Below are 57,117 nucleotides of genomic sequence, written 5' to 3'. Positions count from 1 at the left end.
GGACGCCCCGCCGAGGGCGCCCCTCCCGGCCCCGCCTGTGCGAACAGGCGGGGCCGGTCCTGGTCGGGGCGGAGCGGGAGTGTGGCGGATTCCTCCTGGCCGGGCTGCACGGCGCGGGATCTTGCCGCTAGCGTTCTCCCAGGGCAGGGCTCTCGCTCTGCACCCCCTTTTTTCGTCAGACATCAGCACGTTCGAGATCGCGGTACGGAAGGACGGTCCCCGTGACGGAGGCAGCGGAACTCCCCGAGGCGCCCGCAGTGGCCAGGGAGGTTTTCGGCGAGCGTTTCCCGGATGCCGTCCGGTACGCGGAGCTGCTGGCCGACGCGGGGGTGCGGCGCGGACTCATCGGGCCCCGGGAGGTGCCCCGGCTCTGGGAGCGCCACCTGCTCAACTGCGCCGTGCTCTCCGAGGCGATCGACGAGGGCGTCTCCGTCTGCGATGTGGGCTCGGGCGCCGGCCTGCCGGGGATCCCGCTGGCGCTGGTCCGCCCCGACCTCAACATCACACTGCTGGAGCCCTTGCTGCGGCGGACCACCTTCCTCACCGAGGTGGTCGAGCTGCTCGGCCTCGACCACGTCACGGTCGTCCGGGGGCGCGCCGAGGAAGTGCTCGGCAAACTGCCGCCGGTCCACGTCGTCACCGCCCGCGCGGTGGCCCCGCTGGAGCGGCTCGCCGGTTGGGGCGTGCCGCTGCTGCGGCCGTACGGCGAGATGCTGGCGCTCAAGGGAGACACGGCCGAGGAGGAGGTGAAGGCGGCCTCGGCCGCGCTGAGCAAGCTCGGGGCGGTCAGCACCTCCGTCGTCCAGGTCGGCGAGGGCATCGTCGACCCCCTCTCCACCGTGGTGCGGGTCGAGGTGGGGGAGAGTCCGGGCGGGGTCCGCTTCGCCACGAAGAAGGCCAAAGCCGCGCGGGCGCGCCGGAGGCGCTGAGGCGCGTGTTCTTTCACGGAGGGGCCGGACCCGTCGGAGGGGCCGGCCCCTCCGTGCTGGGTCCTGGAGGCCGGCCGACGGGGTCCGGCTCGTTGGGGCCACGGGCGGCCGTGGCGCGGAGTGTCGGGCGGGCCCCTTGGACGCGGTGAGCCATCGTGTTTCACGTGAAACGTCGCTCACCGCTGCAAGGAATCATCAGCCGCGGCCGCGCTGCCGCCACTCCCCGCGACCGGAAACCTCTCGGACGGGTCACGAAGTTGTCCACAGCGGTGGATTCATCCACAGAACACCGGGCCCCGCTGGTTCCCGCACCCGAAACCATGGCACGCTCTGTTCATTGCGAGTCTGAAGTCGAGGAGAGTGAATCCTTGCGGTCCGACGCCAACATCGCGGGACCGATGACCGACCCGGTCCCCGGTCCCCGTGTCGAAACAGGGGGGGCGGATGTTTCACGTGAAACACCGCCGCCGATGGACGACACCCCCATCGCTCACACCGCCCATCTGGGAGTGCAGGCGTTGGGCCGTGCCGGAGAAGGGCTGCCACGCCCCGAACAGACGCGGGTCATGGTGGTTGCCAACCAGAAGGGCGGCGTGGGCAAGACGACCACGACCGTCAACCTCGCCGCCTCACTGGCGCTGCACGGCAACCGGGTTCTGGTCATCGACCTCGACCCGCAGGGGAACGCCTCCACCGCGCTGGGGATCGACCACCATGCCGAAGTGCCGTCGATCTACGACGTGCTGGTCGATGGCCGGCCGCTCTCCGAGGTGGTCCAGCCCGTACCGGATGTCGAGGGACTCTTCTGCGCCCCGGCCACGATCGACCTCGCCGGGGCCGAGATCGAACTCGTCTCGTTGGTCGCCCGGGAGAGCCGCCTGGAACGCGCCATCAAGTCGTACGAGCAGCCGCTCGACTACGTCCTGATCGACTGCCCGCCCTCCCTGGGCCTGCTCACGGTCAACGCCATGGTCGCCGGAGCCGAGGTGCTGATCCCCATCCAGTGCGAGTACTACGCCCTGGAAGGACTGGGCCAGCTCCTCCGCAACGTCGAACTGGTCCGCGGCCACCTCAACCCCGCACTTCACGTCTCCACGATCCTGCTCACCATGTACGACGGCAGGACGCGACTCGCCTCGCAAGTCGCCGAAGAGGTGCGCAGCCACTTCGGCAAGGAAGTCCTCCGGACGAGCATCCCCCGCTCCGTCCGCATCTCCGAAGCTCCGAGCTACGGCCAGACCGTGCTCACCTACGACCCGGGGTCGAGCGGCGCGCTCTCGTACTTCGAGGCGGCACGGGAGATCGCCCTGCGCGGAGTCGGAATCCACTACGAGGCGCACCAGCACCGGTTGGCCGCGCCCCACGAGCAGCAGAACATGGCGGAGGGAATGCAGTGAGCGAGCGACGGAGGGGCCTGGGGCGGGGCCTGGGAGCCTTGATTCCCGCAGCGCCGACCCCGGAGAAGTCCGCGTCGGCCCCCGGAGGACAGGCCGCCGGGGCCGCACCGGTCCTCACCGCGGAACGCGGCATCGCCGCAGCCAAGGTGACGGGGATTCCGAGTGCCAATGTTTCACGTGAAACATCGACGCGTTCCACGGCGGACGCGCTTCCCCCCAGCCCGGTCGGCGCGCACTTCGCCGAACTGCCGCTGGACTCCATCACCCCCAACCCGCGCCAGCCCCGGGAGATCTTCGACGAGGACGCCCTCGCCGAACTGGTGACCTCCATCAAGGAGGTCGGCCTCCTCCAGCCGGTCGTCGTCCGCCAGCTGAGCCCCGGTCGGTACGAGCTGATCATGGGTGAACGCCGGTGGCGCGCCTGCCGAGAGGCCGGGCTGGAGGCCATCCCCGCCATCGTGCGGGCCACCGAGGACGAGAAGCTCCTTCTCGACGCGCTCCTGGAGAACCTCCACCGCGCCCAGCTCAATCCGCTGGAGGAGGCTGCTGCCTACGACCAACTGCTCAAGGACTTCAACTGCACCCACGACCAGCTGGCTGACCGGATCGGCCGTTCGCGGCCCCAGGTGTCGAACACGCTGCGTCTGTTGAAGCTGGCTCCGGCGGTCCAGCGCCGGGTTGCGGCCGGAGTGCTGACCGCCGGACACGCCCGCGCCCTGCTCTCGGTCGAGGACTCGGAGGAGCAGGAGCGACTCGCCCTGCGCATCGTCGCCGAGGGCCTGTCGGTCCGTTCGGTGGAAGAGGTCGTGACGCTGATGGGGTCCCGGCAGGCGTCGGCCGCCCGCTCCAAGGGCCCGCGAGCCGGCTCCCGCCTCTCCCCTGCCCTGAGCGAACTCTCCACCAGGCTCTCGGACCGGTTCGAGACGCGGGTCAAGGTCGACCTGGGGCAGAAGAAGGGGAAGATCGTCGTCGAGTTCGCTTCGATGGACGACCTCCAGCGCATCCTCCAGTCGCTGGCTCCTGAGGAAGGCCCGGTGCTCAAGAGCGCCGAGAGCAAGGCCGCCGCGGACGCTGACACGGCTGCGGCGGCCGACGGTGCTGCGGGGACCAAGGCCAGGGACGCCGACTGACGCGCCCTCTGCCCGGCCTGGAGCGGGCCGTGTTCCGGAAGCGACCGGAACACGGCCCGCTCTTTGTTGCGCTCCCTGACCGCGCGTAAGTCTGATGACTACGATGCACAGGGCACCGATAACCGGGTGCTTCTGGAGAGGAGCGGCCACTATGGGGCGACGCCTCGCACCGATCACCCTGGACAACCTCGGAGCGCTTCCCGCACGCTGCCGCTCCTGCGTCTTCTGGGAACTCGATCCGGTCCGCGGTGAGGCGGCGGTCCGGGAGGGCCGCGCGGTGGTGGAGAAGGAAGCCTGGCTCTCCGCCGTCCTGCTGGAATGGGGCTCCTGCGGCCGCATCGCCTATGTGGACGACACCCCGGTCGGCTTCGCCCTCTACGCTCCAGCGGCGTACGTCCCCCGCTCGCTCGCCTTCCCCACCAGCCCCGTGGCGCCGGATGCCGTTCAGCTGATGACGGGCTGGCTGCGGCCTGAGTACCGGGGGCAGGGGTTGGGGCGGGTCCTGGTGCAGACCGTGGCGAAGGATCTGCTGCGGCGTGACTTCAAGGCGATGGAGGCGTTCGGTGATGCGAGGTGGCGAGACTCGGCCTGCCTGCTTCCCGCCGACCATCTCCTCGCCGTGGGCTTCAAGACGGTGCGGGCGCACCGTCGCCATCCCCGGCTGAGGCTGGAGCTGCGGGCGACGCTCTCCTGGAAAGAGGACATGGAGCAGGCACTCGACCGGCTTCTCGGCGCGGTGAAGCAGGACCCGGTGCCGCGGCCGCTGTAGGGAGCCCGGCTCGCGGGGCGGGCACCGGAGCGGAGACGAACATGGCCACCCCCCGAGGGGTGGCCATGTTTCACGTGAAACAGCGGGCGATGTTTCACGTGAAACATCGCCGGTTGCGCCCGGGCTCAGCCCTTGGCGCCACCGATGAAGCCTTCCAGGTCACGCACGATGGCGGCCTTCGGCTTGGCACCCACGATCGTCTTGGCGACCTCTCCGCCCTGGTAGACGTTGAGGGTGGGGATCGACATGACGCCGTACTTCTGGGCGGTCTCGGGGTTCTCGTCGATGTTCAGCTTCACGACCTCGATCTGCTCACCGTGCTCGGCGGCGATGGCCTCCAGCGAGGGGGCGATCTGACGGCACGGGCCGCACCAGGTCGCCCAGAAGTCGACGAGTACGGGCTTGTCGCTCTTGAGGACGTCCTGTTCGAAGGAGGCGTCGGTCACGTTCTTCAGGGCCACGGTGGGCTCCTTAGCTCTGAGGGGGGAGAGGTGGGGGAGGAAGGCTGTCGGGGACGAAGCCTCAGGCGGTGACGACCTGGGTCTTCTCGTGCCCCTCGGCGTCGGCCAGCGCGGCGAGGTAGCGCTCGGCGTCCAGGGCCGCGGAGCAGCCGGTGCCGGCGGCGGTGATCGCCTGCCGGTAGGTGTGGTCCACCACGTCACCGGCGGCGAAGACGCCCGTGACGTTGGTGAGGGTCGAGGGGGCGGCGACCTTCAGGTAGCCCTCGTCGTCCAGGTCCAGCTGGCCCTTGAAGAGCTCGGTGCGCGGGTCGTGGCCGATGGCGATGAAGAGGCCGGTCACCGGCAGCAGCTCGGTCTCGCCGTTCTTCAGGTTGCGCAGGGTCACGCCGGTGAGCTTCGGGTCGCCGTGGATCTCGGCGACCTCGCTGTCCCAGATGAACGTGATCTTCGGGTCGGCGAAAGCGCGCTCCTGCATGGCCTTGGAGGCGCGCAGGCTGTCACGGCGGTGGACGATCGTCACCGACTTGGCGAACCGCGAGAGGAAGGTGGCCTCCTCCATCGCGGTGTCGCCACCGCCGATGACGGCGATGTCCTGGTCCTTGAAGAAGAAGCCGTCGCAGGTGGCGCACCAGGAGACGCCGCGTCCCGAGAGGGTGTCCTCGTTGGGCAGGCCCAGCTTGCGGTGCTGCGAACCGGTCGTCACGATGACCGCCTTGGCACGGTGCACGGTGCCGGCGGTGTCGGTGACCGTCTTGATCTCACCCGAGAGGTCGACCGAGACGATGTCGTCGGGGACCAACTCGGCGCCGAAGCGCTCGGCCTGGGCGCGCATGTTGTCCATGAGCTCGGGGCCCAGCACGCCGTCCTGGAAGCCGGGGAAGTTCTCCACCTCGGTGGTGTTCATCAGGGCGCCACCCGCGGTGACGGCACCCTCGAAGACCAGCGGCTTGAGGGATGCGCGTGCGGTGTAGAGCGCGGCTGTGTAGCCGGCGGGCCCGGAGCCGATGATGATCACGTTACGGACGTCGGTCACGGCTTGATTCCTCGTCTCTGCGGACTGCATTGCCAGGGGCCTGATCCCTGCTGGGCTCTCACCCCACCCAACCGATCCTACGGGCCGTGCATTCCCGCGCCGCCCGCCTCTCGCGCGGGGCGACGCACGGCACAGCGGACCGCCCGGCGGCTGGGAGACGCAGGGCTCGGAGCTTCGGAGGCCGGGCTCAGGACCGGGGGTAGGTCCGGGTCAGCAGCACGTCGCCCGGCTCGCTCCCGGCGTCCACACAGATGGCATCGACCAGATAGGCGGTGACCCGGGCGCGGTCGCGACGGTCGGGCAGGACGACGAGGAAGGCATCGGTGCCCTCGTAGCGGCCGCGCTCCAGGGCGAGGGCCGGGTCGGTCCGCGCGATGGCCAGCTCCACGCAGGGGGGAACCTCCGGGCCGGTGCTCGTCAGCGGCTCGTTGAGCTCCGGCGCCTGGGGGCTGGACTGGATACCGAGCGAGGATTCCTCGCCCTTCCCGGCAGCCCCCGGCCCCCTCTTCTCCTGCCGGCCTTCGCTCGCATCCGTACCCGAGAGCAGCTCGGACACCTGGTCCTGGAGCCTTGCGTCGGAGTACACCGGGCCCGCGTCGGCGGAGGCGGCGGTGTCCGCGCCGTCGGACGGGCCGGTGCCGGTCAGTGTGGGTACCAGGACGGCGCCCAGCCCGAGGGTGGCCACCGCGAGGACCGAGGAGAGGACGACGCGTCGGCGCTTGGCCCGGCCTCCGGTCTTCCGCCCCGGGCCCGTGGCACCACGGCCCCGCCCCTCGGGGCGGTCGGGCCGCGCGGAACCGCCCTGGCCCGAGGCGACGGGAACGGCGGAGGGCGGTGCTTCAGCGGCGCTCAGCTCTGGCGGCTCGGCCTCCGGCGCGACCGTTTCACGCGATGTTTCACGTGAAACATCGGCGTGCGGCTGCTCGGCGGGCTCGGCCTGGGCGCCCTCCGCCGACGCGGGCGAGCCCTGCGGCCTACCGGTTTCCGGCGTCGGCCTGGCTTCGTCGACGGCGGGCTCCATGGACCCGAGGAGTGCTTCGGCGGCCAGGGCGGCATCGATCCGCCCCGCAACGTCGGCCGGCATCCGGGACGGCCCGGGCAGCGTACCCAGCAGGTCCCGGATCTCCTCCAGGGAGGAGCGGACGTCCGCGCAGAGGGCGCAGGAGTCCAGATGAGAGCGGACCTCGCCACTGCGGGCAGGACCCAGCAGTCCTTCCGCGAGGTCGGAGATCTCCGCCACGTCCAGGTGTCCGGCGTCGCCGGTCGCGTCGGTCATGGATGTCACGCTCGCCCACCTCCGCCCTTCATGGCAGCCGAATTCGCGGACCCGGAGTCTCTCGGGCCTGCCGCTGGTGGGACGGATGCCCCCTGCGTCCGGTTCCTTCCCCCACCAGCAGCGACGTTATCCCTGTCGGGTGGGGCGGAGTCCGTACGCAGATGGGTGACGAGTGGCAGGAGTCGCGCCCGGCCCCGGGCACACCGGCTCTTCACGGTGCCGGTGGGCACTCCGAGGATGCGGGCCGCCTCCGCCACCGGGTAGCCCTGCATGTCGACGAGGACGAGGGCGGCGCGCTGGTCGGGGGCGAGGGTGGCCAGGGCCTCGGCGAGCTGGCGCCGTACGTCGCCGCGCTCGGCAGGGGCGGAGGCCGCCTCGTGCGGTTCGAGCACCTGCTCCAGCCGTTGCGGGTCGTCCATGGGAGAGGTGCGGCGGGAGGCCGCCTTGCGAGCCCGGTCGAGGCAGGCGTTGACGGTGATCCGGTGGAGCCAGGTGGTCACCGCCGAGCGGCCCTGGAAAGTGTGGGCACGCCGGTAGGCGGAGACCAGGGCGTCCTGGACGGCGTCCGCCGCCTCCTCGCGGTCGCCGAGTGTCCGGATCGCGACTGCCCAGAGGCGGTCGCGATGGCGTCTGACCAGTTCGCCGAAGGCGTCCGGGTCGCCGCTGACGTGCGCGGCGAGCAGCTCGGCGTCGCCCGGCGCCCCGGATATGGCCTCGTCCACCGTGGAACCCTCCCCCCGGAGCTCCGCTCAGCCCCTGAGTTTCACATCCGTGATCGCCTGCTTGTACCCGGAGCCGCTGTACTGATCCCCCGGCGCCTGCGGGACGTGGGTGAGCCAGACCACGACGTACCGTGTCTTCACCGCTTGCTTGGCCTCGACCTTCGCCGCGGTGGACTGGGTGGTGGCGCTGCCGATCTTCTTCATGGAGCTGACGGGGGTGCCGGAGCTCATGGAGTCGGCCGCGTAGAACTCGACCGTGGTGCGGTCCCCGCCGTAGCGGAGCCCTATCGACATCGTGGAGAGGTCCTTCTCCGCACCGAGGTCGTAGACGATGCCGACGCCCTGCTTGTAGGGAGCGAGCCGCGGTCCGTCCACGAAGCTGCGGGAGCGCCAGTACGTGGAGCTGTCGCCGTCGTAGGTGTTGCCGACGGAGTCGGCGTTCTGCGGGGAACCGTCCGGGGCGTACTCGGCGGCGTTGGTGATCTTGTGGGTGGAGATCTTCGGCTTCTCGTCCGTGGTGTCCACCGGCTGGCTGGTCTCGGGCTGCTCAGGGGCGTCGCGGTCCATCAGGGCGTCCGCGAGCTGCCAGCTCCCGAGCCCGAGAGCGGCGATGAGCAGGGCGGCCACCCCCCACTTGAGGACCTTGCCGGTCCGGGTCTGCAACGGGGGCGGCGGGACGACCACCGGGGCGGTCTGCGCGGCGTGCGGCGTCGGCCGACCGTAGGAGCCCTGCTGGTAGCTGGTCCGCTGGTACTCGGGCGGTGCGGTGAAGACGGGCTCCGGCGGGCGGATGCGGGGCATCTCGGCGATGGCCCGCACCAGCTCGTCCGGGGTGGTGCAGGGGCTCTCCTGGCGGGAGGCGGTCGACCCGTCGTTGGCCAGGGCGCGCATGGCGAGTTCGGAGAGGCCCCGGTGGACACCCGCCCGCACCTGGTCAGGGGCGATGAGCCCCATGCCCTTGGGTAGCCCGGAGAGGCCGTACGCGTCGTCCTCGTACGGCCAGCGCTGGGTGAGCGAGGCGTAGAGGAGAGCGCCGATGGCCTCGGTGTCCGTGCGCTGGGGGCTGTCGACGTCGATGCCGCGGAGCGCGGCGTTCACCGCGAGGCCGCGGACGCGCCACTGGCCGGTGGAGGTGCGCAGGACGGAGCCGGGGTTGAGTCGGAGGTGGGAGAGGCCCTCGCGGTGGGCGGCGGCCATGGCCTGGGAGATCTGCTGAGCCAGCTGGTAGACGTCGTGCGCCTCCAGCGGTCCGGCGGCGAGGAGTGCGGTCAGCTCGGTGGCGTCCGGCAGCCACTCGTGGACCACGTAGACGATCTCGTCCTCCTCGACGGCGTCGAGGACCTGGACGAACCGGGGGTCGCCGAGGAGCGCCGCCGAGCGGGCGGCGGCCAGCACGGAGCGGGCGCGCGGGTGCTCGGCCGGCAGCAGGTGCACCCCCACGGCGCGGCGGAGCTTTTCGTCCACCGCCCGCCAGCTGCTGAAACCGTCCAGACGGGTGAGGCACTCCTCCAGCCGGTAGCGCCGGGCGAGTTTGTGCCCGCTGTGCAGCTCGGGGGCCGAGACCGTGGCGGAGCTGCCCGCCCGATCGGTCTCCTCTGTGCTCTGGGGTGCCGTATCCCGCTCCCGGGACTTCCCGTCGCCCGTGGACGCGCCCGCCTTGGCGGTCAGTGGTTCCTCACCACTGGTGTCGGCCACGTCGACGGCAGCCGTGCTCCGATCCGCCACCGTCGTTCCTGCCTCCCCATCCGTTGCACTCCGTACGACGCCAAACCCAATTGTGCCCACAGTCGGTCGCTATGCACGACACGCAGGCACTGCTGATGGTTGTGCGCTCTCAGCGTCCCAGACGCCCGCGGACCATTCCCACCAGAGAGTTGATCTCGTTGATCCGCATCTTCCGGCCGACGAGGAAGAAGACTGCCAGCAGCACCACGCCACCGCCGACCAGCGCCACCAGGGACCCCAGGGCGCCGCTGCCGAGCAGGCGCATCAGGAAGAAGGAGAGGCCGCCACCGAGCAGGGCCGCGGGGATCGCCGCGCCGATCAGCCGCGCGTAGGTCCGCAGCACGTGCGGGCCGTCCAGGTCGCCGCCCAGCCGCTTGGCCAGGCGCTTCCACGCCACGCCGACGCCGACCGCGTAGGCCAGGCCGTAGGAGGCGGCCATGCCGACCACGGCCCAGCGGGCCGGCAGTACGAGGTAGCAGACCCCGGAGGCGGCGGCGTTGACGGCGGCGACGATCACCGTGTTGTAGAAGGGGGTGCGGGTGTCCTCGTAGGCGTAGAAGCCGCGGAGCACCACGTACTGCACGGAGTACGGGATGAGACCGAGGGCGAAGGCCATGAGGATGTAGCCCATCGAGTGGGCCGCCTCGAGCCCGGCGGAGGAGAAGAGCAGGGTGGCGGTCGGCAGGCCGAGGGCGAGGAAGCCGAAGGCGATCGGGACGATGGCGACGGCCGAGTTGCGCAGGCCCTGCGAGATGTCGTCGCGGACGGCGCCGACGTCGTTGTCGCTCGCGGCGCGGGAGAGGCGGGGCAGCAGGGCGGCCATGACGGAGACCGTGATGATCGCCTGGGGCATGCCCCAGATGAGCTGGGCGTTGGAGTAGGCCAGGATGCCGGCGCCCTCGACGTTCGTCTCGGTGCCCGCGAGGGTGGCGAGCTGGGTGACGACGATGACGCCGGCCTGGTTGGCGAGGACGAAGAGGACGGTCCACTTGGCGAGGCGGACGGTCTTGCCGAGCCCGTGGCCCTTCCAGTCGAACCGCGGCCGGAAGCGGAAACCGGCCTCGCGGAGGTACGGGATCATCGCCAGCGCCTGGACGACCAGGCCGAGCAGGGTGCCGATGCCGAGCAGGCGGACGCCCTCGTCCGGAATGGTCGCCACCGTCATGCCGGAGGTGGCGGAGGAGCCGTAGACCCAGATGAAGAGCCCGAAGGTGGTGATCATCACGATGTTGTTGAGGACCGGGGTCCACATCATCGCGCCGAACTTGCCGCGGGCGTTGAGGATCTGGCCCATCACCACGTGGACACCCATGAAGAAGATCGTGGGCAGGCAGTAGCGGGCGAAGGTGATGCCGACGCGGTTGGCGTCGGGGTCGCTGGCCACGGGGTCCGACATCAGGTTGATCAGCAGCGGAGCCGCCAGGACCGCGAGGAGCACGATGGCGCCGAGCGCCACCATCACCAGCGTGAGCAGGCGGTTGGCGAAAGCCTCGCCGCCGTCCTCGTCGTTCTTCATCGCCCGTACGAGCTGGGGGACGAAGACGGAGTTGAGGCCGCCGCCGACGGTGAGGATGTAGATCATCGTCGGCAGGGTGTAGGCCACGGTGAAGGTGTCACCGAGGAGGGCCGCGCCGAGCGCCGCGGTGATGACCAGCGAGCGGACGAAGCCGGTCAGCCGGGAAACCATGGTGCCGGCGGCCATTATGGCGCTGGACTTCAGCAGCGAGGCCGCCTTGCCCTGCTTCTTCGGAGCCGGCGCGGGCTCGGGAGCGGCCTGCGGGGCGGGCGGGCCGACGGGCGGGCGTCCCCCGCCGCTCTGCTGCTGGTCCTTGTAGAGGTGGGCGAAGGCGTCGGGCTCGTGGCGCTCCTGACCGGCCTGGGACACGAGGTCGTCCACTCCCACGAACTGCGTCGTTCCGGTGGCGTCGCCGTACGGCAGGTGCTTGCCCGGGCCTGCCGGCTCCGGCGCGGGGGCCTGGGCCCAGAGTCGGGGATCGGGCGCCGGCTGCTCGGGCTGGGGCGGGCCGTACATCGGGGCCTGGGGCGCGCTGGGCGGCGGGGGGTGGGAGGCGCGGTCGTACAGGGCCTCGCCGACCGGGTCCTGGGCGCTCAGGTCGTGCGCGCGGTACGGGTCCTGCTCGTAGGCGTGCTGGAGGTAGGGGTCGGGCCCGGGCTGTTGGGGGAATCCCTCACCAGCGGGCCCACCGGGTTCCGGCGGGCCGGGCTGGTCCGCGCGGTTCCCCTGAGGTACCGAGCCGTCCGCGCGCTGGCCACGGTCACCGTTGTACGGCGCGTTCATGGTCTAACCCCACCTCATCGTCCCCGGGCCCACGGGCCACGACATTGCTCAGCGGTCCACTGTCTCACCCGGGCCGGACGGGGCCGGGTTTTCGGGAGCGGTGTCCGGGCCGTGGTCACCCGGCTGCCCGGGGCCGCCGTCCCCGCCCTGTCCCTCGTCCGCCGGGCCGGCGCCGGGGTCGCCCGGTGTGCCGCCCTGCTCCGCCTCCAGCTCCCGCGCCTGCCGCTTGCGTTGCGTGTACATGCGGAAACCGGCGAGGACGAGCAAGAGTACGCCGCCCGCGAGGACCAGCATCACCGTCGGGGTGAACTCCGTGACGTTCACGTCGAAGCGGATCGGGGCGCCGTAGGCCCGGCCGTCCTCCGTGTACAGCTGGGCCGTGACCGGGACGGGGCCGTTGGCGTTGGCGGTGGTGGTGAACTTCACCGACTGGCTGTGCCCCCCGGAGACCTTGACCGGCTGGTCCTCATAGCGCCCCTCGCCGATCTTGAGGCGGGTCGGCTTGGAGGACTCCAGCCGCAGCACCAGGTTGTCGACGCCCTGGAGCAGGTTGTTCTGCACGGTCACCGGGATGGTGGCGCTGTGACCGGAGAGCTTCGCCTCGCTCTTCTCGATCAGCTGCACGCTCCCGATCAGCTGGTTCAGGTACGTCGAGACCGCGGAGCGGAACTGCTGCGCCTCTTCGGCCCGGCCGCGCCACGAGGTGGACATCTCCCGGTCTATGGCGCGGCCGAAGGGCGGCACCACGCGATCCTGGTTGGTGAGGATGACCTTGAAGCGGTCCAGCTTGTCCTGGGTTTCCTTGATCTCCTCGAACGCGGCCTTCGGCAGCTCCTGCTTCCGCAGCGCCGAGGGGTACGAGGCGTTACCCGGCACCCGGGTCGTGGCGCGCGGGTCGGGCTCGGTCTTCGCCGCAGCCGTCAGGTTCTGCGAGGTGGACCACCGCTCGTCGTCCAGGGCCCGCAACGCCTCCGCCATCGTCCGTGCCTGGCTGGCGGTGGGCATCCGCTGCGGGGCGACGACGAGGCTGCGCTCGTTCCCCTCGTCCTGGAGCGTGGTCATCAGCGTCTGGGCCACGAACCGCTGCACGGCGAGGGTCGCGTTGCCGGCCTTGGTCATATCGCCCTGGAAGAGGGTGGAGAGCCGGTCGTCGGAGACCACGGCCGTGATCCCGCCGCCGATGGGACGGGCGGCCGACGGGGTGTAGGTGAGGCTTCCGGCCTCCCGCATGCCGCCGCTGCGGGCGATGACGTTCCGGGCGCCCGCCGAGGTAGCCACGTCGATGATGGAAGGGGAGACCGCGCCCTCCACTGGCCAGGCGAAATCCGTACTGGGCTTGACGTGGAGGATCGTCTCCACCGTGCTGGCGGCCACGTCGGTGGCGTCCTTCAGCCGGCCGAGCGAACCGGAGACGTTCTTTCCCCGGTGGGCGATCGAGGCGATGTCGGGATCGCCGTAGGGGAGGGCGACGATCTTCTTACCCGCCACCGCGCTCTCCACGGAGGCCAGCCAGTCGGTGGCGAGCTTCTTGCTCTGCTGGGTGCCGGGGCGGGTGGTGCCGTCCGCGTCGCGCACCCGGTAGCCGCCGCGCATCGCGTCGACCGAGGCCAGCAGGTCGGGGTCGACGACCCAGGTGATGTCGAGCTCCCGGCCGAGGGCGACCATGCGCTCCAGCCGACCGCCCGGGGCGATCTCCCCGGCGAGGCTGTCGTCCTCGAAGACCGGCGTCTGCTCCTCGTCGGAGTCGGTCTCCGCGGTGAGGTGCGGGGTGGAGACGAGCGGCCACAGCACTGTGAGCGAGGTCTGGCCGTCGGCCGCCTTCGGCTGCCACGGCAGGAAGGTCCGCTCGATGCCCTGCACCTGCTGGTAGGGCTGGGCGGCCGTCTGCCCGCTCAGCGAGACGCCGAGCTGGTAGATGCCGTTGCCGTCGAGGTCGAGGTCGTCGACCGGCACCGAGAGGCGGAACGGCAGCGACCGGCCCGCAGCCAGCGAGTCGATCTCCTGGGCGTACTCGTCGTCGATCTCCAGGCCGTCGGCGCCCGGGGAGAAGCCGTCGCGGCGGGCGGCGTGATCGATGGCACTGCGTCCGTTGAGGACCGGGCCGACCCGGAGGCCGACGTGGGCATCGGTGATCGTGCGCTTGCTCTGGTTGGTGACCGTGCCGGTGATCGTCAGGCGGTCGCCCTTGACCGGCGCCGCCGGGCTGAACGAGTCCAGGGAGACGGAGACGGGCTGACCGGTGCGCGCTCGGGTCCCGGCTGCGGGCGTCTGGGGGGCCGGGGCGGCCTGCGCGGCGGGAAGGTGCAGCAGCCCGCCGAGGAGGGCCGTACCGGCGAGGAGGGCCGCGCCCCGGCCGAGCCACCTGCGGGCAGCTGACGGGCCGGTCCTCGGGATGTCTGCCGCCTCGGCCACGCGCTCGTCCGTCCCTCGTTCGTCAGCTCGGTCGGTGGTTGTCGGGTGATGCGTCCAGGCATCGTAACGAGGGGAACTGAGCCGAAGTGCCGGGGAGTGCTCCAGAGGATCTTCGCGAGCCCGTCTGCCCGGAAGCGGGGCGGCCCACGCCGACTCGGGCACGTACCCTTTTCTGTTGTGCCGAACGCCAACGAAGACAAGCCCCGTGAACTGAGCCAGGCGCAGCGCCGCGCTGTGAGCGAACTGCTGCGCGTCTCCCCTGCCGCGGACGACCTAGCCCGCCGCTTCGAGGAGGCCGGACACTCCCTCGCCCTGGTGGGTGGCTCGGTCCGCGACGCGTTGCTCGGGCGGCTGGGGAATGACCTGGACTTCACCACCGACGCACGGCCCGAGCAGGTTCTGAAGCTCGTCCGCCCGTGGGCGGACGCGGTGTGGGAGGTCGGCATCGCCTTCGGGACCGTCGGCTGCCAGAAGCGGGCCCTGGTCGAGGGTGAGGAAGTCGCCTTCGAGATCGAGATCACCACGTACCGCTCGGAGGCGTACGACCGCACCTCCCGCAAGCCGGAGGTCTCCTACGGCGACTCGATCGAGGATGACCTGGTCCGCCGCGACTTCACGGTCAACGCCATGGCGGTGGCCCTGCCGCAGAAGACCTTCGTCGACCCGTACGGCGGCCTGGAGGATCTGGCGGCGCAGGTGCTGCGGACGCCCGGGACGCCCGAGGCGTCCTTCTCCGACGACCCGCTGCGGATGATGCGCGCCGCGCGGTTCGCCGCACAGCTCGACTTCGACGTGGCGCCGGAGGTGGTCGCCGCCATGACGGAGATGGCCGAGCGGATCACCATCGTCTCCGCGGAGCGGGTCCGCGACGAGCTCAACAAGCTCCTGCTCGCCGCCCACCCCCGCAAGGGCCTCACCCTGCTCGTCGAGACCGGTCTGGCCGCGCACGTGCTGCCGGAGCTGCCGGAGCTGCGACTGGAGAGTGACGAGCATCACCGGCACAAGGACGTCTACGAGCACAGCCTGACCGTCCTGGAGCAGGCCATCGACCTGGAGGAGGACGGCCCCGACCTGACCCTCCGGCTCGCCGCGCTCCTCCACGACATCGGCAAGCCGCGCACCCGCCGCTTCGAGAAGGACGGCCGGGTCTCCTTCCACCACCACGAGGTGGTCGGCGCCAAGCTGGTGAAGAAGCGCATGACGGCGCTCAAGTACGCGAACGAGCTCGTCAAGGACGTCTCCCGGCTGGTCGAGCTCCACCTGCGCTTCCACGGCTACGGCACCGGCGAATGGACGGACTCCGCGGTCCGCCGGTACGTCCGCGACGCGGGCCCCCAGCTGACCCGCCTGCACAAGCTGACCCGTTCCGACTGCACCACCCGGAACAAGCGCAAGGCGGCGGCGCTCTCCCGGGCCTACGACGGCCTGGAGGAGCGCATCGCCCAGCTCCAGGAGCAGGAGGAGCTGGACGCCATCCGGCCCGACCTGGACGGGAACCGGATCATGGAGATCCTCGGGGTGGGCCCCGGGCCCGTGATCGGCAAGGCGTACGCCTTCCTGCTCGACCAGCGGCTGGAGAACGGCCCCATGGGCGAGGAGGCGGCTGGGGCCGCTCTCAAGGAGTGGTGGGCCGAGCAGAGCTGACCGCCCCGTTCGGGGACGGACAGCGCGGAGGGTCGGGATGTTTCACGTGAAACATCCCGACCCTCCGTTCATGCCGGGGTAGGGCGGCGTTACCCCTTGCCTTCCGTATGTGATGTTTCACGTGAAACATCCGCGGTCGGCGCGGGTGCCCGGTCGGGGATCAGGCGTCGTCCAGGCAGAGCACGAAGCTGTCGCTGCCGTTGGTCTGGGTGTAGGCGTACTTGAAGCCGTCCGCCTCGGCCTCGCACTTGGACTGGGCGATCATGCCGGTGAACTTGCCCTCGACCTTGGCGAGCACCTTGTACTCCGCCTTGTCGGAGCCGCACTCCACGACTTCGAGGTCCGGGTTGCTGTCGTCGTCGCTGCCCCGGTGCATGCAGTCGCCCACGGCAGCGGTCTTGGCGTCGTCCTGGCTGGCCCACCAGCCGCCGCCGATGACGGCGAGGGCGATGACGGCGCCGACGATCCGCAGGATGTTCTTCTTGTTCTTGGCCGGCGGCTCCGGGGCGGCGCCGGGCATGCCGGGGGCCGCGTAGGGGCCCTGCTGTGGGAAGCCCGGCTGGGGCTGGCCCTGCGGGGGAACCCCAGGCTGCGGCTGGTTCGGGGACTGCGGCTGGCTGTACGGGTTCTGGCCCTGCGGAGGCTGCTGCCCGTACGGGTTCTGGTCCTGGGGCGGCGGAGTGGTCACTTGGGGGTCCCCCTGGGGAAAGCGAGGCATGGCCTCGTGCGACAAGACGCCCGTAAGCTAACCGGCCGCGCTGACGGTCGAAGAGTGAACGAGGGGTCTGTGGCACTGATGTGACACTTACTGGCGGTCAAAACGGGTCATGAGCAACGCAACCGCCCCATAGGCCAGGGCCACCAGGCCCACCAGGGCGGCCGACCTGCCGTCAGCGGGGAGCAGGAGTGCGGAGACTCCGGCGGCCGCCACGAAGGCGACGTTGAAGAGCACGTCGTAGACCGAGAAGATGCGGCCCCGGAAGTCGTCCGCGACCGATGCCTGGACGATGGTGTCGGTCGCGATCTTCGCCCCCTGGGTGGCCACTCCGAGTACGAAGGCCCCGGCCAGCAGCGGTACGGGTGCGAAGGTGAGCCCCAGGGCCAGTTCCAGTACCCCCGCCCCGGCGGCGCAGGCGACGATCCAGCCGGCGGCGCCCAGCCGGCGGGCGGCCGAGGGGGTGACGAGCGCGGCGACGAGGAACCCGGCGCCGGAGACGGCGACCGCGACCCCGAGGAGCGCGAGTCCCTCGGCCTCGTCGTCGGACCAGGCGTACCGGCAGAGCATGAGGAGCATGACGGTGAGCGCTCCGTAGCAGAAGCGCAGGGCGGCCATGGCCGCCAGCGCCCGCGCGGCCCCGCGCCTACCGGGCTCGCGCAGGTGGCGTACCCCGTCGACGAGTCCGCGGGCCGATCCCCCGACCGCGGTGCGCAGATGCTGGAGCTGGCCGGGGGCGGGCCCGAGGAGGGGGACGGCCAGGGTGAGGGAGGCGGCGGCCGCGGCGAGGTAGAGGAGTCCGCCGAGCAGCAGTACCACCGCGTCGGAGTCCGCGACCAGCAGCCTGACGAGGAAGGCGAGCCCCCCGCCTGCGGTGGCGGCGAGGGTGCCGGCGGTCGGCGAGAGCGCGTTGGCGATGACCAGTTCGTCGCGTGCGACCACCCGGGGCAGCGCGGCGGAGAGTCCGGCGAGTACGAACCGGTTGACCGCGGTCACGCAGAGGGCGGCCACGTAGAAGAGCCAGTCGGGCACCCCGGCGACCATCAGGGTGGCGGTCAGCGCGGCGAGGACGGCGCGCAGCAGGTTGCCGTAGAGGAAGACCTGGCGGCGCCGCCACCGGTCGAGGAGGACTCCGGCGAAGGGGCCGATCAGGGAGTACGGGAGGAGGAGAACCGCCATGGCGGAGGCGATGGCGGCGGCGGAGGTCTGCTTTTCGGGCGAGAAGACGACGTAGGTCGCCAGGGCGACCTGGAAGACGCCGTCGGCTCCCTGGGAGAGGAGACGGACGGTGAGCAGCCGCCGGAAGTCCCGCACACGCAGGAGTACTCGCAGGTCACCGACGACAGCCATGGAGCCAGAGTCGCACGCGGACCTGCGAAGGGGCGGCCTCCCCGGAGGAAGGACCGCCCCTCGGCGAGCGGCACCGAGCGGCGCGGCTCAGTACGGTCGGCGGTTCAGCGCTCGACCTCGCCCTTGATGAACTTCTCGACGTTGGCGTGGGCCTCGTCGTCGAAGTACTGGACGGGCGGCGACTTCATGAAGTAGCTGCTCGCGGAGAGGATGGGGCCGCCGATGCCCCGGTCCTTGGCGATCTTCGCGGCGCGGACGGCGTCGATGATGACGCCGGCGGAGTTCGGGGAGTCCCAGACCTCCAGCTTGTACTCCAGGTTCAGCGGGACGTCGCCGAAGGCGCGGCCCTCCAGGCGCACGTACGCCCACTTGCGGTCGTCCAGCCAGGCCACGTAGTCCGACGGGCCGATGTGGACGTTGTCGGCGCCCAGTTCGCGGTCGCGGATCTGCGAGGTGACGGCCTGGGTCTTGGAGATCTTCTTCGACTCCAGGCGGTCGCGCTCCAGCATGTTCTTGAAGTCCATGTTGCCGCCGACGTTCAGCTGCATCGTGCGGTCCAGGACGACGCCCCGGTCCTCGAAGAGCTTCGCCATCACGCGGTGCGTGATCGTGGCGCCGACCTGGGACTTGATGTCGTCGCCGACGATCGGGACCCCGGCCTCGGTGAACTTGTCCGCCCACTCCTTGGTCCCGGCGATGAAGACCGGAAGGGCGTTGACGAAGGCGACCTTGGCGTCGATGGCGCACTGCGCGTAGTACTTCGCAGCGTCCTCGGAGCCCACCGGCAGGTAGCAGACGAGGACGTCGACCTGGCGTTCCTTGAGGGTCTGGACGATGTCGGCCGGCTCCTCGGCGGACTCCTCGATCGTCTCGCGGTAGTACCGGCCGAGGCCGTCCAGGGTGTGACCGCGCTGGACGGTCACGCCGGAGTTCGGCACGTCGCAGATCTTGATCGTGTTGTTCTCGCTGGCGCCGATGGCATCGGCGAGGTCCAGGCCGACCTTCTTGGCATCCACGTCGAAGGCGGCGACGAACTCGACGTCGCTGACGTGGTAGTCGCCGAACTGGACATGCATGAGGCCCGGGACCTTGCTGTCCGGGTCTGCGTCCTTGTAGTACTCGACGCCCTGCACCAGCGAGGCGGCGCAGTTGCCCACGCCGACGATGGCTACGCGAACCGAACCCATTCCGGTTGCTCCCTGTGTCTTCTCGGTGTTCCCGATGAGGCCCCGCGGAGTGCCGGGTCTCATGTGGCGGTGTCGTCGGACGAATCCGGGCGGGAGTCCTCCCGCGACCGGGGCAGATCGTCCTTCTCTCCGGACGTGCCCGGCTGAGGTGAGCCGTCCTGGCCGTTCCGCCGGTGGCGGCCCGACCGTTCGCTCTCGATCAGCTCGTTCAGCCAGCGCACCTCGCGCTCCACGGACTCCATACCGTGCCGCTGGAGTTCGAGGGTGTAGCTGTCGAGGCGCTCCCTGGTGCGGGCCAGTGAGGCGCGCATCTTCTCCAGCCGCTCCTCCAGCCGGCTGCGCCGGCCTTCGAGCACGCGCATGCGGACCTCGCGCGACGTCTGGCCGAAGAAGGCGAAGCGGGCGGCGAAGTGCTCGTCCTCATAGGCGTCGGGACCGGTCTGCGAGAGCAGATCCTCGAACCGCTCCCTACCTCCCGCGGTGAGCCGGTAGACGATCTTGGCCCGGCGGCCGGTGAGGGGCGCCGAGGGGGTGTCCTCGGGCGGACCGCTGGATTCCTCGACCAACCAGCCGTTGACCACCAGCGTCTTGAGGCACGGATAGAGCGTGCCGTAGCTGAAGGCACGGAAGATCCCGAGCGAGGTATTGAGTCGTTTCCGCAGCTCGTAGCCGTGCATCGGGGACTCACGCAGCAGCCCTAGGACGGCGAACTCAAGGATGCCGGAGCGTCTGCTCAAGTCCGCCTCCCGCCGACGTGTGGTGCCCTGGACCGGTCTTTATGCCGAGCTGATGTATCGACTCGATACATCCCGACGATAGGTCCAGGTCACGGGATGGACAAGAGGGGCCACGGTGAACGGCATCACATCACTGAAACGACGTACCGGAGTTGCCTGATTTGAGGTGAACTTCGCTGCCCGGGTGGTTTTGACGGTGCGTAGTCTGTGCGGCATGCGGACCGCCGGGAACTATGGGGCGCCAGGTGGCGTCAGCAATAGGGGCGTGCCCGGACACCATGCGGACGAACATCGCCACGAGACGCGTCCGGGCGTCGGGGGGACCGACAATCAGCTGCCGTTCCAGGCGCGCGATTCCGCGCCTGCCCGAGGAGTAGTCGTTCGATGAGCGAGCATCGTCGCAAACCGCCACCGCAGCAGAGTGGCGGACGCGCTGCCGCCAGGCGCAGTCAGTCAGGCCGTCGTGCTGCACCGCGTGGCGCCTCTCATACGCCTTCCACCTCGTTCGGTTCCGAGGACGAGGAACGTCCGTACGGGAGTCGCGCGGAGGCGCGCCGGGCGGCCAAGGGCGGCCGTCGCAGGGCGGCCGACCACGGCGCCGGACACGGTTCCGGGGCGGGCGGCGGCCGGCGTGGTGGTGGGGGCGGGGCCGAAGGCGGACGTGGCCGTGGCCGCGGACGCGAGCCGGAGAAGAAGCGCTTCATCGACTATCCCCGCGCGGGGAAGCACGGCTGGCGCCGCTTCGTGCCCTCCTGGAAGCAGGTCACCGGTACTTGTCTCGGTTTCCTGGGCCTGCTGCTGGCGACCGCCGGCATAGGTCTGGCCATGGTGGACATCCCGGACCCGCAGAAGACGGCCAAGGTCCAGAAGAACGTCTACTACTGGTCCGACAACAGCCAGATGGTCATCGCGGGCGGCGGTGACAAGAACCGCCAGATCGTCGACATCGAGGAGATCCCGGAGTCGATGCAGAACGCGGTGGTCGCCGCGGAGAACGCCACCTTCTGGGACGACAACGGCGTCGACCCGATGGGTATCGCCCGCGCCGTCTTCAACATGGCGCTGGGTGGCAGCACCCAGAGTGGTTCGACCATCACCCAGCAGTACGTCAAGAACACGTACCTCAGCCAGGAGCAGACGCTCAAGCGCAAGTTCACGGAACTGCTGATCTCGGTGAAGGTGGGGGGTGTCCAGTCCAAGGAGACGATCCTCGCCGGCTACCTGAACACCGCCTACTACGGGCGGGGCGCGTACGGCATCGAGGCCGCGGCCCGTGCCTACTACGACAAGGCCGCCCTCGACCTCGACACCAGTGAGTCGGCCTTCCTGGCTGCCACCCTCAACGGCCCGAACCTCTACGACCCCGCAGGCGGTCAGGGCCCGGGAGCGTCGGCGAAGGAGAACACCGAGCGGGCGACCAACCGCTGGAAGTTCGCCCTGCGCCGCATGGTCGAGATCGACAAGCTGGACGAGACGGAGCGCCAGAAGATTCTGGGCAAGGGCTTTCCGGACCCGCTTCCGCCCAAGCCCGCCACCAACAAGGCCGGCCAGATCGGTTATCTGACGGACCTGGCGGACAACTACATCATCGCCAACACCAACATCAGCCGTACCGAGCTGGACAAGGGCGGCTACAAGATCCACACCACCTTCGACAAGAAGAAGACGGCGGCTCTCACCAAGGCCGTCAAGAAGGTGGAGGACGCGAACATCGACCCGAAGAAGCGGCCCAAGACGGACAAGTACGTCCAGTTCGGCGGCGCTTCGGTCGAGCCCAAGACCGGCAAGATCAAGGCGATCTACGGCGGCTCCGACGCCACGGTCCACTTCACCAACAACGCCGACTACACCGGCGTCCAGGTCGGCTCCACCTTCAAGCCGTTCGTCCTCTCGGCCGCCATGGAGTACGGCATCCGGGACCCGGACCTCCCGGCCGAGCAGAGCACCGAGCAGCGGACGATCGTGTCGCCCAAGAGCATCTACGACGGCGACAACGGGCTGAAGGTGAAGAACTACGACGGCTCGATCTGGCACAACGAGAAGGGCGAGGAGTGGCACCAGCGCAACGACGGCGGCCGCTCCGAGGGTGACGTCGACCTGAGAACCGCGATGCAGTTCTCGACCAACACGCCCTACATCCAGCTCGCCATGGACGTCGGCCTGGACAAGGTCCGCGCGGCCGCGGAGGCAGCCGGGATCAAGAAGGACAACCTGCCCGGCTGGCGCAGCCCCTCCTTCGCCCTCGGCACCTCGGCACCGAGCGCCATCCGGCTGGCCGGCGCGTACGCCACGTTCGCCGCCAGCGGCAAGCAGGCCGACCCGTACTCGGTGGAGTCCATCGAGAGCAAGGACGGCGAGGTCTGGAACCACGATTCCGTCGCCAAGGTGAAGCAGGGCATTCCGGCGGATGTCGCGGACAACGTCACCGACGTCCTGCGCACCGTCGTCCAGGAGGGCACGGGTACGGCCGCCAAGCCGGTGGACGCCCAGTGGCCGACCGCCGGCAAGACCGGTACGACCGACGGCAACAAGTCGGCCTGGTTCGCCGGGTACACCCGGCAGCTCTCCACCGCCATCGGCATGTTCCGCGTGGACGACCAGGCGAAGAGCCAGAAGTTCCTGGAGATGTACGGGACCGGCGATCAGGAGTCGATCCACGGTGCCTCGTTCCCGGCCGAGATCTGGACCGAGTACATGCTGTCGGCGATGAAGGGCAAGAGCCCGCAGCAGTTCCCGGCGCCCTCCGAGATCGGCACGATCGTCGGCGAGCCGACGCCCACGCCCACGCCGACGCCGACCAAGACGGAGGAGGAGGAGTCTCCGGACCCGACGCCGACCACACAGGCGCCGCCGGAGACGCCGGCCCCCGACCCCACCTCGACCTGCCAGCCACTCGACTTGGAGTGCCGCCAGAACGAGAACGGCGGTAACGAGAACGAAGGCAACGAGAACGGCGGGCCGGGTGATCCAGGTGGCCCTGACGCCACCACGGAACCGCCGCCCAACCCGGGTGCCAACGAAGGGAACGGCAACGTCGGATCGTGGTTCGGGAACGGCAACAAGTAGCCGCTCTCGCGCCCGCATTCCAGGTCCGCCCGCTTCCGGCCGTGTGCCGGGAAGCGGGCGGTTTCCTTTGAGGGCGCCGCGGACGGGGCATCACGGACCACCGGGAAGGTGAGGGTCCAGACGCCATGTTTCACGTGAAACCAGATGTTTCACGTGAAACCAAGGGCCGTCGCACCAAGGGGTGCGGCGGCCTTCCCGGCGTTCCGAGGAGCATGGGGCAGGATGGCGCCCATGCCCAGCCCAGAGACGACACGTGCCAGCGCACCGCAGCGGGACATCGTGCGGCCGACACGGCAGGACGAGGTGGCCGCCGCCGGGTCCGAGCTGATCGGCGGTCCCGTCGGCAGACGGGCGCTCATCGGCAGCTCCTGGTGGTCGCCGACGCGCGTGATCTCCCTGGTCATGATCGGCATGTTCGCCCTCGGCCTGGTGCAGAAGCTGCCCTGCTACAACGGCGCCTGGTTCTTCGGCGCCGGTGCCCAGTACACCCACGCCTGCTACTCCGACATCCCCCATCTCTTCCAGGGCCGGGGCTTCGCCGACGGACTGGTCCCCTACTTCGACCGGCTGCCCGGTGACATGGAGTTCCTGGAGTACCCGGTGCTGACCGGCGTCTTCATGGAGGTGGCCTCCTGGGTCACTCCCGGCTCCGGCTCACTCGTCGAACGCGAGCAGATCTACTGGCTGGTCAACGCCGGGATGCTGATGGCCTGCGCCGCCGTGATCGCCGTCTGCGTCGCGCGCACCCATCGGCGCCGCCCCTGGGACGCCCTGCTCGTCGCCCTCGCCCCCGCGCTGGCGCTGACGGCGACCATCAACTGGGACCTGCTGGCGGTCGCGCTGACCGCCGCCGCGCTGTTCATGTGGTCCCGGGACCGGCCGCTCGCCTTCGGCGTACTCATCGGGCTCGCCACCGCGGCCAAGCTCTATCCGGCCCTGATCCTCGGCCCCCTCCTCCTGCTCTGCTGGCGGGCGGGGAAGTGGCGGGCCTTCGGTGCCGCGCTCACCGGCGGTGCCGGGGCCTGGTTGGTGGTCAACGTGCCCGTGATGATCGGCGCCTTCGAGGGCTGGTCGAAGTTCTACACGTTCAGTGAGGAACGCGGCGTGGACTTCGGCTCCTTCTGGCTGGTGCTCTCCCAGAACTCCGACCAGCCGCTGGCGACGGAGACCGTCAACACCCTGGCGACCCTGCTGATGGTCCTGGCGTGCGCGCTGATCGCCGTTCTCGTCCTCATGGCGCCCCGCCGCCCCAGGCTGGCACAGGTGGCCTTCCTCGTCGTCGCGGCCTTCATCCTCACCAACAAGGTGTACTCGCCGCAGTACGTCCTCTGGCTCATCCCGCTGGCCGCCCTCGCCCGGCCCCGCTGGCGCGACTTCCTCATCTGGCAGAGCTGCGAGGTGCTGTACTACTTCGGCATCTGGATGTACCTCGCCTACACCAGCAGTGGCGACGCACAGCGCGGGCTGCCGCTGGAGGGCTACCACCTCGCGATCTGCCTGCATCTCGCCGGGACGCTCTACCTCTGCGCCGTCGTCGTGCGCGACGCCCTGCTGCCCGAACGGGACGTGGTGCGCCGGGAAGGGGACGACGACCCCTCGGGCGGAGTGCTGGACGGTGCTCCGGACCGGTTCGTCCTCGGCTACGCAGCCCATCCCCCGCAGCACGCCGCCCAGTTCAGCCGCCCGGTGGTGCGCTGGGGAGCCGGGAAGGCGGTCGGGGACGGCCTCGGCGCGGGCGGCCCGGCGACGCCCGGGTCCTGAAAGCGCCCCATGACGCAAGAGGCCCCTGGCGTCCCTCGCGGGACGGTCTGGGGCCTCTTCACGTGCGGGCCGGACGGCTCAGCGCTCGACGACCCGGTCGTACTGCGTGGTGGTGTGCCGCAGATGGGCTACCAGTTCGTCGCCGACCTGCGGGGCGGGAGCGTCGTCGGGGACGAACAGGATCGACACCTGCATGTGCGGGGGCTCGGCGAACCAGCGCTGCTTGCCCGCCCAGACGAACGGCGAGAGGTTCCGGTTGACCGTCGCGAGGCCTGCGCGGGCGACGCCCTTGGCGCGGGGCATCACCCCGTGCAGGGCCTTGGGCGCCTCCAGGCCCACGCCGTGCGAGGTACCGCCGGCGACCACCACCAGGTAGCCGTCGCCGGCCGCCTTCTGCTGGCGGTATCCGAAGCGGTCGCCCTTGGAGACCCGGGTGACGTCCAGCACCGCGCCCCGGTACTCGGTCGCGTCCTCGGCGCCCAGCCACAGCCGGGTGCCGATCCGGGCGCGGAACCGCGTCTGCGGGAACTGCTGCTGGAGCCGGGCGAGTTCGCTGGCCTTCAGGTGGCTGACGAACATGGTGTGCAGCGGTAGACGGTGGGCACGGAGGCGGTCCATCCAGGCGATGACCTCCTCGACGGCGTCCGTGCCGTCGGTGCGGTCCAGCGGCAGGTGGATGGCGAAGCCCTCCAGCCGCACGTCCTCGATGGCCGCGTGGAGCTTCGGCAGGTCCTGCTCGCTCACGCCGTGGCGCTTCATCGAGGACATCACCTCGATGACCACGCGGGCGCCGACCAGGCCGTGCACGCCGTCCACCGAGGAGACCGAGCGGATGACCCGGTCCGGCAGCGGCACCGGCTCCTCGCCGCGCCGGAACGGCGTCAGGACGAGCAGGTCACCGCTGAACCAGTCCTTGATCCGGGCCGCCTCGTAGGTGGTGCCCACGGCGAGGATGTCGGAGCCGAAGCGGATCGCCTCTTCGGCCAGCCGCTCGTGCCCGAAGCCGTACCCGTTGCCCTTGCAGACGGGGACGATGCCCGGGAACTGCTCGCGCACCTGGTGTTGGTGTTCCCGCCAGCGCGCGGTGTCGACGTACAGCGTGAGCGCCATGGCCGGTCCGGAGCCTTCCTGTGTCAGTCGCGGTGCGGCGGGGCGGCCGATGCGCCCCGCCGGATGAATTGTGCCGTGCCCGCCAGGGTCAGCGGCGGGACATGTAGATGTCGAGTGCCTTGTGCAGGAACTTGTTGAGCGGGAAGTCCCACTCGCCGAGGTACTCGGCAGCCTGCCCACCGGTGCCGACCTTGAACTGGATGAGGCCGAAGAGGTGGTCCGACTCGTCCAGGGAGTCGGAGATGCCGCGCAGGTCGTACACGGTCGCGCCGAGTGCGTAGGCGTCGCGGAGCATCCGCCACTGCATGGCGTTGGAGGGCCGGACCTCGCGCTTGTGGTTGGCGGAGGCGCCGTAGGAGTACCAGACGTGGCCGCCGACGACCAGCATGGTGGCCGCCGCGACGTTCTCCCCCTCGTGGCGGGCGAAGTACAGCCGCATCCGGTTGGGGTCCTCGTTGTTCAGCGCCGTCCACATGCGCTGGAAGTAGCCGAGGGGACGCGGGCGGAACCGGTCCCGCTCGGCCGTGACCTCGTAGAGGCGCTGCCACTCCTCCAGGTCCTGGTAGCCGCCCTGGACGACCTCGACGCCGGCCTTCTCGGCCTTCTTGATGTTGCGCCGCCAGAGCTGGTTGAAGGCCTTGTGGACGTCCTCCAGCGAACGGTTGGCCAGCGGGACCTGGAAGACGTACCTCGGCTGTACGTCACCGAAGCCCGCGCCGCCGTCCTCGCCCTGCTGCCACCCCATGCGCCGCAGTCGGTCCGCGACCTCGAAGGCGCGTGGCTCGATGAAGTCCGCCTCGATGTCCCGCAGGCGCTTGACGTCCGGGTCCTGGATGCCCTTCTTGATGCTGGGGGCCTCCCAGCGCCGGATGATCACCGGCGGGCCCATCTTCACCGAGAAGGCGCCCTGCTGCTTGAGGTGGGCCAGCATCGGCTGGAGCCATTCCTCCAGATGGGGCGAGAACCAGTTGATCACCGGGCCCTCGGGGAGGTACGCCAGGTACCGCTTGATCTTGGGGAGCTGGCGGTACAGGACGAGACCGGCGCCCACCATCTCGCCCGTCCGGTCGTCGAACCAGCCCAGACTCTCCGAGCGCCACTCCGCTTTGACGTCCGCCCAGGCCGGGACCTGCATGTGGCTCGCCGCGGGCAGTGTCTGGATGTACGCCAGATGCTGCTCGCGGCTGATGGTCCTGAGGGTCAGACTCATTCGGGGCGCTCCTCGGGCTGGTGTGTCCCCATGGGGTCAGGGGCTCCGGCTCTCGCGCGAAGCCTACTGCGCCGGTGATCGCCCCGTTCGGGCCGCCACCGAACCGGCCGGGACGCACCGCCGACCGAGGAACCGCCCTGTCGCGGACGACCCCTCGGTCGGAAGGCGGGCGGTGTCAGCTGATGACGCCGCCGAACAGGCCACCGTGGGCCATGCCCAGGTAGAAGCCGAGGGCGGATGCGCCGAGCCCCAGGATGAGGAGCGTGCGCTCCCTGGTGGTCTCGGAGATGTACTGGCCGTAGGCGCCGGTGAGGATGCCCACGAGACCGGCCCACGAGCTGACCAGATGCAGATGGTGGAACCCGGCCGTGGCCAGGGCCAGCGCCCCGAGCACGAGGGTGACGGTCATCAGCGTGTCCTGGAGCGGATGGAGCCTGCCGTCGGTGGCGAAGAAGGAACCGGCTGTCTTCGGACGCATCGTCTGGGCCATTAGGGCACCTCCTGCGGAAGCGGCGCTCACCACGGTGCGGGGCACCGGTGCTGCGCATCCGGTGCCGAAGCACCCGATACATCCAGATTGCGGGCATGAGCGGCCGGATTTCAACCGGAAGCGGTCGTGCGGGTACTCTGTACCGTCTGCACCGGTGTCTGCCCAGATCCTGGATCGCCCGCCCACCAGGCCCCCGCTCGCGGGGTCCGCCGTCGGCGGTGGCCGATACCGTTGCGCTCGCATAAGACCCTCCTGCCACGGAACGACCGTGGCCGCTGAGTCCAAAGGAGGTGGGTTCTACATGCGTCACTACGAGGTGATGGTCATCCTCGACCCCGATCTGGAGGAGCGCTCCGTCGCCCCTCTGATCGAGAACTTCCTCTCCGTCGTCCGTGAGGCCGACGGAAAGGTCGAGAAGGTCGACACCTGGGGCCGTCGTCGTCTGTCGTACGAGATCAAGAAGAAGCCCGAGGGCATCTACTCGGTGATCGACCTCCAGGCCGAGCCTGCGGTCGTCAAGGAACTCGACCGCCAGATGAACCTGAACGAGTCGGTCCTGAGGACCAAGGTCCTCCGCCCCGAGACCCGCTGAGCTTCTTCCGCTCAGTTTCACTCGGGCTCCGAGTAGCAGCCAGCAGCCAGCAGCAAACCCGCCGAGAGGTACCCCATGGCAGGCGAGACCGTTATCACGGTGGTCGGCAATCTTGTCGACGACCCCGAGCTGCGCTTCACCCCGTCCGGTGCGGCGGTCGCGAAGTTCCGCGTCGCGTCCACTCCCCGCACCTTCGACCGCCAGACCAACGAGTGGAAGGACGGCGAGAGCCTCTTCCTCACCTGCTCGGTCTGGCGTCAGGCGGCGGAGAACGTCGCCGAGTCGCTCCAGCGAGGCATGCGCGTCATCGTGCAGGGCCGGCTGAAGCAGCGGTCCTACGAGGACCGTGAGGGCATCAAGCGCACGGTCTACGAGCTGGACGTCGACGAGGTCGGCGCCAGCCTGCGGAACGCCACGGCCAAGGTCACCAAGACCACCGGTCGCGGTGGCCAGGGCGGTTACAGCGGCGGCGGTGGCGGCGGCCAGCAGGGCGGCTGGGGCGGCGGCCCCGGCGGTGGCCAGCAGCAGGGCGGCGGCGGTGCTCCCGCCGACGACCCCTGGGCCACCAGCGCTCCTTCCGGCGGCGGTCAGCAGCAGGGTGGCGGCGGCGGCTGGGGCGGCAGCTCCGGCGGCGGTGGCGGCTACTCGGACGAGCCCCCCTTCTAGGACGTTCCGCGTCCGCGAGGGATCAGGGTTCGCTACCACACTTCTTGATCACACAGGAGAAACACCATGGCTAAGCCGCCTGTGCGCAAGCCGAAGAAAAAGGTCTGCGCGTTCTGCAAGGACAAGGTCACGTACGTGGACTACAAGGACACGAACATGCTGCGGAAGTTCATTTCCGACCGCGGCAAGATCCGTGCCCGCCGCGTGACCGGCAACTGCACGCAGCACCAGCGTGACGTCGCCACGGCTGTGAAGAACAGCCGTGAGATGGCGCTGCTGCCCTACACGTCGACCGCGCGATAAGGGAAGGGTGACCGACTGATGAAGATCATCCTCACCCACGAGGTCTCCGGCCTCGGTGCGGCCGGCGACGTCGTCGACGTCAAGGACGGCTACGCCCGTAACTACCTGGTCCCGCGTGGTTTCGCGATCCGCTGGACCAAGGGTGGCGAGAAGGACGTCGAGCAGATCCGTCGTGCTCGCAAGATCCACGAGATCGCCACCATCGAGCAGGCCAACCAGGTCAAGGCCGAGCTTGAGGGCGTCAAGGTCCGCCTGAGCACCCGCTCCGGCGAGGCCGGCCGTCTCTTCGGTTCCGTCACGCAGGCCGACATCGCCGCGGCGATCTCGGCCGCCGGCGGCCCGAAGGTCGACAAGCGTCGCATCGAGCTGGACGCGCCGATCAAGTCGCTGGGCGCGCACTCCGCGTCCGTGCGTCTGCACCCCGAGGTTGCCGCCAAGGTGAACGTCGAGGTCGTCGCCGCCTGATCAGCGATCTGGCAGCGTGAAGCGGAGGGCCGCACCCGTCAGGGTGCGGCCCTCCGCCATGTTCGGGTGGGGGCGTGGCTGGTGCCGCCACTCGATGTTTCACGTGGAACATCGGGCTTGGAGGCGTTCGTCCGGGGTGGTGATGTTTCACGTGAAACATCGGGCGGTGGTGAGGGTGCGGAGCCCCGCTTCGGGGGCTACCGGCTGGCTCCGGTCACCAGCCACCGTCCCGACCTCGTACGGAGTGCCAGAGTGACCGCCCGGGTCGCCATCATCAGCGCCATGGCGCCCCAGACCGCGGTGAGGCCGCCGCCCCAGCTGGGGATCAGCAGGGCGAACGGCGTGAAGATCGCCAGAGTCAGCAGCATGGCCCAGGCGAGGTAGGGTCCGTCGCCGGCTCCCATGAGAACGCCGTCGAGGACGTAGACGATGCCGGAGAGGGGCTGGCAGATGGCGACCACCAGGAGGGCGGGGAGGGCCGCGTCCTTGACGGCTGCGTCGCTGGTGAACAGGGGGATGAAGAGCGGCCGGGAGACCACCACGAGGACGCCGAGGGCGATGCCGGAGGCGATGCCCCACTCCACCATGCGCCGGCAGACGGCCTTGGCCCCCGCGGGGTCCCCGGCGCCCAGATAGCGGCCGATGATCGCCTGACCCGCGATGGCGATGGCGTCCATGGCGAAGGCGAGCAGGCTCCACAGGGAGAGGATGATCTGGTGGGCGGCGATCTCCGTGTCGCCGAGACGGGCCGCCACGGCCGTCGCGATCATCAGGACGGCCCTCAGGGAGAGGGTCCGGACCAGCAGAGGGGCGCCGGCCTGTGCCGAGGCGCGAATACCGGCCACGTCGGGCTTGAGTGACGCCCCGTGCTTGCGGGCGCCGCGGACGACGACCACGAGGTAGACGGCGGCCATGCCGCACTGGGCGATGACCGTGCCCCAGGCGGAGCCGGCGATGCCGAGTCCGGCGCCGTAGACGAGGACCACGTTGAGGACCGCGTTGGCGACGAAGCCGCCGACGGCGACGTAGAGCGGGGTGCGGGTGTTCTGGAGGCCGCGGAGGACGCCGGTGGCGGCCAGTACGACGAGCATCGCCGGGATGCCGAACGAAGAGATGCGGAGGTACGTCACCGCGTAAGGGGCGGCGGTCTCGGAGGCGCCGAAGAGGTCGATGAGTGTCGGGGCGGTCGGCAGGACCACCGCGATGACGGCGGCTCCCAGGATCAGCGCCAGCCAGATGCCGTCCATGCCCTGGCGGATGGCGGCGGAGAGGTCACCCGCGCCGACGCGGCGGGCGACGGCGCCGGTGGTGGCGTAGGCGAGGAAGACGAAGACACTGACCGCGGTGGTCAGCAGGGCGGAGGCGACGGCGAGTCCGGCGAGTTGCGCGGTGCCCAGGTGGCCGATGATCGCGCTGTCCGCCATCACGAAGAGGGGTTCGGCGACGAGGGCTCCGAAGGCGGGTACGGCGAGGGCGACGATCTCGCGGTCGTGCTGACGGCGATGGGGCTTGGCCTGCGGAGCTGCCTTGGTCATGGCGCCCAATGTAATCATCCACAGGTAATGGATGCAATGCGGATGGGCTCCTTACTTCTTGGGAGGTTGCGGGTCGGCGGGCAACGGTTTGGCGACGATCTCGCGCAACTTGGGGAAGTTTTTCTCCTGCACAGCCTGCGTCTGGTGAAAGTGCAGGTCAGCGCTAGGATGCTGGAGTCCTTGAGGTGTTGTTCACAGCACTGTCCACGGCGGCGTGCACAGGTTTCGCCGAGTTCTCCACAGCATTGGGTCGATCATCCACAGGGCCTGTGGATAACCAGATTGGCTGACGGTGCCGACGGGCCTACCGTGGTCCGGCGACCCACCCGCGTGCGGCCCGAGTTCCGATCGAGGAATTTCGGGACTCCGACGCGTCAGAAGAGGGGTTGGGCCTCTCGCTTTGTCAGTGTCGGGCCGTACGGAAGCGCGCACGGCGAGGTCCGCTCGGCGGACGGATGGAGGCGGCACGGTGAGTATCTCCGAGCCCTTGGACGACCCGTGGGCGGCGGATGCCGGACCCGGTGACCGGCTGCCGGCCTCCCGGCGCCGGGGCAAGGGCAACGACGGAGGCCGTGACCGCGACGGCGACGGCTGGGAGGGCGGCGGGGCGGCCGCGTTCGAGCGCGTACCCCCGCAGGACCTCGACGCCGAGCAGTCGGTCCTCGGCGGCATGCTCCTCTCCAAGGACGCCATCGCCGACGTGGTCGAGATCCTCAAGGGCAACGACTTCTACCGCCCCGCCCACGAGACCATCTATCTGGCCATCCTCGATCTGTACGCCAAGGGCGAGCCGGCCGACCCGATCACAGTCGCCGCAGAGCTGACGAAGCGCGGCGAGATCACCAAGGTCGGTGGCGCCCCGTACCTCCACACCGTCGTGCAGACGGTGCCCACCGCGGCCAACGCCGAGTACTACGCCGAGATCGTCCACGAACGAGCGGTGCTGCGCCGGCTGGTGGAGGCGGGTACCAAGATCACGCAGATGGGATACGCGGCCGACGGCGACGTCGACGAGATCGTCAACAGCGCGCAGGCGGAGATCTACGCCGTCACCGAGCAGCGGACCTCGGAGGACTACCTGCCGCTCGGCGACATCATGGAGGGCGCGCTCGACGAGATCGAGGCGATCGGCTCCCGCAGCGGCGAGATGACCGGCGTTCCCACCGGGTTCACCGACTTCGACTCGCTCACCAACGGTCTGCACCCCGGCCAGATGATCGTCATCGCGGCCCGTCCCGCGATGGGTAAGTCCACGCTCGCCCTGGACTTCGCGCGGGCCGCCTCGATCCAGAACAACCTGCCCAGCGTGGTCTTCTCCCTGGAGATGGGCCGCAACGAGATCGCCATGCGTCTGCTGTCGGCCGAGGCCCGGGTCGCTCTCCACCACATGCGCTCCGGCACGATGACCGACGAGGACTGGACGCGGCTCGCCCGCCGCATGCCCGACGTGTCGGCCGCGCCGCTCTACATCGACGACTCCCCGAACCTGTCGATGATGGAGATCCGCGCCAAGTGCCGCAGGCTCAAGCAGCGCAACGACCTCAAGCTGGTCGTCATCGACTACCTCCAGCTCATGCAGTCCGGCGGCTCCAAGCGGGCCGAGAGCCGCCAGCAGGAGGTCTCGGACATGTCCCGAAACCTCAAGCTCCTCGCCAAGGAACTGGAGATCCCGGTCATCGCGCTCTCCCAGCTGAACCGTGGCCCCGAGCAGCGCACCGACAAGAAGCCGATGGTCTCCGACCTCCGCGAATCCGGCTCCATCGAGCAGGACGCCGACATGGTGATCCTGCTCCACCGCGAGGACGCGTACGAGAAGGAGTCGCCCCGAGCGGGTGAGGCCGACCTGATCGTGGCGAAGCACCGCAACGGTCCCACCGCCACCATCACCGTCGCCTTCCAGGGCCACTACAGCCGGTTCGTCGACATGGCGCACGGCTGAGGCGAGGTCTGTACTGAAGGGGAACGCCGAGGCCGCACTTCGGTGCGCGGCAGCGGAAGTGAGAACCTGCGGGCCACGGAGCTGACCTCCCGCCTGAACGTCCTGCCGCCGAGGGCAAGGAGCGGATCACCACCCGCATGGGCCTCGGCCCCCGGGCCGGAGTCCCGGCGCTCGACCGCACCTTGAGCTTCGCCGAGATCACCGGGTGGACTCCGGTCGTCCGGGCCGTGGAGGAGCAGCGGCCGCTCTGGGAACCGGGCGAGGTGTACGAGTACCACGGGCACGTCTTCGGATTCCTCGTTGGCGAGGTCATCCGCCGGATCACCGGGCTCACCCCCGGCCGGTACATCCGCGAGGCAATCGGGGGCCCGCTCGGGCTGCGGGCCTGGATCGGCCTCCCCGCTTCCGAGAACGCCCAGTTGGCGCGTCTGGTGGAGGCCGAGGGGCGGCCCGCCGGCGATCTGCGGTCGCTGCTGATGCGCATCGTCACGATGAACGGCGCGCTGGTCTTCCCCGGACTGGACGAGCCGCACGGCTGGAACGATCCGGAACTGCTCGGCACCGAACTGCCGGGCGCCGGCGCGGTCGCCTCCGCGAGCGGGCTCGCCGCCCTGTACGGCGCCGTCGTGACAGGGCTCGGCGGCGGGCCGCGCCTGCTCTCCGAGGAGACCCTGACCGACGCGGTGCGCGAGGTATCGGCAGGCCCCACCTGGCAGGGCTTCGACCTCGGGCAGCGCTGGGGTTCCGGCTTCCTGCTCGACTCCGAGCGGCCCCGGCCGATGCTGGGCGCCCGTAGCTTCGGCAATGACGGCGCCGGTGGCCAGTTCGCTTTCAGGGTCGCCAACAGCCCTTCCCGGCGCCTCCTGGCCGCGGTCGGCCTGCGTGAGGCGGAGAGGTTCGAGGAGTGGGGAGCCGACCAGGTGCTCTACCGCAGCGAATTCTCCGTCACCAGCGGCTGCGCCACCCCGGACGCGACCGGGAAGGGGCTGGACCTCGTGGGGCCGAGCGAGTGGAGTGGGGCCATGACGACTCATGAGATCCCGGAAGACCTCGGCCTCCTGCCCTCCACCCGCCGGGCGCTCACCCACCGCATCGCCAGAGCGCAGAGTGAGTCCAGGGTGCCGTCGCTGGTGGCAGGAGTGGCGCGGCACGGTGAGGTGATCTGGGAAGGCGCGCTCTCGGCGCTGGAGGGCGTCGGGACCGACGGCGACACCCAGTACCGGATCGGCTCGATCAGCAAGACCTTCACGGCCGTCCTGGTCATGCGGCTCCGCGACGAAGGGCTCCTGGACCTGACCGACCCGCTGGAGAAGCATCTTCCCGGTACCGGTGCGGGCCGGGCCACCCTCGCGGACCTGCTGTCGCACACCGGCGGGCTCGCCGCCGAGGCCCCGGGCGAGTGGTGGGAGCGGAGCCCCGGCACCCTGCGGCCCGAATTGGCCGACGTGCTCGGTGCGGAGCCCCACCGGCACCCGGTGGGCCGGGTCCACCACTACTCCAACCCCGGTTACACCCTGCTCGGCGCGCTCGTCGAGGAGGTGCGTGGCGAGTCCTGGGAGAAGGTGCTGCGCGCCGAGGTGCTGCAGCCGCTGGGGCTGACCCGCACCAGCTACGCGCCGCAGGAGCCGTACGCACAGGGCTGGGCGGTGCATCCCTGGGCCGACACCCTCCTCCCGGAGCCCGCCCACGATCTGGGCCGGATGGCGCCGGCCGGACAGCTCTGGTCGACCACGCGCGACCTGCTCCGCTTCGCCGCCTTCCTGATCCAGGGCGACGACGCGGTGCTCAGTGCCGCGTCCGTGCGGGAGATGCGGACACCGGCCGCTCCGAGTCTGCCGGAGGCCCAGGAGAGCGCGTACGGGCTGGGGGTGCAGGTGCTGAGCGTGGGCGGGGGGACGCTCAGCGGTCACATGGGTTCGCTGCCCGGGTTTCTCGCGGCCCTGCTGGCCAGTGAGGACGAGGGGCTGGCCGCCGTGGTCCTCGCCAACACCACGTCCGGACTCCTCGTCGGCAGCCTCGCCGCCGAACTCATCGGCCTCGTCGCCGAGGCGGAGCCGTCGATGCCCCGCCTCTGGCGGCCGATGCGAGAGGCCGACCCTGCGGTGCTGGAGCTGGCGGGCGCCTGGTACTGGGGCGTGACGCCGTATGGCCTCCATTACGGGGCGGACGGCGGGGTGGAGCTGCGGCCGTTGAAGGGGGCAGGACGCGCGGCGCGCTTCGCGGCCGTCGGCGACGAGACCTGGCGGGGCCTGGACGGCTATTTCCTGGGGGAGATCCTGCGGCCGGTGCGAGATGCCGAAGGAGCGGTGACACACCTGGACTTGGGCTCGTTCGTCTTCACCCGGCAGCCCTATGCGCCGGATTCGGTGGTCCCGGGCGGCGTGGACGCCAAGGGGTGGCGCGCTACCGAGAGCCTGGGGTGACCGATCTCCTTCGACTGTGATGTTTCACGTGAAACACCCGTCGGAGGCCGGGTGGTTCGTGATGTTTCACGTGAAACATGGTTCGTCCGGGAGGGAGGCCGGCTCAGAGCTGGAGCTTGAACCCGACGTGGGAGGCGACGAAGCCGAGGCGTTCGTAGAACCGGTGGGCGTCCTCGCGGGTGGCGTCGGAGGTGAGCTGTACGAGCTGGCACCCCTCGGCGCGGGAGGTATCGACGGCCCACTCGATGAGGAGGCTGCCGAGGCCGCTGCCCCGCTCGTCCGCGTGGACGCGGACCCCTTCGATCAGGGACCGGGTGGCGGCCCGGCGGGAGAGGCCGGAGATGAGGGTCAGCTGTAGCGTCCCGACGACCTGGCCCGCCCGCTCGGCGACGACGAGGTGCTGGTGCGGATCAGCGGCCAGCCGGGCGTGCGCCGCCAGGTACGGGGTCAGGTCGTCCGGGGACTCCCGGGTGGCTCCGAGTGGATCGTCCGCGAGCATGGCGACGATGGCGGCCACGTCGGAGACCTCGGCACGGCGGATCAGCAGCTGCCCGCCGGCGGAAGCCGCACGGGGGAGGTCGGTGGCGGCTCCGCCTGGGCGGTCATGCTGGGACGCGTCCCTGAGATGATCCATGAGCGGCATGGTAGGCCAGCCCCCAGCGAGCACGCGGGTGCGGAAGGGGCAGACGGGGGTGCGCAGCGTCTCCACCGCCCGGACCAGGGAAGCGAGTTCAGGAGTCTGGGCGGCGGTGTCAAGGGCCCCCGCAGGGCAGCGCCAGTGGTGGGGCGGGCCTCGTCGACGGGTGCCTTCCCGGCCAGGGTGACCTCGGTGCAGCCGCCGCGCCGGTCGGTGGGGCAGAGGTGCCGGGAGAGGGGGGGCGCGGTCCTCCAGGCGGGTCACCAGGCGCGTGGTGGCGCTCTGGCTGAGGAGGACGGCATCGGCGACCTGCTTCATCTACAGGTGGCCGCCCTCGCGGTCATGCTGTCGGCTGGGAACGTCGAGCAAGGAGCACTCGCGCGTGCTGAGCCCGCGCCCGGCCTGCCGGGCCCGCTCCACGTACGTCTCGATGCGGCCGTGCAGCAGGGGCAGCGCCCACCAGTTCCGGGCTCGTGCGGAGTCTGTGGTGGTCATGGCTCCTCGCTCCTCCTCGCCGGTGCCCCGGGTCCTTCGGCGGACTCCGAAGGACCCGGGCTGCCGCCCGTTTGAGACACACATGCGGAATCAGGCTTATGCGCTCAACGGGCGTTGGCAAGAAGGTGGCCCGCACTGGCCGCTTCCTGAGGCGAAAGCAGTTCCTCCGGTGAACAAGGTGTTCCATGGCGCTCCGACGGCCCTCCGTCAGGCTGCGGCCACCGTGAGGGGAGCGAACCGCCTGGTCCAGTCGCCGGGCAGGCCGGGCAGGGAGCGGGTCATCAGCTCGCTGGTGGCGAGCACCGGCATCCCGTGCCGGTCCAGCCACTCCAGCAGCGCGGTGTGGCGGACATCGACGTCCACTCGGAGCGGGCGGGGGCTCCCCTGGGCCAAGGCGGTCATCAGCGCCTGTGCGGTGTGGGTGTCTCGGGCGACGAGCGGGCCGACGACATCTGTCGCGGTGTTCGGCCAGCGTGCGGCGAAACCCGTCAGCTCCCCGTCCTCCTCCGCCACCAGGAAGCGGTCGGCGAAGGCCGGAAGCCGGGTGATCAGGGGCGTGCGGTCGGTCCCGAACACCTCGGCGTCGAGGTGCAGGATGCGGGGAAGGTCCCTGGCCCGAGCGGGGGAGAGAGTGAGGCCGGGCAGGTCCGGGACGGCCCCCGCAGCAGTCAGATGTCCGGTGGCCGCGGCCGCCCGGCCGACGGAGGCGAAGCCGAGCCTCCGGTAGAGAGGGAGCACGCCGGCGGAGGCGTAGAGGGTGAGCGGGACGGAGCCGCTGTGATGGATCACGTGCTCCAGCAGGCGGCGGCCGAAGCGTCGCCCCGCATACCGGTCGGCGATCAGCACCATGCCGATCGCGGTGAAGACGGGGGCCTCGTGGGGGCCGAAGTCGGTGAGGGTGCAGGCGCCCAGCAGGCCGCGCCCGTCCGGGGCGTCCACGCCGACCCCGTGTCCCGCCGCGAGTAGGAGCCGCCACGTGTGCTCCTGCGGGGACCACCCCCGGTCGTACGCGAGGCTCATGCAGGCCGGGAGATCTCGGAGGGTGAGTGGACGGATCGGTAGAGCGGGGAGCGCAGGTGTCGACACGCGGCTCAGGTTGGCCGACGGGGGAGGCTCTCGTCCACCGTCTTTTCAGCCGGGGATCGCGCACGCGGAAGGGGCGGCGGGGACGGCTGAGGCGGATATTCATGCAGCTCACGGCCTCCTCGCTCCCAGGCGGTCACCCCGAAGGCAGGCCGGGGTGTGCCGTGTTTCACGTGAAACATCGCAAGCCTGCCGCGGCTCAGCTGAGATCTCTGGCGAGCAGCGCCCGGACGCCCTCGATGTTGCCGTCCAGATAGTGCCGCAGTGACAGGGGGACCATGTGGACCGAGGCGATGCCGAGCCGGGTGAACGGAATGCGCACGATCTCGTACCCCCCGCAGGGTTCCTCCACCTCCGGGCCGTGGCGCAGGGCCGGGTCCATGGTGCCGAGGCGGCAGACGAAGAAGTGCTGCACCTTCACGCCGGTGGTCTCGGCGGTCTCGCCGATGTGCTCGACCGTGTCGACGAAGCAGGGGACGACATCAGTGATCTTGGCGCCCAGCTCCTCCAGGACCTCGCGGTGGAGTGCGGCGACGACGCTGCTGTCCTCCGGTTCGACCCCGCCTCCTGGAGTCACCCAGTACGGATCCACGCCGGGCTTGGTGCGCTTGATCAGGACGAGCTGGTCGCCGTCGAGGAGCACGGCGCGGGCGGTGCGCTTGACCACGGAGCGAACGGTCATGGGGGGAATCTGGCCCCGCATGTTCCACGTGAAACATCGGCGAGGGCTCACCCCCAGGCGACAGCGGCCCGCAGCAGCCATGCGTGGGCCGCCGCGATGTGCGGCAGGGCCTGCGTGCCGGCCCGCACGGCGACGAAGTACGTCCGCAGCGGGGGAACCGGCGGCTCCAGCAGCGTGACCAGCATGCCCCGGAGCAGAGCACCCTCGCAGAGATACCGCGGCAGGACGGCGAGGCCGGCGCCCGAGACGACGCAGGACAGGACCGCCCGCAGGTCGGGAGCGACCAGGACGGCGTGCTCGGGAGAGGGCGCGTCGAAGACCGCCGCCCAGTAGCGCCTGGTGAAGGGCAGGGATTCGTGGACGTCGACGACCGGCACTCCGGCGAGCACCTCGGCCCCGCCGCGCCGGACCGCTCCGGGGGCGAACCGTCCTGCCCAGCGCGGCGCCGCGACGAGGAGGTGCTCCTCGTCGCAGAGTGTTCCGGCACTGAGCAGAGTGCCGCGCGGCCGGCGGGTGGTGACGGCCAGGTCGTGGTGCCCGGCGGCGAGTCCCTCCAGGACGTCGTCGGTGGAACCGAAGGCGGTGCGGAGCCGGATCGCCGACCCGTCCGACCCCGTCATGCCGATGAGGGCCGGCAGGACGCGTTCCGCCATGAACTCGGGTGGACCCGCCAGGTGCAGGGTGCGCAGGGGGGCCTCCACGTCGAGGCCGGTCTCCGCGATCTCCACCAAGGCGTCGAGATGGGGTGCCGCCCGGTGGGCCAGCTCATCGCCGACCGGGGTGGGCGTCACGCCGCGGGCCTTGCGGAGGAAGAGCGGGCGGCCGAGCTGACGCTCCAGGGTGCGTATCTGCGAGGTGACCGCAGGCTGGGAGAGGCCGAGCAGGGCGGCGGCGCGGGTGAAGGAACCGGCCCGGTGGACCGTGACGAACGTACGCAGCAGCGCCAGATCCACGCCCTCAACCCCTTCGTCGCAGGCCGTCACTCGCGGTTCAACTATAAATATGTCGATAGGTCGCTGCCGTCACAGTGATGGGACACTGACGCAGGGTCAACTAGCCTTGGTGGAGGGGCTCTTCGGTACGGAGCCCGGGACGGCCCGAGCCGCGAGGGGGGAGGCTCGGGCCGTCCGCACGCGCGACGACGCCGCGCAGGCCGGCGCCGCGCGGGCGGAGGCGACGACGGCTCAGCTCAGACGGTGCCGAGGGAGAGGTCGAGGGCGCGCGCCACATCGGCGATGAGGTCCTCGGCGTCCTCGGCCCCGACGGAGAAGCGGACGAACCCCTCCCCGACGGCGTCCCCGCCCCAGCGGCCCCGGCGCTCGGCGGTCGAGCGCACCCCGCCGAAGCTGGTGGCGTCCTCGACCAGGCGCAGTCCGGTCAGGAACCGCTCTGCCCGTTCCTTCGAACCGAGGTCGAACGAGACGACCGAACCGAAACGCCGCATCTGCCGGGCGGCCACCGTGTGCGAGGGGTCGTCAGGCAGCCCCGGGTAGCGCAGGCCGGTGACGTCGGCGCGGGTGCGGAGGGCCTGGGCCAGCGCCAGGGCGTTGGCGGTCTGGCGCTCGACGCGGAGCTGGAGCGTGGCGAGGGAACGGTGGGCGAGCCATGCCTCCATCGGCCCCGGGATCGCGCCCGCGATCTTCCGCCAGCGCTTGACTCGCGCGGCCAGCTCGGCGTCGCGGCAGGTCACGTGGCCGAGGAGGATGTCGCCGTGGCCGGTCATACCCTTGGTGTCCGAGGCCACCGCGAAGTCCGCTCCCAGCTTCAGCGGCCGCTGGCCGAGCGGGGTCGCCAGGGTGTTGTCCACCGCGACCAGTGTCGACCGGGCGTGGGCGGCCTCCACGAGGCGGCGGATGTCGCACACGTCGAGGCCGGGGTTGGACGGCGTCTCGAGCCACAGCAGCTTGGCGCCGTCCAGGACGTCGAGCTGCGCGTCGCCGCCGGTCGGCGCGGTGCGTACCTCCACGCCGTAGGCGGTCAGCTGCTCGCGGACCAGCGGCAGCGCCTGGTAGCCGTCGTCGGGCAGCACCACGACGTCGCCCGCGCCGACCTGGGAGAAGAGCACGGCCGAGATGGCCGCCATGCCGGAGGCGAAGACCAGCGTGTGCGCGTCCTCACCGGGAGCGTCCAGCTCGGCGATGGCGCGTTCCAGATGGGTCCAGGTGGGATTGGAGTCCCGGCCGTAGGTGTACGGACCGCTCACGTCACCGGGCAGGTGGAAGTGGGCGGTGAAGACCGGCCCGGGGAGCGTCGGCTCGTTCTTCACCGCATCGGGCAGCCCTGCTCGTACCGCCCTCGTTCCGTCGCCCGTCATCGTGGCCGCCTTTCTCGTATGGCTCGGGCCTCAGTCGGGCGGACGCCGCGAGAGGGGCCGCCCGCCCACAGCATCAGACACCCCTCTCGGCCGGCGCACAACACGTCCGCGACCTGGACGGACGCGGTCTGGCGGGGGCGGACCGCCGACGCGGTCCGCCCCGAGGTGAGCGTGCCGGACGTGAGCGGTCAGTCCTTGCCGTCGGGCAGGGCGACGTTGAGGGCCCAGGAGACCACCGAAATGATCAGACCACCCAGAACGGCGGTCCAGAAGCCGTCGACATGGAAACTCAGGTCGAACTGGCCCGCCAGCCAAGAGGTCAGCATCAGCATCAGCGCGTTGATCACCAGCGTGATCAGGCCGAGGGTGAGCACGAACAGCGGGAAGGTGAGCACCTTCACCACCGGCTTCACCAGGAAGTTGACCAGGCCGAAGATCAGGGCGACGACAATGAGGGTGAGTGCCTTGTTATCGGTGCTGTCGCCGGTGAGGGTGATGTCCTTGAGCAGCCACACGGCCACCAGAAGGGCAGCCGCGTTCGCCAGCGTCTTGACGAGGAAATTGGTCATGTGTCTGATCGTGACAGACGAGAGCGGCGCCGACCGGGCGTCACTCCGCACGGTCGGCCGGGCCGACGGCATACAACGAGAACGAACAGAGAGGCCAGCGGCTGATGAAGGCTTTCCGGCTCGACGAACTGGAGGCGGAGCGCGCCGCCAACGACGGCGCCTACCTCCAGTTCCTGCGTGAGCGGAACATGTCCGTGGGCCTGTACGCCCTCAACGCCGGCGAGCTCGACCCGCAGCAGCCGCACCGCCAGGACGAGGTGTACCTCGTGGTCAGCGGCCGCGCGGCCATCACCGTCGGCGAGGAGACCACCGAGGTGGGGCGCGGCAGCGTCGTCTACGTACCGGCGGGGACGCCGCACAGGTTCCACCACATCAGCGAGGACCTGCGGGTGATGGTGGTCTTCTCCCCGCCGGAGGGCTGACCGGCCGGCGGGCGCGGGAACCCTGGCGACGCCCCGGCGGTTCCCTAGGGGGAGGGTCAGGGAGAGACGGGGGGTCCGAGCGGCCCGTCGAGCCCGGCCCCCGCCTAGCATCGAAGACGACACGGCAGCGTGAGGGCCCACCCGGGCCCGGGCCGCACCGTCGGCCGCGCCACCCGGGCGCGACAGGCAGAGAGGGGACAGGTCATGGGCGCACGCGAGGTATTCACCGGACTTCCGTGGTGGGTGAAGTGGATCGCCATCCCGGTCCTCGCCCTCTTCGTCTTCGGGAGCCTCATCGCCACCGTCGTCGGCATCGTCGTCGGTCTGCTCTTCAAGATCCTGATCTTCGTCGCCCTCGTCGGCGGACTCATCTACGTGGTCAGGAAGTTCTTCCCGTCGTCGGACCGGGGCAGCTGGTAGCGGGCAGTACAGAGGGGCGGCGGTTCGTCCACCCGGGGGAATGGCTCCCCAAGCAGCGAACCCGCCGCGAGGCCACGCACTACAGTCCGGAATCCGGCGCGAAGGCCCCGTCTTCGCACCGCTCCGGGCGGCGCGCCCGGGGGCACACGCTCTCCGGGGGTGACCAGGCCATGGCCCACGCCACGCCCGCGGACCGACCGGATCGCTGGTCCACGGGTACACGCCAGGACGACGGCCCTGCCGCGCCCACACTCATCGGCTCCGTCCAGCGGGCCCTGCGACTGCTCGAAGCCGCAGCCGTCCACGAAGGTGGGGCCCCCGCCAAGCAGTTGGCCCGCGAGGCGGGCGTCGCGCTGCCCACCGCCTACCATCTGCTGCGCACCCTCACCCACGAGCGTTACCTGCGCCGGGTCGACGGGGTCTACGTGCTGGGGCCCGCCGTGGGCCGCCTGGGCGAGGCGCACGCCCAGCAGAGCCGCCGCCATCTCATCGACGACGTCTTACGCCACTGGCACGAACGCCTCGGCGCACCCGTCTACTTCGCCCTGTACCGGGACGGTGAGGTCGACCTGGTGGCGACGGCGGACACGCCCGGGAATCCCGCGGTCGCAGAATGGGCCGACTTCCGTGAGACCGCCCACGCCCACGCCATCGGCCAGTGCCTCCTCTCGCAGCTCGACGAGGAAAGCCGCCGGGACCACCTCTCCCGCCACCCGGTCCAGCCGCTCACTCCGTACTCGGTCCCGGACAGTCAGCGGCTCCTGCGCCGACTGGCAGCGGCCGAGCGTATGCAGCCCGTTGTCGAGTATCAGCAGTACGCGCTCGGCGTGGCCTGCGCGGCGGTGCCGATCACTGTCGGGTCCGCCGCCGCCGTCCTCGCCGTCTCCGTGCCCGCCGCCCAGTCGGAACGGCTGAGGGCCACCACGCAGCGGCTGCACCGGGACGTCGGCAGCATTCTGCGACGGCTCCGGTTCTCTATCAGCATCTGAAAACTCACTGCTTGTGATCCAATGATGGCGTTCTGCAAGATGCCATGAAGGGCCGGGACGGATTTCGGCCACATGGCGGCAACTGGCGGGGTAGTCCATGCGCGAGTCAGTACAGGCAGAGGTCATGATGAGCTTCCTCGTCTCCGAGGAGCTCGCCTTCCGCATTCCGGTCGAGCTGCGGTACGAGACCGTCGATCCGTACGCGGTGCGGCTGACGTTCCACCTCCCCGGAGACGCCCCGGTCACCTGGGTCTTCGGGCGCGAGCTGCTGGTCGAGGGGGTTCTGGACGCTGCCGGGGACGGCGACGTCCGGGTCTGCCCGGTAGGGCAGGCGGCCACCAAGGAGGTGCACATCACGCTCCAGGTCGGCTCCGAGCAGGCGCTCTTCCGCGCCGGAAAGGCGCCGCTGCTCGCCTTCCTCGACCGCACCGACCGGCTCGTCCCGCTCGGCAGCGAGCGGGCGCACGCCGACTTCGACAGTCACCTCGACGATGCTCTGAGCCGCATCCTCGCCGAGGAGCAGAGCGCCGGCTGAACAGGGGCGCCGGCCCGGGCCCGACCCGCGCCGGCGCCGGTCGCGGTCTCAGCGCTTGCGGCGGCGCCCCCTGCCGCCGCGCGCCCCTGGAGCGCCACCCACGGGCACCCCCGTGCCCTTGTCCGCCGACACGACCAGTGCCGCCAGCGCCGTCGTCACCGGGACCGAGGCCACCAGACCGATCGAACCCACCAGGGTCCGGACGATCTCCTCCGCCACCAGCTCGCTGTTGGCGACCATGCCCACGCTGCTCTGCGCGATGGAGAAGAGCAGCAACAGCGGTAGGGCCGCACCCGCGTACGCCAGTACCAGGGTGTTCACCACGGAGGCGATGTGGTCCCGGCCGATGCGGATGCCGGCCCGGTAGAGCTTGCGCCAGCCCATCGTCGGGTCCGCCTGGTGCAGTTCCCACACCGCCGAGGTCTGGGTGACCGTCACATCGTCCAGGACACCGAGGGAGCCGATGATCACGCCCGCCAGCAGCAGGCCGCTCATGTCGATCTCCGGGTAGAGACCGTGGATCAGCCCGGTGTTGTCGTCGGTGTTGCCCGTCAGCGCCGCCCAGCCGATGAACACCGATCCGAGCAGGCCGATCAGCAGGAGGGAGACCAGGGTGCCGAGCACCGCCACCGAGGTTCTCGCCGTCAGCCCGTGGCAGAGGTACAGGGCGATCAGCATGATGGCGCTGGCGCCGACCACCGCGACCACCAGCGGGTTCGAGCCCTGGAGGATCGCCGGCAGGATGAACAGCGTGAGCAGGGCGAAGCTCGCGGCGAGGGCGACCAGCGCCATCAGCCCCCGCATCCGGCCGACCAGCACCACCGCCACGGCGAAGATCCCGGCCAGCAGGGCGAGCGGGAACTCCCGGTCGACGTCGGTGACGGAGTACTGGAGTTCCTCCGGCGCGTCCGGCGCGTAGGCGACCACCACGCCCTGCCCCTGGTGCAGCTTCCGTGAGGCGTCCGGCTGCACGATCTCGGTGAAGGTCCGGCCCGCGTGCGGTCCGGAGGTGACCTCGATGGTGGCCTTCCCACACTGCCCGGTCGCCCGCTCCTGAGCCGAGCGGCCCTCGGGGGTGGAGGTGTCGCCGTTGGGGGGTGGCTGGGAGACGTTCACGTCGGCGCAGTCGACCTGATCCACCTTGGTGACCGAGCCCTGCTCCGTCTGCCGGTCCATGCCGACACCGGTCCGCTCGTGCGGCGGGGCGCCCCCCGGCCACAGGAGGAGCAACCCCACCACGACAGCGGCGGCGAACGGGATCAGGACAGCCGCGATCACCTTGCGCAGGTGCCTGGAGACGGGGGTGGCCGGGCCGTGGCTGTGGGAGTGCCCGTGGCCCCCCGTCGGCGGTTCACCACCGTGCCTCCCGGGACCGGACGGCGGACCGCCCGAGGGCGGCTGCGAGGGGGGCGGAGGCGGGGGCTTCGTCGAAGTCACGGTTCGATCATCGCAAGAGCCGGCGAGGCCCACTGTTCAGCACGGCCGACAGGACGCCAGCGTGGAGCCGCCTTCGTATACGCGGGAGCTCGGAGCGCCAGGCTGAGAGGGCGCTGGCCTCCGCTGGACGTCCGGGCGTCAACACCGGGCAGAACCAGGGACATCGCCGCGTCGTCCGCCGAACCTGTTACCGGGTAATGCCGGCGTAGGGAGTAGGTCTCACGACCGCACAGGACGCACGCACGCCTGCCTCCGCACCGAAGAACGAGGCCGGGAAGTCCATCGGCTCGCACAAGGCGTACATCGAGGGCTCCCGCCCCGATCTGCGCGTGCCGGTCCGCCAGGTGCACCTCACCAACGGAAACGCCGTCACGCTGTACGACACCTCCGGTCCGTACGCCGATCCTGCCGTTGCGCCCGACGTCCGCCGGGGCCTGACGTCCCTGAGGGAGCACTGGATCACGGCGGGCGGGGACACCGAGGAGTACGCCGGGCGCCCTGTCCGCCCAGAGGACGACGGGATCAAGCACACCAGCCCGCGTGGCGGGCTGCGCAACCTCGACGCGGCCTTCCCCGGCCGCCCCGTCATGTTTCCACGGCCCCGTTGCGGGGCCGTGGAAACATAACGGGGGCGCGGGAGCGGGACGACGCGCTGTCGGACGCGCGGTTCGAGTTCCGCTGGGAGGACCAGTTCAGCCTGGAGCCAGACCTGGACACCGCCCGGGAGTTCCACGACGAGACGCTTTCCGCCGAGCCGGCCGAGACAGCCCACTTCTGTTCCAGGTGTGGGCCGAAGTTCTGCTCGATGAAGATCAGCCAGGACCTTGCGAGCCGGTTCGGGGGCCAGGTCGGCGCGGAAGTATCCCGGGAGGGGATCGAGGCCGAGATGCTCCAGAAGCCCAAGGGGTTCGCCGAGTCCGGCAATCGTGGCCACCCGCCACTGGCGGACAAACGGCGGGGCGTGACGGTGATGTTTCACGGGAAACATCCCAACGGCCGTTGTTTCACGTGAAACAGGCGCAGGGCTCTGTTTCACGTGAAACGTGGCGAGTGGGCGGTCTGGTGCGACCTTCCGGCCGCCTGCGGCTCACCCGAAGCCGGGGCCGTCGCACTCCGAACTGCTGAAGTCAGGGCTGCTGAACCCGGGACGGACGTAGCCGAGTTGAGGCATGCGGTCGGCTTCGGTGGGGTGCACGCCGGGGGCCGCCGGCCCCGTACTGCGCAGGGTTCGGCCTTCCGGCTCAGTCGGCGAGGGGCAATCCGCTGACCAGAAGCTTGCCGGCCATGGTGACGCCGCCGTCGAGGGCGACGGCGAGCCCGTCCGCGTAGACGTGCGGGCCGTCGATCTGCGGACCGCTGTCGGGCGAGCCGCCCTCGGAGCCGGACTCCCCGAGTAGGTAGGGGATGGGGCTGTGGCCGTGGACGACGCGGTGACCGCCGTAGACGTCGAGGAGTTCGCGGGCGGCCGCCGCACCCTCGTCGCGGAAGGCGAACCGCTTGGTGAACTTGCGGAAGAGGTCCCAGCACTCGTCGGCGTCGTTGCGGGTGAGGATGGAGTGGACGGTGTCGTTGACCGCCTCGATCGAGTCCCCGTAGTCCAGGTACGCCGTGGTGTCCGAGTGGAGGAGCAGGTGGTCGTCCTCCTCGACGATGGCGTCCAGGCGGGACATCCACTGGAGGTGGTGGTCCTCCAGCCGCTCCATGTCGGTCTTCTGGCCGCCGTTGAGGAGCCAGGCGGCCTGGAAGGTGGCGGTGCCGGCTCCCGAGTCGATCGGGGTGTCGCCGAACCGCTTGGCGCCGAGCAGCAGCAACTCGTGGTTGCCCATCAGGGCCTTGCAGTACCCGCCGGCCGCCGCCGCCTCCGCGGAGAGGCGCATGACCAGCTCGATCACGCCGATCCCGTCAGGGCCCCGGTCGGTGAAGTCACCCAGGAACCAGACGCGGGCGTTGCCCGCCGACCAGCTGCCGTCGGCGTCGACCAGCCCCTGCGCCTGGAGCGCGGCCAGCAGTTCGTCGAGATAGCCGTGGACGTCGCCCACCGCGTAGAGCGGGCCGAGGCCGTCGGACGCGGGGCGCGGAGCGGTCTCCTCCGGGGCCGCCGCCACCTGCACGGTGTCGCCCCGGTTGATGACCGGCAGGTCCCGCTGGGTCGGGGTGTAGCCGTCCGGCGGTTCCTTGTCGAAGGGAGCGGACGCGGCCGGGGGCCCCGCCTGCTGGACGTACGCGGGTACCCGGAAGTCACGCAGTGTCGCCGTGCGCACCGTGGGTCCCTGACTGGCCCCCTGAGTCATCGACCCCTCCACCACCATCGCGCCGCCTCTGCACCGGTTCGGACTGCCTGGTCGCAGCGGCCCGCGGTGTCGTCCGCCCATCATAGGAATGCGGATCGCGCTGTGTGGTGCACCAGGGGTGGTGAATAACGACGGGACCTCGGTTCACCGGGGATTCCTTCCGAATTGGGAGGACTTTTACCCGGCGCTCTCCGTGTCGCTCACCCCTGACCGGAGGAGCGGGGCGGGTTGACGGTGGTGCGAGGGGCCCGCCGCATCGAGGAGGTCCGGATGATCAGCTCGGTCGGTATCACCTGTTCCACCGGCCGGTCCTGGTTGACGCCCTCGATGGCGTCGATGAGCAGTTGGACGACGGCGGTGCCGATCCGCCGGGGTTTGAGGGAGAGCGTGGTGACGGGCGGCTCGGTGCTGGCGTAGACGGTGGACTCGCTGCAGCAGACCAGGAGGAGGTCGTCGGGGACGCGCAGCCCGTAGCGGCGGGCGGCGGCGAGCAGGTCGGTGCCGTTGGGGTCGAAGAGCCCGTAGACGGCGTCGGGCCGGTCCGGGCGGGCGAGGAGCCGGTCGGCGGCGACGGCGCCGGCGCACGGGTCGTGCGCCGGGTACGCCTCCAGTACCGGGTCCTGGCCGATCCGGGAGCACCACCTCAGGTAGGCGGAGGTGGACAGACGGGTGTACATGTCCGTGGTCGTGCCGGTGAGCAGACCGATCCGGCGGGCGCCCGCCGCGGCGAGGTGGTCGAGGATGTCGAGGACGGCTGCCTCGTGGTCGTTGTCGACCCAGGCGGTGACGGGGAGGGAACCCGCGGGCCGCCCGTCGGAGACGACCGGGAGCCCTTGGCGGGCGAGTTCACGGACCACCGGGTCGTCGTCGGCCGGATCGACCACCACGGTGCCGTCGAGCGCCACGTTGGACCAGACGTCGACGGGGCTGAGGCGGGAGGTCGCGGGGAGGATCACCAGGGCGTAGCCGCGGTCGAGCGCGGCAGAGGTAGCGGCTCTGGCCATCTCCGCGAAGTAGGCGAACTCGGTGAAGGTGAAAGGTTCATCCCCGTACGTGGTCACGGTCAGGCCGATGAGGCCCGACTTGCCCGTGCGGAGGGTGCGGGCCGCCGCCGAGGGGCGGTAGCCCAGTCGTTCCGCCACCTCGCGGACGTGGCGGCGAGTGACATCCGGGAGTCTTCCCTTGCCGTTGAGGGCATCGGACACGGTCGTGATGGAGACGCCGGCGGCGGCGGCCACATCTCTGATGCCCGCTCGCATTGGCCGGCTCCCCCGGCGGGTCGTATCCGCTCGGCTCACCTGGTGCTTCCCTGCTGCTGTCATGGCGAGCCGATAGTAGGGCTCAGGGAGACGGGTGGCCCGGATGCATATGCAGGCGTTGACGGAGACGTTTCTGCATGGTCATTCTCGCTCAACGCTGATGAATTACCAGGTACTTGACGGTTCTGGCCCGCTAAACCGGATGCTCTGAAGGAACGGTCCCGCTTATCGGACGAGGGGACGGCGGAGGTTCAACTCACCTTCACGAGGGATGCGCGCCACGGCGTGGGCCACCGGCGCGCGAAGGGGGAGCGTGCGCCCCTCGCTCACTGCCGGTCGGTGTCTGGAGGAGCACCCACCGTGTTCCCCCTGTCGAGGCCCTGCGCCGGGAAGCCCAATCCTCATAAGGTGAGAAGTATTCGAACCGGTGATCACGAGGAGGACCGCAGTGAGCGAGTCGACCCCCACGTTGCGTGCGGAGATGGCGGGCATTCCGGCCTACAAGCCCGGGAAGCCCGCCTCCGCCTCCGAGGGCCCGGCGGCCTACAAGCTGTCCTCCAACGAGAACCCCTACCCGCCCCTTCCTGGTGTACTGGAGAGCACGCTGGCCGCGGCCGCCCAGCTCAACCGATACCCGGACATGGCGTGCACCACACTGACGACCGAGCTGGCCGAGCGGTTCGAGGTGCCGAGGGAGCACGTGGCGACCGGCACCGGGTCGGTCGGTGTGGCGCAGCAGCTGCTCCAGGCCACCTCGGGACCCGGCGATGAAGTGATCTACGCCTGGCGGTCGTTCGAGGCGTACCCGATCATCACGCAGATCAGCGGGGCGAAGTCGGTCCAAGTGCCGCTGACCTCCGGTGAGGTGCACGACCTGGACGCGATGGCGGCGGCGATCACCGACCGCACGCGGCTCATCTTCGTCTGCAACCCCAACAACCCCACGGGCACCGTCGTCCGCCGGGCCGAGCTGGAGCGGTTCCTCGACCAGGTACCCAGCGACGTGCTGGTCGTGCTGGACGAGGCGTACCGCGAGTTCATCCGGGACACCGAGGTGCCGGACGGGGTCGAGATCTACCGGGACCGCCCGAACGTCGCCGTGCTGCGGACGTTCTCGAAGGCGTACGGCCTGGCCGGTCTGCGGGTCGGCTTCGCGATCGCCCACGAGCCGGTGGCGGCGGCGCTGCGGAAGACGGCGGTCCCCTTCGGTGTGAGCCAGCTCGCGCAGGATGCGGCCGTGGCCTCGCTGCGCGCGGAGGACGAGCTGCTCGCTCGGGTCGGCGCCCTGGTCGGCGAGCGGACGCGAGTGGTCTCCGCGCTCCAGGAGCAGGGGTGGACGGTGCCGGAGACCCAGGCCAACTTCGTCTGGCTGCGGCTGGGGGAGCAGACGGTCGAGTTCGCCCGGGCGTGCGAGCGGGCCGGCGTCGTGGTCCGGCCGTTCGCGGGCGAGGGTGTGCGGGTCACCATCGGCGAGACCGAGGCGAACGACCTCTTCCTGAAGGCGACGGAGGCGTTCCGCCGGCGCGGGTGACGGCGGCGGGCCGACGGTGCGGAGGCGGGGTTCCCGAAACGGGGCCCCGCCTCCTTCCCGTTTCGGCGGATAGGACATAATGCTTGTGAATGTGAACGCGTTCACAAGCGTATCCCTGTTTTAGCCGCTTTGTGGCGGGCCAAGAGGGGCTTGAGTGGGCGCGGATCGCGGTGATCCAAGGAGGAGACGTGGATCTTGCACTGGCGCCGGAAACCCTGTCACGTTGGCAGTTCGGCATCACAACCGTCTACCACTTCCTTTTCGTCCCCCTGACGATCTCGCTCGCCGGACTCACCGCCGGGCTCCAGACCGCATGGGTGCGGACAGGTAAGGAGAAGTACCTCAAGGCGACCAAGTTCTGGGGCAAGCTTTTCCTGATCAACATCGCCCTGGGGGTCGTCACCGGCATCGTCCAGGAGTTCCAGTTCGGCATGAACTGGTCCGACTACTCGCGCTTCGTCGGAGACGTCTTCGGCGCACCGCTGGCGTTCGAAGCCCTGATCGCCTTCTTCTTCGAGTCGACCTTCATCGGGCTGTGGATCTTCGGCTGGGACAAGCTGCCGCCCAAGATCCACCTGGCCTGCATGTGGATGGTGTCGATCGGCACCATCCTCTCCGCCTACTTCATCCTGGCCGCCAACTCCTGGATGCAGCACCCGGTCGGCTACCGCATCAACGAGGCCACCGGCCGCGCCGAGCTGACTGACTTCTGGCTGGTGCTGACCCAGAACACGGCCCTCGCGCAGTTCTTCCACACCATGGCGGCAGCCGTCCTCACCGGCGGCGCGTTCATGGCGGGCATCGCGGCCTACCACCTGATGCGGAAGAAGCACATCGGCCCGATGCGGCTCTCGCTCCGCCTGGGCCTGGTCACCCTTGCCGTCGGCGGCCTGCTCACCGCAGTCAGCGGCGACACTCTCGGCAAGATCATGTACCAGCAGCAGCCGATGAAGATGTCCGCGGCCGAGGCGCTCTGGGAGGGCGAGAAGCCCGCTCCCTTCTCCATCTTCGCCATCGGTGACGTGGACAGGGGCCACAACGTGGTAGCCGTCGAGGTGCCCGGTCTCCTCTCCTTCCTCGCTCACAACAACTTCACCGACCGGGTCCCCGGCATCAACGAGCTGAACGCCGAGTACCAGGAGAAGTACGGGCCCGGGGACTACCGGCCCAACATCCCGGTCGCCTACTGGGGCTTCCGCTGGATGATCGGGTTCGGCATGAGCTCCTTCGGGATCGGACTGCTCGGCCTCTGGCTCACCCGGAAGAAGTTCCTCCTCCCGCACCGCCTGCGCACCGGTGAGGACGAGGTGCCGAACCTCGTGCTGCTCCGCAACAAGGTGCTGGGCCCACGGCTCAGCCGCCTCTACTGGCGCCTTGCCCTCTACACGCTGGCCTTCCCGCTGGTGGCCAACTCCTGGGGATGGATCTTCACCGAGATGGGCCGGCAGCCCTGGTCGGTCTTCGGCGTCCTGCGCACCGCCGACTCGGTCTCCCCCGGCGTCTCCCAGGGCGAGGTCCTCACCTCGATGATCGTCTTCACCCTGGTCTACGCCGCGCTCGCGGCCATCGAGGTCAAGCTGCTCGTGAAGTACGTCAAGGCCGGCCCGCCCGAACTGACGGAGGCCGATCTCAACCCGCCCAAGAAGATCGGCGGCGACTCCAACGACGCCGACCGGCCCATGGCCTTCTCGTACTGAGGGAGTGCTGAGGTATGGAACTCCACGACGTCTGGTTCGTCCTTATCGCCGTCCTGTGGACCGGCTACTTCTTCCTGGAGGGCTTCGACTTCGGGGTCGGGGTCCTCACCAAGCTGCTCGCCCGTGACCGGAAGGAGAAGCGGGTCCTCATCAACACCATCGGACCCGTCTGGGACGGCAACGAGGTGTGGCTGCTCAGCGCCGGCGGTGCCACCTTCGCCGCCTTCCCCGAGTGGTACGCCACCCTCTTCTCCGGCTTCTACCTGCCGCTGCTGCTCATCCTGGTCTGCCTCATCATCCGCGGTGTCGCCTTCGAGTACCGGGCCAAGCGGAGTGGCGACCGGTGGCAGACCAACTGGGAGCACGCCATCTTCTGGTGCTCCCTGCTCCCGGCCTTCCTCTGGGGCGTGGCCTTCGGCAACATCGTGCACGGGGTGGCGATCGACGCCGACAAGGAGTACGTAGGCAACTTCCTTGACCTGCTCAACCCGTACGCGCTGCTCGGAGGGCTGGTCACCCTCACCCTCTTCACCTTCCACGGCACGGTGTTCGCCGGGCTCAAGACGGTCGGGGAGATCCGGGGGCGGGCACGGGTGCTGGCGCTGCGACTCGGTGTGGTCACCGCGGTGGTGGCCCTGGGCTTCCTCCTCTGGACCCAGGCCGACCACGGCAAGCCCGCCGGTGCCGTCCTGCTGGCGGTCGCCGTCCTCGCGCTGCTGGCCGCTCTCGGCGCCGTCGCCAAGAGCAGGGAAGGGTGGGCCTTCGCCCTCTCGGGGCTGACCATCGTCGCCAGCGTGGCGATGCTCTTCGTCTCGCTCTTCCCTGAGGTGATGCCCTCCACCCTGGACCCGGCGTGGAGCCTCACGGCGGCCAACTCCGCCTCCACTCCGTACACGTTGAAGATCATGACCTGGTGTGCGGGGATCGCCACGCCGGTGGTCCTCCTGTACCAGGGGTGGACGTACTGGGTCTTCCGTAAGCGCATCGGCACGCACCACATCGTCGAGGCCCACTGACCGCACACGCGGGGGCCGGAGCGTCCGGCCCCGGCCCCCGCGCCGGACGGCGGTGCCCGCTGTCCGGCAGCCCCCGGAGGGTGTTTCACGTGAAACCGATCGACCCCCGACTCCTCAGGTACGCCCGCGCCACCCGGTTCTTCCTGGTCGCCGTGGTGATGCTCGGCGCGATCGGCGCAGGGCTGGTCATCGCCCAGGCCATGCTCCTCGCGGAGCTGATCGTCTCCTCCTTCGAGCAGCGCTACGACACGGGAGACCTGACCACTCCGCTCCTCCTCCTGGTCGCGGTCGCCCTCGGGCGGGCTCTGGTCTCCTGGCTGACCGAACTCGCCGCCCACCGGGCCAGTGCCGCCGTCACCTCCGAACTGCGGATGCGGCTGGTGGAACGGGCCGGGCGGCTGGGCCCCGGCTGGCTCGGGGGCCAGCGGACCGGCTCTCTCATCGCCCTTGCCACCCGTGGGGTGGACGCCCTGGACGACTACTTCTCCCGGTACCTGCCGCAGCTGGGACTGGCCGTCGTCGTGCCGGTGGCGGTGCTGGCCCGGATCGTGACCGAGGACTGGGTCTCGGCGGCCATCATCGTCGTCACCCTCCCCCTCATCCCGCTCTTCATGGCGCTCATCGGCTGGGCGACCCAGTCGCGGATGGACCGGCAGTGGGGGCTGCTGTCGCGGCTCTCCGGCCACTTCCTCGATGTGGTCGCCGGGCTGCCGACCCTCAAGATCTTCGGGCGGGCCAAGGCGCAGGCCGAGTCGATCCGCCGCATCACCCACGACTACCGCAGGGCGACGCTGCGCACCTTGCGCATCGCCTTCCTCTCCTCCTTCGCACTGGAACTGCTGGCCACCCTCTCGGTCGCCCTGGTGGCTGTCGCCATCGGTATGCGGCTCGTCCACGGGGACATGGACCTGTACACGGGCCTGGTCATCCTCATCCTGGCCCCCGAGGCGTACCTGCCGCTGCGCCAGGTCGGCGCGCAGTACCACGCGGCCGCCGAAGGGCTGGCCGCGGCCGAGGAGGTCTTCGCCGTCCTGGAGACGCCCGTGCCGAACACCGGGACACTGGCCCCGCCGGCGGGCGCCCTCTCCTTCGAGGGAGTGACCGTCCGCTACCCGGGGCGCGAAGCTCCCGCCGTCCGGGAAGCCGGCTTCACAGTGGCGCCGGGGGAGACGGTGGCCCTCGTCGGGCCGAGTGGCTGCGGCAAGACCACCCTGCTCCGGGCGGCCCTGGGCTTCGTCGCCCCGGCTGAGGGGCGGATCGCGGTCGGCGGGACCGATCTGGCGGAGGTCGACCGGGAGCAGTGGCACCAGCGCATCGCCTGGGTCCCCCAGCGACCGCAGCTCTTCGCCGGCACCGTCGCGGAGAACGTACGGCTCGCCCGTCCCGACGCCTCCGACGCAGAGGTCGCGCGAGCCCTCGAACAAGCGGGGGCGGAGGGCTTCGTCGCCGGCCTCCCCCTGGGTACGGAGACGGAGCTGGGTGAGGACGGCGCGGGCCTCTCGGCCGGTCAGCGTCAACGTGTCGCGCTGGCCCGGGCCTTCCTCGCGGACCGGCCGGTCCTGCTGCTGGACGAGCCCACCGCCTCGCTCGACGGGGCGAGTGAGGAGGGCATCGTCGAGGCGGTGCGACGGCTCGCCGTGGGCCGGACGGTGCTGCTGGTGGTGCACCGGCCCGCGTTGCTCGCCGTGGCCGACCGCGTGGTGCGGCTCGACGAGGTGATGCAGGCACCGGCCGGGGAGGGGGAACGTGGAGCCTCCACCCGGACACCGGCCGTGGCAGTCGATTCCCTGACGGTGGCCGACGGCCCGCGGGGAGCCGACGTTTCACGTGAAACACGGCCGGAGGAATGGGAGTGGTTCTTCTCCGATGTTTCACGTGAAACCACGTCACGGCAGGAGCAGTCCGAGGCCGGTGTTTCACGTGAAACACCGGCGGCCGGGACAGCGCCGCCTCCGCAGCGTTCCGTACGGATCTCCGCCCTGGCCCGGGTGCGCGCGGCCGGCCACACGCGCCGCGGGCGCCTGTTCCTCTCGCTCGTTCTGGGCAGCCTGGCGCTCGGTAGTGCGGTGGGCCTCATGGCCACCTCCGGCTACCTGATCTCCCGTGCCTCGCAACAGCCCCCGGTGCTCTACCTGATGATGGCCGTGACGGCGACGCGCGCCTTCGGTATCGGGCGGGCCGTCTTCCGCTACGCGGAGCGGCTCGTCTCCCACGACGTGGTCCTGCGGATGCTGGCCGACACCAGGGTCGCGGTGTTCCGGCGACTGGAGCGCCTCGCCCCGGCCGGGCTGCGGAGCACACGCCGGGGTGACCTGCTCTCACGCCTGGTCGCCGACGTGGACGCGCTCCAGGACTACTGGCTGCGGTGGCTCCTTCCGGCCGGCTGGGCCGCCCTCGTCTCCACTGCCTCCGTCCTCTTCATGACCTGGCTCCTTCCGCAGGCCGGGGCCGTTCTGGCGGTCGGCCTGTTGGCGGCGGGCGTAGGTGTGCCCCTGATCAGCGGCGCCTTCGCCCGGCGCGCCGAACGGCGTCTGGCGCCGGCCCGGGGCGCCCTGGCCACCAGGGTCGCCGAGGTCCTGACCGGCACCGGCGAGCTGACGGTGGCGGGCGCGCTCGCCCACCGCACCGCGCGGACCGGCGCCGCCGACCGCGAGCTGACCCGGATCAGGGCGCGGGGCGCGGCGGCCAACGCTCTGGGCTCCGGGCTGACCATGGCGATCACCGGACTGACCACGGTGGCGGCGGCGTACGTCGGCATCCGGGGAGTGAGCGCGGGCGCCCTGGACGGGGTGGCGCTGGCCGTCGTGGTACTGACGCCGCTCGCCGTCTTCGAGGCGGTGACCGGGCTCCCGCTCGCGGTCCAGTTCCGACAGCGGGTGCGCCGCAGCGCCGAGCGGGTCCACGAGGTGCTGGACGCACCCGCCCCGGTCGCCGAACCCGAGACGGCCGCAACGGCACCGCAGAGCCCCTTCCCCGTGGAGCTGCGCGGGGTGGACGCCCGCTACCCCGGTCAGGCACACGACGCCCTCACGGGAATCGACCTGACCGTCGCCGAGGGGCGCCGGATCGCCGTGGTGGGCCCGTCCGGTTCTGGCAAGACCACGCTGGCTCAGCTGCTGCTCAGGTTCCTCGACCCTCACAGGGGGAGCTACACACTCGCCGGCGCCCGGGCCACGGAGCTGGACGGGGACGACGTACGCCGTCTGGTGGGGCTCTGCGCGCAGGACGCCCACGTCTTCGACAGCACCCTGAGGGAGAACCTCCTCCTCGCCGACCGCTCCGCGACCGAGGACCGGCTCCGCGAAGCGCTGGCGCGGGCCCGGCTGCTGGAGTGGGCCGAGACGCTGCCCGAGGGGCTGGACACCCCGGTCGGGGAGCACGGCGCACGGCTCTCCGGTGGGCAGCGGCAGCGACTGGCCCTGGCCAGGGCGCTCCTGGCCGACTTCCCGCTCCTGGTGCTCGACGAGCCCGCCGAACACCTCGATCTGGAGACCGCCGACCGCCTCACCGCGGACCTGCTGGCGGCGACCCGGGGACGTACCACCGTCCTCATCACCCACCGGCTCACCGGGCTGGAAGCCGTCGACGAGATCCTGGTGCTGGAGCAGGGCGCGATCGTGCAGCGCGGCACATACGAGGAACTGAGCACGGGAGACGGGCCCTTCCGGAATCTGCGGGAGCGGGAGCGGTCCACGGACGCGCTGCTGCTCGGCCGGAACGAGGTGGCGGCGTGAGCCACGTGGTCCGGTGGGCGGGACCCCACACGACCGGGCGCCGCCCGTCCGCCGCCAACCGGACCAATGAGGCTCTCCCCATGTCGCCCACCGCCGAGAACCGCTCCGGCTCGCCTGCGGACGACACCATCACCGACATCCAGGGGCTGCACGAGGTCTCCGCCGAGCTGGCGGTCCGTATCCCCCAACTGCTGGCAGCGATGCGCTCCGTCGGTTCCGGCACCGAGCTGCACCACACGCTCGACCGGCTCTGCGAGACCGCCGCGGAGCTGGGCGCCGCGCGGTACGCGGCGATCGGGGTCGTCGCCGAGGACGGGAAGGGCCTGTCGGACTTCGTCCACCACGGTGTCGACGGCGCCACGGCCCGCGCCATCGGCCACCTCCCCGACGGGCACCGGGGGCTGCTCGGGGCGCTGATCCACGACCCGCGCCCGGTCCGCCTCACCGACCTCACCACTGACCCGCGCTCCTGCGGATTCCCGCCCCATCACCCGCCGATGCGGTCCTTCCTCGGCGTCCCCATCCGGGTCGGCGAGGAGATCTTCGGCAACCTCTACCTGGCGGAGAAGGAGGGCGGCGCCGAGTTCACCGAGGAGGATCTCCAGATCCTGCGGGTGCTGGCCACCGAGGCCGGCATCGCCATCGGCAACGCCCGGCTGC

At 70.4% G+C, this 57,117-nt stretch carries 47 protein-coding genes and 4 pseudogenes (1 of these 51 only partly in view); 26 read left to right on the top strand and 25 right to left on the bottom strand.

Annotation, left to right across the window (positions count from 1 at the left end; genetic code table 11):
• Positions 1-221 precede the first annotated feature (221 nt).
• The 4 genes from rsmG to ACSLIC_RS12735 all read left to right on the top strand — a co-directional run bounded on the left by rsmG (position 222) and on the right by ACSLIC_RS12735 (position 4,225).
• The gene (gene rsmG / locus ACSLIC_RS12750; RefSeq protein WP_436737777.1) at positions 222-929 is read left to right on the top strand and encodes a 16S rRNA (guanine(527)-N(7))-methyltransferase RsmG; all 708 of its coding nucleotides are present in this window, start codon (positions 222-224) and stop codon (positions 927-929) included.
• Positions 930-1,249: 320 nt separating this feature from the next.
• Positions 1,250-2,326 (top strand): ParA family protein, encoded by a 1,077-nt coding sequence (locus ACSLIC_RS12745; protein ID WP_436737776.1) that lies wholly within the window; start codon positions 1,250-1,252, stop codon positions 2,324-2,326.
• Between the two features lie 38 nt (positions 2,327-2,364).
• Entirely contained in the window at positions 2,365-3,456 is a 1,092-nt protein-coding gene (locus tag ACSLIC_RS12740; protein ID WP_436737775.1) for a ParB/RepB/Spo0J family partition protein, read from the top strand.
• Positions 3,457-3,607: 151 nt separating this feature from the next.
• Complete coding sequence (locus tag ACSLIC_RS12735) at positions 3,608-4,225, top strand: N-acetyltransferase family protein (protein ID WP_436737774.1); 618 nt, start codon at positions 3,608-3,610, stop codon at positions 4,223-4,225.
• Positions 4,226-4,350: 125 nt separating this feature from the next.
• Here ACSLIC_RS12735 and trxA read toward each other — a convergent pair whose 3' ends face one another.
• The 7 genes from trxA to ACSLIC_RS12700 form a co-directional block, all read right to left on the bottom strand.
• Positions 4,351-4,686, bottom strand: a complete 336-nt coding sequence (trxA, locus tag ACSLIC_RS12730) for a thioredoxin (protein ID WP_436737773.1) — start codon at positions 4,684-4,686, stop codon at positions 4,351-4,353.
• 61 nt (positions 4,687-4,747) lie between these two features.
• Positions 4,748-5,719, bottom strand: a complete 972-nt coding sequence (trxB, locus tag ACSLIC_RS12725) for a thioredoxin-disulfide reductase (RefSeq protein ID WP_436737772.1) — start codon at positions 5,717-5,719, stop codon at positions 4,748-4,750.
• A gap of 187 nt (positions 5,720-5,906) precedes the next feature.
• Complete coding sequence (locus tag ACSLIC_RS12720; RefSeq protein WP_436737771.1) at positions 5,907-6,995, bottom strand: hypothetical protein; 1,089 nt, start codon at positions 6,993-6,995, stop codon at positions 5,907-5,909.
• Between the two features lie 5 nt (positions 6,996-7,000).
• Positions 7,001-7,717, bottom strand: coding sequence for an RNA polymerase sigma factor SigM (gene sigM, locus ACSLIC_RS12715; RefSeq protein WP_436737770.1), 717 nt, complete (start codon positions 7,715-7,717; stop codon positions 7,001-7,003).
• 27 nt (positions 7,718-7,744) lie between these two features.
• Positions 7,745-9,442 (bottom strand): protein kinase family protein, encoded by a 1,698-nt coding sequence (locus ACSLIC_RS12710; protein WP_436737769.1) that lies wholly within the window; start codon positions 9,440-9,442, stop codon positions 7,745-7,747.
• A 109-nt stretch (positions 9,443-9,551) separates the two neighbouring features.
• Positions 9,552-11,741 carry a murein biosynthesis integral membrane protein MurJ gene (gene murJ / locus ACSLIC_RS12705; protein ID WP_436737768.1) on the bottom strand — a complete coding sequence of 730 codons (2,190 nt, stop codon included), beginning with the start codon at positions 11,739-11,741 and terminating at the stop codon, positions 9,552-9,554.
• A 48-nt stretch (positions 11,742-11,789) separates the two neighbouring features.
• Complete coding sequence (locus ACSLIC_RS12700) at positions 11,790-14,153, bottom strand: DUF6049 family protein (protein WP_436737767.1); 2,364 nt, start codon at positions 14,151-14,153, stop codon at positions 11,790-11,792.
• A gap of 177 nt (positions 14,154-14,330) precedes the next feature.
• On the opposite strand from ACSLIC_RS12700, the gene ACSLIC_RS12695 reads away from it, so the two are divergent.
• Positions 14,331-15,797: a CCA tRNA nucleotidyltransferase gene (locus ACSLIC_RS12695; protein ID WP_436737766.1), complete on the top strand. Its 1,467-nt coding sequence runs from the start codon at positions 14,331-14,333 to the stop codon at positions 15,795-15,797.
• A gap of 160 nt (positions 15,798-15,957) precedes the next feature.
• Here the strand turns inward: ACSLIC_RS12695 and ACSLIC_RS12690 are convergent, their stop codons facing one another.
• From ACSLIC_RS12690 to ACSLIC_RS12675, 4 genes are all read right to left on the bottom strand, one after another.
• Positions 15,958-16,485, bottom strand: coding sequence for an LppU/SCO3897 family protein (locus ACSLIC_RS12690; protein ID WP_436737765.1), 528 nt, complete (start codon positions 16,483-16,485; stop codon positions 15,958-15,960).
• Positions 16,486-16,602: 117 nt separating this feature from the next.
• Positions 16,603-17,862, bottom strand: coding sequence for an MFS transporter (locus ACSLIC_RS12685; protein WP_436737764.1), 1,260 nt, complete (start codon positions 17,860-17,862; stop codon positions 16,603-16,605).
• Between the two features lie 104 nt (positions 17,863-17,966).
• Positions 17,967-19,049, bottom strand: a complete 1,083-nt coding sequence (locus ACSLIC_RS12680; protein ID WP_436737763.1) for an inositol-3-phosphate synthase — start codon at positions 19,047-19,049, stop codon at positions 17,967-17,969.
• 59 nt (positions 19,050-19,108) lie between these two features.
• Positions 19,109-19,786, bottom strand: coding sequence for a PadR family transcriptional regulator (locus ACSLIC_RS12675; protein ID WP_436737762.1), 678 nt, complete (start codon positions 19,784-19,786; stop codon positions 19,109-19,111).
• 384 nt (positions 19,787-20,170) lie between these two features.
• On the opposite strand from ACSLIC_RS12675, the gene ACSLIC_RS12670 reads away from it, so the two are divergent.
• Together ACSLIC_RS12670 and ACSLIC_RS12665 are read left to right on the top strand one after the other, a co-directional pair.
• The gene (locus tag ACSLIC_RS12670; RefSeq protein ID WP_436737761.1) at positions 20,171-22,852 is read left to right on the top strand and encodes a transglycosylase domain-containing protein; all 2,682 of its coding nucleotides are present in this window, start codon (positions 20,171-20,173) and stop codon (positions 22,850-22,852) included.
• A gap of 231 nt (positions 22,853-23,083) precedes the next feature.
• Positions 23,084-24,613: a glycosyltransferase family 87 protein gene (locus tag ACSLIC_RS12665; RefSeq protein WP_436737760.1), complete on the top strand. Its 1,530-nt coding sequence runs from the start codon at positions 23,084-23,086 to the stop codon at positions 24,611-24,613.
• Between the two features lie 78 nt (positions 24,614-24,691).
• Here the strand turns inward: ACSLIC_RS12665 and ACSLIC_RS12660 are convergent, their stop codons facing one another.
• The 3 genes from ACSLIC_RS12660 to ACSLIC_RS12650 form a co-directional block, all read right to left on the bottom strand.
• On the bottom strand, positions 24,692-25,723 hold the full coding sequence (locus ACSLIC_RS12660; RefSeq protein WP_436737759.1) for an alanine racemase: 1,032 nt from the start codon (positions 25,721-25,723) through the stop codon (positions 24,692-24,694).
• 88 nt (positions 25,724-25,811) lie between these two features.
• Positions 25,812-26,933, bottom strand: coding sequence for a lipid II:glycine glycyltransferase FemX (locus ACSLIC_RS12655; protein ID WP_436737758.1), 1,122 nt, complete (start codon positions 26,931-26,933; stop codon positions 25,812-25,814).
• Between the two features lie 175 nt (positions 26,934-27,108).
• A complete protein-coding gene (locus tag ACSLIC_RS12650) occupies positions 27,109-27,423 on the bottom strand; it encodes a hypothetical protein (RefSeq protein ID WP_436737757.1) in 315 nt (104 codons plus the stop codon).
• A gap of 301 nt (positions 27,424-27,724) precedes the next feature.
• On the opposite strand from ACSLIC_RS12650, the gene rpsF reads away from it, so the two are divergent.
• The 4 genes from rpsF to rplI all read left to right on the top strand — a co-directional run bounded on the left by rpsF (position 27,725) and on the right by rplI (position 29,449).
• Entirely contained in the window at positions 27,725-28,015 is a 291-nt protein-coding gene (gene rpsF / locus ACSLIC_RS12645; RefSeq protein WP_436737756.1) for a 30S ribosomal protein S6, read from the top strand.
• 75 nt (positions 28,016-28,090) lie between these two features.
• Positions 28,091-28,681, top strand: coding sequence for a single-stranded DNA-binding protein (locus ACSLIC_RS12640; RefSeq protein ID WP_353774280.1), 591 nt, complete (start codon positions 28,091-28,093; stop codon positions 28,679-28,681).
• A 66-nt stretch (positions 28,682-28,747) separates the two neighbouring features.
• The gene (gene rpsR / locus ACSLIC_RS12635) at positions 28,748-28,984 is read left to right on the top strand and encodes a 30S ribosomal protein S18 (protein ID WP_003949403.1); all 237 of its coding nucleotides are present in this window, start codon (positions 28,748-28,750) and stop codon (positions 28,982-28,984) included.
• A gap of 18 nt (positions 28,985-29,002) precedes the next feature.
• Positions 29,003-29,449: a 50S ribosomal protein L9 gene (rplI, locus tag ACSLIC_RS12630; protein WP_003949404.1), complete on the top strand. Its 447-nt coding sequence runs from the start codon at positions 29,003-29,005 to the stop codon at positions 29,447-29,449.
• 197 nt (positions 29,450-29,646) lie between these two features.
• On the opposite strand, the gene ACSLIC_RS12625 is transcribed toward rplI, so the two are convergent.
• Complete coding sequence (locus tag ACSLIC_RS12625) at positions 29,647-30,984, bottom strand: MATE family efflux transporter (RefSeq protein ID WP_436737755.1); 1,338 nt, start codon at positions 30,982-30,984, stop codon at positions 29,647-29,649.
• A 469-nt stretch (positions 30,985-31,453) separates the two neighbouring features.
• On the opposite strand from ACSLIC_RS12625, the gene dnaB reads away from it, so the two are divergent.
• The 3 genes and pseudogenes from dnaB to ACSLIC_RS12610 all read left to right on the top strand — a co-directional run bounded on the left by dnaB (position 31,454) and on the right by ACSLIC_RS12610 (position 35,346).
• Positions 31,454-32,923, top strand: coding sequence for a replicative DNA helicase (dnaB, locus tag ACSLIC_RS12620; RefSeq protein WP_436737754.1), 1,470 nt, complete (start codon positions 31,454-31,456; stop codon positions 32,921-32,923).
• Positions 32,924-33,033: 110 nt separating this feature from the next.
• Positions 33,034-33,744 (top strand): annotated as a pseudogene (locus ACSLIC_RS12615) (serine hydrolase domain-containing protein); the annotation flags it as partial.
• A 201-nt stretch (positions 33,745-33,945) separates the two neighbouring features.
• Positions 33,946-35,346: a serine hydrolase domain-containing protein gene (locus tag ACSLIC_RS12610; RefSeq protein WP_436740364.1), complete on the top strand. Its 1,401-nt coding sequence runs from the start codon at positions 33,946-33,948 to the stop codon at positions 35,344-35,346.
• 103 nt (positions 35,347-35,449) lie between these two features.
• Here the strand turns inward: ACSLIC_RS12610 and ACSLIC_RS12605 are convergent, their stop codons facing one another.
• The 7 genes and pseudogenes from ACSLIC_RS12605 to ACSLIC_RS12575 form a co-directional block, all read right to left on the bottom strand.
• Positions 35,450-35,845 carry a GNAT family N-acetyltransferase gene (locus tag ACSLIC_RS12605; RefSeq protein ID WP_436740363.1) on the bottom strand — a complete coding sequence of 132 codons (396 nt, stop codon included), beginning with the start codon at positions 35,843-35,845 and terminating at the stop codon, positions 35,450-35,452.
• 189 nt (positions 35,846-36,034) lie between these two features.
• Positions 36,035-36,478, bottom strand: a pseudogene (locus tag ACSLIC_RS12600) (MarR family transcriptional regulator); the annotation flags it as partial.
• A gap of 207 nt (positions 36,479-36,685) precedes the next feature.
• Positions 36,686-37,564, bottom strand: coding sequence for a GNAT family N-acetyltransferase (locus ACSLIC_RS12595; RefSeq protein WP_436737753.1), 879 nt, complete (start codon positions 37,562-37,564; stop codon positions 36,686-36,688).
• A gap of 196 nt (positions 37,565-37,760) precedes the next feature.
• Positions 37,761-38,243, bottom strand: coding sequence for an NUDIX domain-containing protein (locus ACSLIC_RS12590; RefSeq protein ID WP_436737752.1), 483 nt, complete (start codon positions 38,241-38,243; stop codon positions 37,761-37,763).
• Positions 38,244-38,290: 47 nt separating this feature from the next.
• Positions 38,291-39,196, bottom strand: coding sequence for a LysR family transcriptional regulator (locus tag ACSLIC_RS12585; protein ID WP_436737751.1), 906 nt, complete (start codon positions 39,194-39,196; stop codon positions 38,291-38,293).
• A gap of 236 nt (positions 39,197-39,432) precedes the next feature.
• A complete protein-coding gene (locus ACSLIC_RS12580; RefSeq protein WP_436737750.1) occupies positions 39,433-40,557 on the bottom strand; it encodes a cystathionine gamma-lyase in 1,125 nt (374 codons plus the stop codon).
• 188 nt (positions 40,558-40,745) lie between these two features.
• A complete protein-coding gene (locus tag ACSLIC_RS12575; RefSeq protein ID WP_436737749.1) occupies positions 40,746-41,126 on the bottom strand; it encodes a phage holin family protein in 381 nt (126 codons plus the stop codon).
• Between the two features lie 104 nt (positions 41,127-41,230).
• Here ACSLIC_RS12575 and ACSLIC_RS12570 point away from each other — a divergent pair, with 104 nt between their 5' ends.
• The 4 genes from ACSLIC_RS12570 (at position 41,231) to ACSLIC_RS12555 (ending at position 43,492) form a co-directional block, all read left to right on the top strand.
• Positions 41,231-41,548 (top strand): cupin domain-containing protein, encoded by a 318-nt coding sequence (locus ACSLIC_RS12570; RefSeq protein WP_436737748.1) that lies wholly within the window; start codon positions 41,231-41,233, stop codon positions 41,546-41,548.
• A gap of 204 nt (positions 41,549-41,752) precedes the next feature.
• A complete protein-coding gene (locus ACSLIC_RS12565; protein WP_436737747.1) occupies positions 41,753-41,968 on the top strand; it encodes a DUF5326 family protein in 216 nt (71 codons plus the stop codon).
• 170 nt (positions 41,969-42,138) lie between these two features.
• Positions 42,139-42,957: an IclR family transcriptional regulator gene (locus tag ACSLIC_RS12560; protein ID WP_436737746.1), complete on the top strand. Its 819-nt coding sequence runs from the start codon at positions 42,139-42,141 to the stop codon at positions 42,955-42,957.
• 97 nt (positions 42,958-43,054) lie between these two features.
• Positions 43,055-43,492, top strand: a complete 438-nt coding sequence (locus ACSLIC_RS12555) for an SsgA family sporulation/cell division regulator (protein ID WP_436737745.1) — start codon at positions 43,055-43,057, stop codon at positions 43,490-43,492.
• 48 nt (positions 43,493-43,540) lie between these two features.
• Here the strand turns inward: ACSLIC_RS12555 and ACSLIC_RS12550 are convergent, their stop codons facing one another.
• On the bottom strand, positions 43,541-44,929 hold the full coding sequence (locus ACSLIC_RS12550) for a YibE/F family protein (protein WP_436737744.1): 1,389 nt from the start codon (positions 44,927-44,929) through the stop codon (positions 43,541-43,543).
• Between the two features lie 281 nt (positions 44,930-45,210).
• On the opposite strand from ACSLIC_RS12550, the pseudogene ACSLIC_RS12545 reads away from it, so the two are divergent.
• The 3 genes and pseudogenes from ACSLIC_RS12545 to ACSLIC_RS12535 all read left to right on the top strand — a co-directional run.
• A pseudogene (locus tag ACSLIC_RS12545) lies at positions 45,211-45,543 on the top strand (phosphomethylpyrimidine synthase ThiC); the annotation flags it as partial.
• A pseudogene (locus ACSLIC_RS12540) lies at positions 45,534-45,689 on the top strand (hypothetical protein); the annotation flags it as partial. The pseudogenes ACSLIC_RS12545 and ACSLIC_RS12540, both read left to right, overlap by 10 nt.
• A 45-nt stretch (positions 45,690-45,734) precedes the next feature.
• Positions 45,735-45,941, top strand: a complete 207-nt coding sequence (locus ACSLIC_RS12535; RefSeq protein WP_436740491.1) for a hypothetical protein — start codon at positions 45,735-45,737, stop codon at positions 45,939-45,941.
• A 229-nt stretch (positions 45,942-46,170) separates the two neighbouring features.
• Here ACSLIC_RS12535 and ACSLIC_RS12530 read toward each other — a convergent pair whose 3' ends face one another.
• Together ACSLIC_RS12530 and ACSLIC_RS12525 are read right to left on the bottom strand one after the other, a co-directional pair.
• Positions 46,171-47,238 (bottom strand): metallophosphoesterase, encoded by a 1,068-nt coding sequence (locus ACSLIC_RS12530; RefSeq protein ID WP_436737743.1) that lies wholly within the window; start codon positions 47,236-47,238, stop codon positions 46,171-46,173.
• Positions 47,239-47,420: 182 nt separating this feature from the next.
• Positions 47,421-48,542, bottom strand: a complete 1,122-nt coding sequence (locus tag ACSLIC_RS12525) for a LacI family DNA-binding transcriptional regulator (RefSeq protein ID WP_436737742.1) — start codon at positions 48,540-48,542, stop codon at positions 47,421-47,423.
• A 385-nt stretch (positions 48,543-48,927) separates the two neighbouring features.
• Between ACSLIC_RS12525 and hisC the strand changes: the two genes are divergently transcribed.
• From hisC to ACSLIC_RS12500, 5 genes are all read left to right on the top strand, one after another.
• The gene (hisC, locus tag ACSLIC_RS12520; RefSeq protein WP_436737741.1) at positions 48,928-50,010 is read left to right on the top strand and encodes a histidinol-phosphate transaminase; all 1,083 of its coding nucleotides are present in this window, start codon (positions 48,928-48,930) and stop codon (positions 50,008-50,010) included.
• 188 nt (positions 50,011-50,198) lie between these two features.
• Positions 50,199-51,707, top strand: a complete 1,509-nt coding sequence (locus ACSLIC_RS12515) for a cytochrome ubiquinol oxidase subunit I (protein WP_436737740.1) — start codon at positions 50,199-50,201, stop codon at positions 51,705-51,707.
• A 14-nt stretch (positions 51,708-51,721) separates the two neighbouring features.
• A complete protein-coding gene (cydB, locus tag ACSLIC_RS12510; protein WP_436737739.1) occupies positions 51,722-52,723 on the top strand; it encodes a cytochrome d ubiquinol oxidase subunit II in 1,002 nt (333 codons plus the stop codon).
• Positions 52,724-52,812: 89 nt separating this feature from the next.
• A complete protein-coding gene (gene cydD / locus ACSLIC_RS12505) occupies positions 52,813-56,457 on the top strand; it encodes a thiol reductant ABC exporter subunit CydD (protein WP_436737738.1) in 3,645 nt (1,214 codons plus the stop codon).
• Positions 56,458-56,537: 80 nt separating this feature from the next.
• Positions 56,538-57,117, top strand: partial view of a sensor histidine kinase gene (locus tag ACSLIC_RS12500; protein WP_436737737.1) — the start only. Its footprint extends 1,142 nt past the window's final position; the window shows 580 of its 1,722 coding nt (coding positions 1-580); it begins with the start codon at positions 56,538-56,540; its stop codon lies off the right edge, out of view.

The sequence above is a fragment of the Streptomyces sp. BBFR102 genome, assembly GCF_051397025.1.
In the GTDB taxonomy this organism is placed as follows: domain Bacteria; phylum Actinomycetota; class Actinomycetes; order Streptomycetales; family Streptomycetaceae; genus Streptomyces.
The sequence above is the reverse complement of the archived record's forward strand: the minus strand, read 5'-3'. Positions and strand labels throughout refer to the sequence as shown.

What these genes read in the sequence shown, in the direction of transcription:
- ACSLIC_RS12655 (WP_436737758.1), bottom strand. Translation starts at nt 26,933, where the DNA reads ATGAGTCTGACCCTCAGGACCATCAGCCGCGAGCAGCATCTGGCGTAC.
- ACSLIC_RS12575 (WP_436737749.1), bottom strand. Translation starts at nt 41,126, where the DNA reads ATGACCAATTTCCTCGTCAAGACGCTGGCGAACGCGGCTGCCCTTCTG.
- ACSLIC_RS12650 (WP_436737757.1), bottom strand. Translation starts at nt 27,423, where the DNA reads ATGGCCCAGACGATGCGTCCGAAGACAGCCGGTTCCTTCTTCGCCACC.
- rpsF (WP_436737756.1), top strand. Translation starts at nt 27,725, where the DNA reads ATGCGTCACTACGAGGTGATGGTCATCCTCGACCCCGATCTGGAGGAG.
- ACSLIC_RS12530 (WP_436737743.1), bottom strand. Translation starts at nt 47,238, where the DNA reads ATGGTGGTGGAGGGGTCGATGACTCAGGGGGCCAGTCAGGGACCCACG.
- ACSLIC_RS12660 (WP_436737759.1), bottom strand. Translation starts at nt 25,723, where the DNA reads ATGGCGCTCACGCTGTACGTCGACACCGCGCGCTGGCGGGAACACCAA.
- ACSLIC_RS12625 (WP_436737755.1), bottom strand. Translation starts at nt 30,984, where the DNA reads ATGACCAAGGCAGCTCCGCAGGCCAAGCCCCATCGCCGTCAGCACGAC.
- ACSLIC_RS12560 (WP_436737746.1), top strand. Translation starts at nt 42,139, where the DNA reads ATGGCCCACGCCACGCCCGCGGACCGACCGGATCGCTGGTCCACGGGT.
- ACSLIC_RS12665 (WP_436737760.1), top strand. Translation starts at nt 23,084, where the DNA reads ATGCCCAGCCCAGAGACGACACGTGCCAGCGCACCGCAGCGGGACATC.
- ACSLIC_RS12605 (WP_436740363.1), bottom strand. Translation starts at nt 35,845, where the DNA reads ATGCTCGCGGACGATCCACTCGGAGCCACCCGGGAGTCCCCGGACGAC.
- ACSLIC_RS12720 (WP_436737771.1), bottom strand. Translation starts at nt 6,995, where the DNA reads ATGACCGACGCGACCGGCGACGCCGGACACCTGGACGTGGCGGAGATC.
- ACSLIC_RS12680 (WP_436737763.1), bottom strand. Translation starts at nt 19,049, where the DNA reads ATGGGTTCGGTTCGCGTAGCCATCGTCGGCGTGGGCAACTGCGCCGCC.
- ACSLIC_RS12565 (WP_436737747.1), top strand. Translation starts at nt 41,753, where the DNA reads ATGGGCGCACGCGAGGTATTCACCGGACTTCCGTGGTGGGTGAAGTGG.
- cydB (WP_436737739.1), top strand. Translation starts at nt 51,722, where the DNA reads ATGGAACTCCACGACGTCTGGTTCGTCCTTATCGCCGTCCTGTGGACC.
- ACSLIC_RS12590 (WP_436737752.1), bottom strand. Translation starts at nt 38,243, where the DNA reads ATGACCGTTCGCTCCGTGGTCAAGCGCACCGCCCGCGCCGTGCTCCTC.
- rplI (WP_003949404.1), top strand. Translation starts at nt 29,003, where the DNA reads ATGAAGATCATCCTCACCCACGAGGTCTCCGGCCTCGGTGCGGCCGGC.
- ACSLIC_RS12580 (WP_436737750.1), bottom strand. Translation starts at nt 40,557, where the DNA reads ATGACGGGCGACGGAACGAGGGCGGTACGAGCAGGGCTGCCCGATGCG.
- ACSLIC_RS12745 (WP_436737776.1), top strand. Translation starts at nt 1,250, where the DNA reads ATGGCACGCTCTGTTCATTGCGAGTCTGAAGTCGAGGAGAGTGAATCC.
- ACSLIC_RS12570 (WP_436737748.1), top strand. Translation starts at nt 41,231, where the DNA reads ATGAAGGCTTTCCGGCTCGACGAACTGGAGGCGGAGCGCGCCGCCAAC.
- ACSLIC_RS12555 (WP_436737745.1), top strand. Translation starts at nt 43,055, where the DNA reads ATGCGCGAGTCAGTACAGGCAGAGGTCATGATGAGCTTCCTCGTCTCC.
- ACSLIC_RS12685 (WP_436737764.1), bottom strand. Translation starts at nt 17,862, where the DNA reads ATGGCTGTCGTCGGTGACCTGCGAGTACTCCTGCGTGTGCGGGACTTC.
- rpsR (WP_003949403.1), top strand. Translation starts at nt 28,748, where the DNA reads ATGGCTAAGCCGCCTGTGCGCAAGCCGAAGAAAAAGGTCTGCGCGTTC.
- ACSLIC_RS12525 (WP_436737742.1), bottom strand. Translation starts at nt 48,542, where the DNA reads ATGACAGCAGCAGGGAAGCACCAGGTGAGCCGAGCGGATACGACCCGC.
- ACSLIC_RS12610 (WP_436740364.1), top strand. Translation starts at nt 33,946, where the DNA reads ATGACGACTCATGAGATCCCGGAAGACCTCGGCCTCCTGCCCTCCACC.
- ACSLIC_RS12640 (WP_353774280.1), top strand. Translation starts at nt 28,091, where the DNA reads ATGGCAGGCGAGACCGTTATCACGGTGGTCGGCAATCTTGTCGACGAC.
- ACSLIC_RS12670 (WP_436737761.1), top strand. Translation starts at nt 20,171, where the DNA reads ATGAGCGAGCATCGTCGCAAACCGCCACCGCAGCAGAGTGGCGGACGC.
- ACSLIC_RS12535 (WP_436740491.1), top strand. Translation starts at nt 45,735, where the DNA reads ATGAAGATCAGCCAGGACCTTGCGAGCCGGTTCGGGGGCCAGGTCGGC.
- murJ (WP_436737768.1), bottom strand. Translation starts at nt 11,741, where the DNA reads ATGAACGCGCCGTACAACGGTGACCGTGGCCAGCGCGCGGACGGCTCG.
- ACSLIC_RS12735 (WP_436737774.1), top strand. Translation starts at nt 3,608, where the DNA reads ATGGGGCGACGCCTCGCACCGATCACCCTGGACAACCTCGGAGCGCTT.